This window comes from Actinophytocola algeriensis (assembly GCF_014203735.1).
Classification (GTDB): Bacteria; Actinomycetota; Actinomycetes; order Mycobacteriales; family Pseudonocardiaceae; genus Actinophytocola; species Actinophytocola algeriensis.
In genome coordinates this window covers 1,034,680-1,091,463 of sequence record NZ_JACHJQ010000002.1, presented here as the reverse complement: position 1 = coordinate 1,091,463, position 56,784 = coordinate 1,034,680, and the positions used below count along the sequence as shown (strand labels likewise).

Here is a 56,784-nt window from a genome sequence, read left to right as displayed (position 1 = left end):
ACGCCGGTGTTGCTTCCTTCGATGATCGGGTACGACAGCGCGTCCACCAGGTGGCGGATGATGGGGTGCTTCTGGTCGTAGGCGGTGACGCCGACGATCTTGACGAGGTCGTTGACGACGTCGATGCCGGTCTCGGAGCCGAAGATCTTGCTGTGCAGGGCGAGCTCTGGTCCGCTGGGGTGCGCGGACATCACGGCGTCGAGCGCGCGCCAGGCGAGCAACCGGACGGCTTCGATCTTTCCCTTGGCGTCGGCCAGGACGTCGGACACGGCTTGGTGCTCGATGATCGGTACCGGGCCGCCGCGCTTCTCGGTGAGGGCGAAGCGGTAGGCGATGTCGAAGGCCTGTCGCATCGCGGCGGTGGCGAAGATGCCGATCGACGCGCCGCTGGGGAGGAACGCGTTGCGGGTCAGCGCCACGCCCTGGCCTTCCGCCCCGAGGAGGTTGCCGCGCGGAACGCGCACGTCGACCAGTCGGACCCGGGTGGTGAGGCAGCCCTTGAGTCCTGGGAGGTCGTAGTACTCCTCGACCTCGATGTGGCCGGCCAGGTGTTCGCGTTCGGCGACGATGAGCGAGATGCCGCCGGGGGTTCGGCAGACGATGGTCATGATGTCCGGACCGTTGCCGTCCCAGCCGCACAGGTGGGACGCCCAGGCCTTGCGGCCGTTGATGACCCACGCGTCACCGTCACCGACCGCGGTGGTGCGCGTCCCCTGGCCGGGCCCGTCGGCGTCGAAGTTCGCGCTGCCCTCTGGCTCGCTGAAGGCCATCGCCGCCAGCGGTGCGCCGGAGTCGGCCAGGAAGGGGCGGACGAAGCGTTCGACCTGCTCTGGTGTGCCCACCTGGTAGACGGGCGCCAGCGCGATGAGCGGACCGGCCATCGAGATGACGAAGTCCGGCATCTCCGCCGCCCACTCCTCGAGGAAGATGGCGGCGTCGACACCGCTTGACGCGCTGCCACCGAACGGTGCGGGGATCAAACCCTTGAGAAATCCCGCGGCGACGGCGTCCTCGAACGCCGGCCGCAGCAGCAGCGCTCGCGTCCTGGGGTCGGGTTCCGTGCGCGTCGCCGCGACCAGGTCCCGCAACCGTTCCCTGGCGAAGCCGCGGGCGGCCGCCTTGAGCTGTTCTTGCTCGGGGGTAAGGAGGAACGAGACCGTCATCGGTGTGACCCCTTGCTCGGTGGTGTCGTTCGGCTCAGAAGACGTGCGGCGGCTGGCCGAGGTCAGCCGGTGCGCCGACGTGCGTGGCGGGCTCCCGATGATCGGCTCCGCGCGGAGCCGACCCGTAGAGTGCGTGGTCGACCAGGCGTGTGGCGACCGATGCGTCGAAGGGCACCTTCAGCACGAGCAGCCGGTGGTAGCAGGCGCCCCACAGCTGGTCCACGATGATGTCGAGGTCGGCATCCTCGCGCAGCTGGCCTTGCAGCTGGGCGACGCGGAGGCGCTCACGCGCGAGCTCGCGACGCGGTCGCGCGTAGGTTTCCGACCACGCTCGGGCGAGATCGCGGTCCATCTGAGCCGCGCCAACGAGCTCGGACATGGGCTGCTCGGCGCCTTCGTCCTTCAGCCAGCGGACGAACGCGCTGAGCTGAGTGATCAGGTCGGTGCGCACGTCGCCGGTGTCGGGGAACTCCAGCACTCGCCGGCTCCGGACGAAGTACGCCTCGGCTGCGAGCGCGCCAGGGGACGGCCACCACTTGTACAGGGTCGTCTTGCTCGCTCCCGCTTCGGTCGCCACCCGGTCGAACGTGACCGCTCGCACGCCGTCTCGCAGCAGGATGCGCCCTGCCGCGGTGAGCACAGCGGCGCGCACCTCGGCGGCAGGCCGCCGGCCTCGGCCGGGCCGGCCGGGAACGTTCTCGGACATGGCGCTCACCTGTGGACAAGTTGTTCATTTCGGGCGTACGTTCATATGTGAACAAGTTGTTCATATGTTATCGGTAGGTGCGGCCATCGACAACAGCGGCGTCGAGCGGGGCCACCGAATCCCTTGGCACATCGAGTCATCAGGGAGTGCTGATGCCCACCACCTCCACGCTGGTGTTCGTTCACGGGTTCTGGCACGGCTCCTGGTGCTGGAGCGAGGTCATCCCGCACGTGGTGGCCGCCGGTCGCTCCGCTGTCGCGGTGGACATGGCGGGGCACGGGCTGCACACCCGCAGGCCGCGTTGGCTCACCGGGAGGCCGTACGACCCCGGGGCGGTCAGCACGGAGGTCTCGCCCGTGGCGGACGTGAGTCTCGACGATGCGGCCGAGCTGCTGACCGCGCAGGTCAAGCGGATCGGCGGCGGCGAGCCGGTTGTCGTGGTCGCCCACAGCGCCGCCGGCCCCGTGCTGACGCGCGTGGCCCAGCAGACGCCAGAACTGGTCACGCACGCGGCATACCTCTCCGCGTACATGCCCGCATCCGACGAACCGGCCGTGGCATACACGCGGATTCCCGAGTCCGCCGACGACCAGGTCGCGCCGTTGTTGCGGGGCGACCCGGCCGAGACCGGCGCGCTGCGGCTGGACCTCGCCACGGACGACGCGGACTACCGGCAGCGGCTCCGCGAGGCGTTCTACGGTGACGTGGACGCGGTTCGTGCCGACGCCGCCACCGGCCTGCTGACACCCGACGGTCCGGTCGGCATCATGCTCGGCACCACCACCCTGACCCACGACGGCTGGGGATCGGTGCGGCGCACGTACCTCACCTGCGCCAGGGACATGGCGATCCGCCCAGCCCTACAGGCGAAGTTCATCGCCGAAGCCGACGCGGCGTTCCCGGACAACCCGACGTCCGTCGTCCCGCTCGACGCCTCCCACTCGCCATTCCTCTCCATGCCCACGGCGCTGGCCGAGGTCGTGATCAACCTCGGCGGGCGGCCTTGAGTTCGTCGACGTCGAGTCCTCTGCGCGGCCCTTTCCAGCGGGGTGCGGCTTCCCGCATCGAGATATGCGGTGTAACCGCCGGAACAGCGATTTCGCTGGCCGGGAAGAGAAATCCCGGCCAGCGAAATGCGGAATCGCGACGTCTTCCAGAAGGACGTGACGACTACTTGGGCCACAGGTGACTCGCGGTGCAGCCACCGTCGTTCTCGCAGACCTGCAAGTAGATTCCCGCCGAGGTGGCCGGGATCAGACCGGTGATGTCCCGCACGCCGCGGTCAGGCCCGGCGCAGTCAACGTCGTACAGGTACTTCCAACTGTCCGACACTCCCTCGTTGTGCCACCGGACGTAGGCGCAGTGACCGTCCTCCTCGCGGTCCTCGATGATCACCACGTCGTCGCTGGCACGGAAGCGGCCCCTGTCGTCGCCCTGGTACTGCCAGAACTCGTGGTCGGCCGACGCCGGCACAGAGCTCATCCCGATAGCCATGACGGCGCCGGCGATCGTCGCGCCCAGCTTGCCCGCAAGCTTCATCGCTGCCTCATTCCTTCCACCTCAAAGGCTGGCGCGGTAAACCCCAATAGCTCGCCAAGCCAGGTCAACTGGAATATCGATGACGTCCCGAACCGGAGCCACCAGACATCCCCGTCGCACACCTCGGGACTTCTGTTACGCAGGTCACCCTGGAAGACTAATCGTGCTGTGACAGGCACACTGTGAGTTGCCCTGGAATACATTCCACTCATGCAATGGCGCCGCGGGCGCGGCGGTGGCCGGTGTCAGCCGATGCGGAAGGAACCGATCACGTCGAGTCCACTGAGGACGCCGACAACCGTCAGCGCCAGGCACGCCGCCGCGGCCGACAGGACCCACGCGCGACGCCGCGACGCCGCGACGAACATGTAGCCGAACGCCGCCCAGAGCAGGCCCTCGACCAGGAACCACGGCTCGTTCAGCAGCAGGTCCTGGAGGTCGGCGACATGCCGGTCGTACCACCGCCACACGTCCGAGGGGAGCATCGTCGGGTGCACGCCGGTCAGGCTGAGCACCCGCAGCGTGCTGTTGACCAGCGCATGGGTGCAGCAGCCAACGGCCGCGAGCCAGCCGAGCACCGGCAACGCGCGGCGCAGACCGGGTACGCGCACCGCGACGACCGGCAGTACCGCGGCGACGAGGATGATCGCCGCGCCGACGGCATTGATGACGCGGAACTCCACATCGGACAGCGGCTCGCCGATCATGCCGAAGGTGCCACCGGCCGCGTAGTACGCCCGGTAACACGCGTACGCGAACGCCCACAGGCCAAGGACCCACGCGAGTCGGCGCCCGGTGCCCGCCAGGGGAACCGGTGTTCCGTCCGGAACCGGTGGCTCCTGGCCGCGCACGCGCGCCGGCACCACACGAGGCATGATCAGTCCATTCTCCGGCAGGGTCGGGACCCGTGTCCGAGCCGGTGTTGGTCGAATGTCGCTTGTGAAGCTCGCACATCGGTGCTGAGAGTTCGCTGATAGCAGCGATCCGCCATGTCCATTTGCGAACCGGCGGGATTGTCCGGCGCGCCCCTGCAAGGCTCGGCGCTCGTGCTCGAGCAGGCGGTGACGCCGACGCGACGCGCGCCGCGCGAGCCGCTGAAACTGCCGGACAGTTGCGGGATATTTGGCGATCGACCACGCCGCTGGTCTGGCAAACTCCCGAAAATGTCCGATACACCTGACACACCTGAGACGCCCGGCTCGTCGGATCGAAGACCGGACGAGTACCCGCAGCCGCCGCAGCAGCAGTGGCCTGCCGCGCCAGGGGGCTGGCGGCCGCCCCTCAAACCCGGTGTGATCCCACTGCGCCCGCTGGGGTTGGGCGACATCCTCGGTGGTGCGTTCGCCACCATGCGCACCAGGGCCGCGCTCATGCTCGGGGTGACGGCCGTCGTGGTGATCATCACCCAGCTGTTGACCTTCGCCGTCACCTTCCCGCTGCTCGTGGAGCTGAGCGAGTCCGTCGTGCCGGACCCCTACACCTCCCCGTACGGCGCAACCTATGTCTCGTCGGGGGACGTACTGCGGCTGGCCGGCCTGACGATGCTGGTGGCGCTCATCGGGCTGGTGCTCGCCATGGCCTCGCGGGTCTTCCTCGCGGGCTTCTTCACGGTGGTCGTCGGCACGGCCGTGCTCGGTCAGCGGCCGTCCTTCCGGGAGGTCATGCGGAGGGTCCGGCCCCGGCTGCTGCCGTTGTTCGGACTGACCCTCATCTACCTGCTCGTGCTGGTCGCGGCGGGTGGCGTCGTCGGTGTGTTCATGGCCGCCAGTCCCGCGTTCGGGCTGCTCGTGCTGCTCGGCGTGGTCGTTATCGCGGCATGGCTGGGGATCTTGTTCTTGCTGGCCACCCCCGCGTTGGTGCTGGAGGGCGTCGGCGTCAGGCGGGCGTTCGGACGGTCCCGGGAACTGGTGCACGGCGCGTGGTGGCGGATCTTCGGGATCACGTTGCTGACGGGGCTGATGGTGGGCTTCGCCGCGTTCGTCATCGCCCTGCCGTTCGAGGTGATGGGCGGTGGCTTCGCGGCCTCCGTCACACCGCTGACGACGAACTATCTTGTTCTCAGCACCATCGGCGCCGTCATCGCGAGCACGGTCACCGAACCGTTCGCCGCGGCCGTCACCGCGTTGCTCTACACCGACCAGCGCATCCGGCGCGAACGGCTCGACATCGAACTGGCCAGGACGATGACGACGTCCTGAGCCGGAATCGCGTGTTTGCCACCCGGGGGCCGGGGCTGCTTGTGATGTGGCGAGCTCCGGTCGACCAGGACCCGGTAGCCGTTCTCGGGGCCGACCCGGCGAGCCCGCATCTCCGGCCGTGCCTGTCGCCGTGTCAAGACGCACCTCCCGCAGGTGTCGCCCGTAGAGCCTCGTCGGGGGGAGGTCAGGGCGCGGTGGCCGCACCGTCTCCGGGGGTCCTGCCCCAGGCCGGAGGTGTCAGGGCGGCGCCCATGCGTCGCAGTTCCTCGCGATGCAGAGCGCTCAGCCGTCCCAGGATCGACTGTCCGTCCTCGGTCAACTCCACCCGCACCGCCCGTGCGTCGGTCGGGTCGGGTGCCCGCACCACGAATCCTTGTTTCTGTGCCCGGTTGACCAGTTCGACCACGCTGTGGTGGCGCAGTTGGAGGCGGTCGGCGAGCTCGCGCATGGTCGCCCACTCGCGGCCGGGAAATCCCTTGAGCGCCAACATGAGTTGGTAGTGCTGCGGCGTGAGGCCGTGGCCGCGCACGATCTCCTCGCTGAACCGCAGGTAGCGGCGGATGCTGAAGCGGAACTCGGCCAACGCCTCGAAGTCCTGCTTGCTCAGCGGTTCCGGTTCCGCACGCTTCTTGGTTGCCATGCCGTTCATGACACCACGATCTTCCCCTTCGTCGTCGGACATCCCCGGCAAACTATATCGTGATACGATACTATCTGTGTGATGGTCCGAGGTGCTCACCGGACCGCGAGGCACCCAGGAGGTGTGTCGTGCTCACCGATCACGAACAGGAGACCTGGCGGGAGATCCAGCGCCGGTTGGTCGACGACCCGGATTTCCGGCCGACCTTTCACCACGTCGAGCGACCCGGACCGGGTGATCGCCACCGACGGGTCCGTTCCGGCGCGATCGTGGTGGCGCTGACGATCGTCGGGTTGTTGTTCGTCGGCCCGAACCTGCTGACCGACTCCGAGATCGCCGACCGGCAACTGCCCCCGCGGCCATCCGGGTCGCCTGCGCCGGCAGGGCTCGACCTGGGCGATTACGCGATCGGCGCGGTGTGGGCACCGGCACGAGAGTCCTGGGGCCCGGCAGGCCCTGGTGACATCCCCGTGGGCGGCCGCGTCGGTGTCTCGGCACCGCCGCACGGGTCCGCACCGTCAGCCGCGGCCTGACACACACCACCCAAGCCGCTTCGGAGGATCTCATGATCATTGTGTATGCGTTGCTCGCCATCTTGTGTCTCGGTGTGGTGGGGCTGGCGATGAGCGTTCGGGTCGTCACCCAGTACCAGCGGGGCGTGGTGTTCCGGTTCGGGAAGGTGCGAGCCGCGGTCCGTGGCCCGGGACTCGCGGTGCTGGTGCCGGTCGTGGACCGCCTGCAGAAGGTCAACATGCAGGTCATCACGATGCCGGTGCCCGCCCAGGACGGCATCACCCGGGACAATGTGACCGTGCGGGTGGATGCCGTGGTGTACTTCCGGGTCGCCGACCCGGTGCGCGCGGTGGTCGACGTGGAGAACTACACGGCGGCCATTGGTCAGGTCGCGCAGACCTCGCTGCGGTCGATCATCGGCAAGAGCGACCTCGACGACCTGCTGTCCAATCGGGAGCGGCTCAACCAGGGTCTCGAGTTGATGATCGACAGCCCCGCCCTGGGTTGGGGAGTGCACATCGACCGGGTCGAGATCAAGGACGTGGCGCTGCCCGAGTCGATGAAACGGTCCATGTCGCGCCAGGCCGAAGCCGAGCGGGAGCGGCGTGCCCGTGTCATCACCGCCGACGGGGAACTGCAGGCCTCGACGAAGCTGGCGCAGGCAGCCGAGACGATGGCCGAGCACCCGGCCGCGCTGCAACTGCGGCTGCTGCAAACCGTCGTCGAGGTGGCCGCCGAGAAGAACTCGACCCTCGTGCTGCCCTTCCCCGTGGAGCTACTCCGCTTCCTGGAACGAGCGACACCGCCCGAGCCAACCCGGTCCGGCGAAGCAGCGCCCCCATCATCGGACGAGCTCGCCTCGACCGGAAACCGGTTGCCGATCCCGCGCACGTCGAACCTCCCGGCTGTCGACCACGCCACGCCAGTCGGCGGGTGACCTGTCAGGTGGTCGCCCGATGAGATCCCCGGTCACCGCGAGAACCCCCTGCGGTGACCGGGGACATCAACCTCGGGTAGTTGATCGACATTTCACAGAGATTCGCGGTAGCCAGCTGTGGCCCGTGAGCCCTCGGCGATGGCGACGTGACGCAGAAGGCGCGGCACGGGGTTCGTCGCCGGCTCGCGCGGCGAGGTCGGCTCACACCTCAGGGAAGGGGACAGCCATGGCGTCAGATTCGTGGATCCGTCCGGCGATCGATGGGAGTCGCCTCGTCCAACTCGTCGACGTGGACCCGTCGGAGACTGGCGAGTGGCCCACCGTGTTGAGTACCGACTACGTCAACACGATCCCGCCGGAACTCGAACCCTCGTTTCCCGGTGACGAGCGGATCGAGCGGCGGATCCGGGCTTACATCCGTTGGAACGCCGCGGTCATGGTGCATCGCGCGCAGCGCCCGGGAGTCGGTGTCGGTGGCCACATCTCCACCTATGCCTCGGCCGCGTCGCTGTACGAAGTGGGGTTCAACCACTTCTTCCTCGGCCACGACGCCGAGGGCGGCGGCGACCAGATCTTCTTCCAGGGCCATGCCTCGCCGGGCATCTACGCCCGCGCCTTCCTCGAGGGCCGGTTGTCCGAGGACCAACTGGACGGCTTCCGGCAGGAACTGTCCCACCGTGGACCCGGCGGCGGGTTGCCGTCCTACCCGCACCCTCGGTTGATGCCGGACTTCTGGGAGTTCCCGACCGTCTCGATGGGACTCGGTCCGCTCAACGCGATCTACCAGGCCCGTTTCAACCGCTACCTGCACGACCGCGGCATCAAGGACACCAGCCGCCAGCGCGTGTGGGCGTTCCTCGGCGACGGCGAGATGGACGAACCGGAGTCGCTCGGGGCCATCGGCGTCGCGGCCCGCGAAGGGCTGGACAACCTGACGTTCGTGGTGAACTGCAACCTGCAACGCCTCGACGGGCCGGTCCGCGGCAACGGCAAGATCATCCAGGAGCTGGAGTCGTTCTTCCGCGGCGCGGGCTGGAACGTCATCAAGGTCATCTGGGGCCGCGAGTGGGACCCACTTCTGGCCGCCGACACCGACGGCGCGCTCCTCGGCCTGATGAACGCCGTCCCCGACGGGGACTTCCAAACCTACAAGGCCGAGTCCGGGTCGTTCGTGCGCGAACACTTCTTCGGCCGCGACCCCCGCACCCGGAAACTGGTCGGCCACCTGACGGATCAGGAGATCTGGGGCCTCAAACGCGGCGGGCACGACTACCGCAAGCTCTACACCGCCTACAAAGCCGCCACCGAACACACCGGCGCACCCACGGTGATCCTGGCCAAGACCATCAAGGGCTGGACACTCGGCTCGCACTTCGAGGGCCGCAACTCCACCCACCAGATGAAGAAGCTGACGCCGGCGGACCTCAAGGGCTTCCGCGACCGGCTCTACCTCGACATCCCCGACAGCGCCCTCGACGAGAACCTGCCGCCCTACTACTGGCCGCGCAACAGCATCGAGAAGGAGTACCTGCACGAACGGCGCCGCGCGCTGGGCGGCTACCTCCCCGCCCGCACCGTGCGGGGTACACCGTTGGTCCTGCCGGGAGACCCCGCCTACGCGGTCGCACGTCGCGGCTCAGGCCGCCAGCAGGTCGCCACCACGATGGCGTTCGTCCGGCTGCTCAAAGACCTGATGAAAGACCAGGAGATCGGCCACCGGTTCGTGCCGATCATCCCGGACGAGGCACGTACCTTCGGCCTCGACGCCCTGTTCGCCACCAAGAAGATCTACTCACCCCACGGCCAGACCTACCTGTCGGTGGACCGCGACCAGATGCTGAGCTACCAGGAAGACGCCGCCGGCGTGCTGCTCCACGAAGGCATCACCGAAGCCGGCTCGACGGCGTCCTGGACGGCGGCGGGCACGTCCTACGCCACCCACGGCGAACCGATGATCCCGATCTACGTCTGCTACTCGATGTTCGGGTTCCAGCGTACGGGGGATGGGCTGTGGGCCGCGGGGGATCAGATGACCCGCGGGTTTCTGATCGGCGCCACCGCCGGCCGCACCACCCTCAACGGCGAGGGTCTGCAACACCAGGACGGCCACTCGCTGCGGCTCGCCTCGGCCAACCCCGCCTGCATCGCCTACGACGCCGCGTACGCCTTCGAGCTCGGCCACATCGTGAAGGACGCGCTGCGCCGGATGTACGGTCACCGACGCGACGGTGAGAGTCCGGACGTCTTCTACTACCTGACCGTCTACAACGAACCGATCGCACAACCGCCGCAGCCCGACGACGTCGACGTCGAGGGCATCCTCGCCGGCATGCATCGCTACTCCCCGGCCAGCCACGGCGCCGGACCTCGAGCACAGATCCTCGCGTCCGGCATCGCCGTACAGTGGGCGTTGCGAGCACAACAGCTTCTCCACGAGGACTGGGGCGAGCCGGCCGACGTGTGGTCGGTAACCTCGTGGACACAACTGCGCCGCGACGCCCTCGCCGTCGACGAGTGGAACCTCACCCATCCCGGTGAACCCCGGCGCATCCCCTACGTCACCCGTCGCCTGAACCAGGCTCCAGGCCCGGTGGTCGCCGTGTCGGACTGGATGCGCGCGGTCCCCGACCAGATCGCCCGGTTCGTTCCTGGTGACTGGTCCTCCCTCGGCACCGACGGGTTCGGCCTGTCCGACACCCGGCCGGCCCTGCGCCGCCACTTCGCGGTCGACGCGCAGTCGATCGTCCACCGCGTCCTGCACCAGCTGGCCAGCCGCGGCGAGGTGGCGGAGTCGACGCCCGCCAAGGCCGCCGCCGCATATCGACTCGATGAGGTGTGTCGTGCTCAGTGACCGCGAACGCAGAACCCTGCGCGAGATTCACCGTCAGATGGTCGTCGACGACCCGGACTTCGAACGGTCCTTCCGCACCCTCGCGGCAGGGCCCCCCGACCCGACCGCCATGCCGCCGGCTCAGCTTCGGTGGGCGTACACGGGAGTCATCGTCATCGCGATCCTTCTCGCGACTGTCTCGCTGCTCGCCGGATCAGTCGGCGGCACGCTCGCCTTCAGCGTGATCGCGGGAGCGGTGTGGTTCGCCCAGCGCCTCGAGAAAGCCGTCACAGAACGCACACTCGACGACTGACGGACCGGTTCACAAGGCCTCGTCCCGCCGTCCGGCCGGGATTGACCACGGCCGAACTCGAAGGCAGCCAAGGGGTGCGTCGATGCCGCGGCTGGTACGGGTGGATACGGGCAGGAGAGTGTCAGCGGCGATCTGTAGCCTGACCGGGGTTGCTGTCGCGGTCGGGGCTGTCGGAAGGTTCGTCATGTCTGAGCCGGGAACGCCTGCTGATCGGAGGCCCGATGAGGAGCGGAGTGCGTCGTTCGACGAGCTGATGCGGCTCGAGCGGAGTCAGCACCGGCCGCCGGTCAGTGGGCTCGCGGTCGCCGCTCTCGGGTTCGCGGTCGCGTTCACGGGCCTCGCGGTCTTCTTCGGTGCCTTCGCACTCGTCGTGGGTGCCGCGGCGCTCGTGTTCGGGGTGTTCGCGCTGCCGCAGATCAAGCACCGTGAGCGGCGCGGGTTCGGGTTCGTCCTCGCGGCACTGGCGGTCCTCGTCGTCGGCGTGGTCTTCATCGAGTCCGTGATGAACCTGCTCGACTGACGCCTCTTTCCGAAGGTCGACCGTCTTCAGCCACCGGGATGGCGAGATCGGCGATGTCGTCCGGATCCGACCAGCAGGCGCGAACCCGCTCCAGCGTTCGCCGTCGGCCGGCGCGGGGTTCGAGGCCGGTGCCACGGTTGGTGTCCGGTGGCCTCGGCTACTCAGTGCGCGGCCGCGGTCATGATCGGCCGGTCGACTGCCGCCCCCAGGCTCGCTCTGGCGACCGCGTCCGCGTCGCTGAGGATGACGGAGTTCACGCCGGGCCGGATGCCAGCCGCGGTGATCCAGTGCACTGTCTCGGTGGGGACGCCGAAGGCGAAGCGACGCGGATGCGGGCACCCGTTGGCGTCCACGAGGTGATAGGGGCGCTGGGTCACGGCCAAACCGCCGGTCGGGTACGAGCCGCCGTCGAGGATCGGAATCCGATGCAGCCGGGACTCCCCTCTGGCCAGCAGATTGCGGATCAGCGGATCGGTCGTGTGTCGCAGATCCGTCTCCGGAAGGCGCGCCTCGATCAGCGTGGTGGCCCGTTCCCGCACATCGGGAAACATCAGCGAGCCGGCCACGAAGCAGTGGTCCGTCGCGTCGTGCGTCACGGTCAAACCCGGGCCCATGACCGAGACCACGCCTGCGTCGATCAGCGCGATCAGCTCCTCGACCCGGTGCGCGGGCCGACTGGCGCCTGGCCCGCCGCATGACCGCCGCGATGCTCCGGTTGGCGGCCGGCCGAGACCCCCTCAACCGCGATCTCACCGCGCTCATCGGGGAACTGTCCACGCTCAGCCCGCAGTTCCGCGAAGACTGGGCCGAGCAGGACGTGCACGAGCACCGCACCGGCCGGAAGACCTACCGCCACCCGGAGGTCGGCGACCTCGACATCACCTTCGACGTGTTCGAGATGCCTGGCGAACCCGGACTGTCCATCTGCACCTACACCGCAGAAGAAGACTCTCCCTCCGCCGACAAGTTCGCGCTCCTCGCCAGCTGGGCAGCCACCCAGGAATTCGACGTCCACCACCGAACCGACTCCGACGCCGGCCCTCATCGGGGCAGAACGACGCCCGTGCGGAGTGACGACTGACATCCGCTGGTGGCTACGGCGCGTGACGTCCGCGCTGGAGGCGGGCCGCGGCTGCGGGAAGCGCGTTGCCGCGTAGGGCCGTCGCCGAGTGGATGAGGGAGGCGATCGCCGGTGAGTGGCTGTTGGGCGGCCATGCGATCACCGTGGTGACGTCCGGTGCGTCGACGACGGGCACCGCGACGTGTTCTGGCCACTGCCAGGCGCGGCTGGAGCTGGGGATGACGAGCAGCGTTTTGCCGAGTGCCACGAGCTGGGCGAGCTGGGACTGGGTGCGCACTTCCGGTCCGGGACCGTCCGGGTAGGACCCGTCGAGCCGGGGCCAGCGAGCGATGGGCAGGCCCGGCACGTCGCTGACGTCCGCCATCGTGAGCTGGTCGCGGGACGCGAGCGGGTGCGCCGCGGGAAGGATCGCGACCTGGCCCTCGACGTGGAGGTCCTCGGTGTCGAACCCGGCGAGGTCGTCGAACGGGCGGTGCATGAGTGCCACGTCGGCGTGCCCGTCGCGCAGCAGTCCTGCCTGCTCGCCGACCTCGCACAGGAGGACGTCGACCGGTGCCGCATCGGCGTCGCCCGCACACGCGTCGAGGAGTCGTCGCAGCAGGTCGTGGGATGCCCCGGCCTTTGTCGCGAGCACCAGCGGCCGTTGCGGATCCCCGGCTCGTCGCGTCCGGCGTGCCACGGCCTCGACCGCGGCGAGGGCGGTTCTGGCCTCGCGGAGCATCACCCTGCCGGCGTCGGTGAGCGCCGCTCCACGCCGGTCACGGTCGAGGAGCTGGACCCCGAGGCGCTGTTCCAGCCGGCGGATCGCGCGGGAGAGTGGCGGCTGTGCGATGCCGAGCCGGTCCGCGGCGCGGCCGAAGTGCAGTTCCTCGGCCACGGCGACGAAGTACCGGAGTTCGCGGGTCTCGAGATCGTGCACGAACGGAGCCTACGCCTGATACCCGGCGAGTATCACAGCGTACTGAATCGATCTTGGACAACGAGTGGGTGACCCGCCGACCATGGGTCTGGTGAACGACACGAAGACCGCGCTGGTCACCGGCGCGAACAAGGGAATCGGTTTCGCCATCGCCCATGGGCTCGCAGCGCTGGGCTTCACGGTCGCGGTGGGCGCGCGCGACGACGTCAGGCGTGCGGAGGCCGTCGAGCGTTTGCGCGCCTCGGGCGTCGACGCCTTCGGGGTCGCCCTCGACGTCACCTCCGACGACAGCGCCGCCGCAGCGGCAGCGACCGTCGCGCGGACGGCAGGGCGGTTGGACGTGCTCGTCAACAACGCCGGCATCGCCGGCCGGCTCGACGGCGGCGCGCAAGACCCGACGACGCTCGACCTCGACGTCGTCCGCACCGTCCTCGACACCAATGTGCTGGGGGTTGTCCGCGTGACGAACGCGATGCTCCCGCTGCTGCGCCGCGCGGACTCGCCGCGCGTCGTCAACGTGTCGAGCAACATGGGCTCGCTCACGCTGCGGACCGGCCCGGTCATGGCCGCCTACGCACCGTCGAAGTCGATGCTCAACAGCGTCACAGTCCAGTACGCCCGCCGGCTCGCGGACACGAACGTCATCGTGAACGCCTGCTGCCCCGGCTACGTCGCGACCGACTTCACCGGCTTCAACGCACCGCGGACGGCCGAGCAGGGTGCCGCGATCGCGATCCGGCTCGCGACCCTGCCAGATGACGGCCCGCGCGGCGGGTTCTTCGATGACGAGGGCGTCGTCCCCTGGTGACCCGAGCCGTGCGTGGTGGAGCCCGCGACGCTCGCGAACAGCACGCGCTCGGCACCGGTGACGCGGTCGGCGAACCACGTACCGGCCACAGTGGACAGACACGCCGGACCGTCTACGCGCGCCGTTGTCCGACGGCTGGACACCACAGCTAACATTCACGGCATCTGGTGCGAGAATCACGTTGTGGGCACCGACGCCCGGACCGTTCCTGATCGCATCCATTCCTGGAGGTTCCGCTGTCCGCACGGAACCTCGGCCCTCCACTCGGGACGACGATCGCGCTCGGCTTCGCGGCCCTGCTGATCACCATCTCCGCACCGGTCGCGCACGAGCGGTGGACCGACGTGGCGTTGCACGGCTTCGGCATCCTCGCCATCGCCATCGGCGCGTGGATCTGGATGGGCACGTCCCGGCCACGGATCGGCGCGCTCATCGTCCTCACCGGAGCCGCTTTCCACCTCGGCGACCTCCGGACCAGCACGTCCGAACCCTGGTTCGCGATCGGCTTCTGCCTCGCCTACCTGTGGACCGCGGTCCTCGCGCACATCGCCTTGTCCCTGCCGAACGGCAGGCTGGGCTCGACCGGGGCCCGCGCCCTCGTCGCCGTGGCCTACGCCGGCGCGGCAGGCACCCAGATCGTGCGGTACGTCGTCGACTCCCCAGTGCCGCCGTGGTGGTGGAACCACAATCCAGGGCAGCACACCGCGACAGCCGTGGCGAGCAGCGTGGTCTACGTGGTCGTGACCGTCGCGACGCTGGCCGTGGTCGTCCGCCGCTGGGTCCTGGCCTCCAGCCTGCGTCGCAGGCACGGCGCCGCGCACTGGGTCATGGTCATGATCGCCGGGCTCGGCGGGATCGCGGCGGCGCTGGTCGCCGCGTTCGGGGCCTCCTCGGGTGCCCGTACCGTGTCGCTGTTCGTGTCCTGCGCCCTGGTCGTCGGCGCGGTGCCGCTCGCGGTCGCGGCCCGCAGGCTGCACCACGAGCTGGCCTGCGCGCGGGCGGCGAGGGCCGTGCTCGGGCGGTACGGCGATCCACACGAGTCATCGCCCGTCGTGTTGCAGCGCGCGCTGGCCGACGCGGTCGGTGATCCGACGCTCGTCCTGCACTACGCCGACGACGGCGGCTCGTTCATCGACGTGCACGGAGCGCCTGTGACGTTGTGCCCGTCGCCAGGGCGTGCGGTGACCCAGGTGCACCGGGACGGAGCGCTGGTCGCGGTCGTCGAGCACGACGAGACGCTCGTCGAACAACGTCGAGTGGTCGATGTCGCGCTGGACATCGCGGGTCTGGCGATCACCAACTCGGTCCTGCGCGTCGCGGCACGCCCGACACCGGACGTCGCGTTCGTCGAACGACATCGCATCCAGCGCGACCTGCACGACGGCCCGCAGCAGCAACTGTTCGGCGCCATGCTGCTGCTCGACATGGCCCGCACCGGTGCGATACCGGCCGACGGCGCGCTGAACAGGGCGCACCGGTTGATCGGCCAGGCAGTCGCCGAGCTGCGCGAACTGACGCAGGGGATCTACCCGGCGACACTGGTCGAGCACGGGCTCGCCGCGGCGGTGGCGCAGATGGGGGAACTGTCGCCCATCCCCGTGCTCGCCGACGTCCCGGCGGGCCGTTGGCCGCCGGACCTCGAGCTGACCGCCTACTTCCTGGTCGCCGAGGCCGTCGCGAACGTGTACAAGCACGCCAACGCGTCCGCGGTGGTGATCACGGTCCGGGAGGCCGAGGACACGCTCGTGCTGGAGGTCCGCGACAACGGTGCGGGCGGCACGGGCGAGCCGCGGGCCCTTCGCCTGCGCGCTGCCTCGGTCGGCGGCTCGGTGGCTGTGTCGAGTGAGTCGGGCCGCGGCACCACGGTCTCCGCCCGGCTGCCGATCGGGATGCCATGCGGGTAGGGATCGTCGAGGATCATCTGCTGCTGCAGGACATCCTCACCGAAGGCCTGCGCGGCCGCGGCCTGGACGTGGTCGGTGCGGCAGCCGATGTCGAGTCGGCCACCCGCCTGGTCGACGCCGACCCGCCGGACGTCCTCCTGCTCGACATCAGGCTGCCACCGGACCACCGCGACGAGGGCCTGCGCCTGGCCGAGCTGGTGCGGGCCAGGCACCCGGAGGTGGGGCTCCTGGTCCTGTCCACCCAGGGTGAGGTGTCCTTCGCCCAGCGGCTGCTCGGTATGCCCGGCGAGTCGCGAGCACTCGGGTACCTGCTCAAGGACCGGGTCGGCAACCTGGACGAGCTGATCGACGCCCTGCACCGGGTCGGCAAGGGCGAGGTGGTGATCGACCCGCAGCTGATCCGCACGCTGATGACCGGCCCTCCGCGACCGAAGAACCCGCTCGACCTGTTGAGCCCGCACGAGCGCCGCGTGCTCGCCCTGGTCGCGGAGGGCCGGTCGAACCTGGGCATCGCCGAGCAGATGACCTGCCGGGTCGGCACCGTCGAGAAGCACCTGTCGGTGATCACAGCCAAACTCGGCCTCGGGTCACTCGGTGAGGCGAACCGCCGCGGGGTCAACGTCCGGGTCCTCGCCGCGCTGGCGTACCTGCGCGGCGCGGGAGACCTCGCCTGCTGAGTGCCACCGGGTTTTCCTACCTTTCCGCCGGAGGTTTCCCCATGCCCCGCACCCGGCTCGGCACGCCACCCTGATGACGGGTGCCGACAGGCGCCCGTCCACTCGAGGGAGGAACTCATGAATCTCAGAACCGGCGCCATCGGACTCCGAACGCGTGCGGTCGCCGCCGCCGTCATGCTGACCGCGGGCCTCATGGGGATGTTGACCGCGACCGGCGCGAGCGCGGACCCGATCGGCACCTGCGGCGCGGTCTCCAAGTTCACGATGACGTTCAAGACCGGTGGCGACGACCTGCGCTACAACTCCGAACTCATCGTGGCCATCAAGGTGTCGGGCATCACGGAGCCGATCCCCCTGAACCCCGTCTTCGGACAGTTCTCGAACCACACGACGACGGTCAAGGCCAACATCACGTTCGCGACGACGGGTCTGACGGTCAACTCGTGCTCCATCCGGGGCCAGGAGCTGACCCTCGTCTCGCATCCGAACGGGTGGGAAGGGCCTGACAACTGGGACATGAACAGCTTCTCGATCGTGGGGCACACCAGCGCCGGAGTCGCGAAGTACCAGAACCACTCCGGCCCTGGCTTTCCTCGGTTCCGGTTCACCCAGAGCAACCCGACGCTGTTCGTGAACGACCCGGTCTGACGCTCGACCGGCAACCGGTCCCACCGCGATCTCCCGCGGTGGGACCGGACGTGTTCCCGGTGGCTGGCCGTGCGGGTGTGTTAGCGATAACAGTGATCGCGAAGCATCTCGGCACTCCGCCATGAGATCCGTTGACGGGAAAATCCAAGCTCCCTCTTGAGTGGGCGGGCAACATGCTGTTAACGTTCACATAGAATAGTGGCGCCCGTCACACCGCGGAGGTCATCCGTGAACGGACAGCTGAAACTCAGACGCTGGCTGGCCCGGCTCAGCCTCGTGGCGCTCACCGCGGCCGCCACCGCGGTGACCGGTGCACCACCCGCACAAGCCGCTCCCGGCTACGTCTACACCACGTTCAAGGGAGACGCCGCCGCCGACCAGGAGCTCTGGGTCTACTCATCGGCCGACGGCACGAACTTCAGCGCATTGGCCGACACCGGCTACCGCGGCCCGTCCGGCGTGCTGCGCGACCCCAGCATCATCCAGCACAACGGGCTCTACTACATCGCCCACACCGTCCAGTCGTGGACCACGAACTCGACGCACTTCAACATCGCCGCCAGCCCCGACCTGGTCAACTGGACGCACGTGACCAGCGTCAGCTCCGGTGTCGCCGACACGCGATTCACGTGGGCGCCCGAGTTCTACGTCGAAGGCGGCACCATCCGGATCATCGTGAGCATCTCCCAGACGACCTGCTCCAACTGTTTCCGTCCCTACGTCTTCACCGCCCAGAACAGTTCGCTGAGCTCCTGGAGCGGACCGGTGCAGATGGGTGGCCTCGGCTACAACTACATCGACACCTACGTCGTGAAGTCGGGCAGCGCCTACCACGCCTTCACCAAGAACGAGACCTCCAAGTACATCGAGCACTGGACCAGCACGAGCCTCACCAGCGGGTGGAGCAACCAGGGGTCGTTGTGGAGCTCGGGCTACGAGGGGCCGGCCGTACTGCGGATGAGCGACGGCTCCTGGCGCATCTGGATCGACAAGTACACCAACGGCGGCATCTGGACGGCCACCAGCTCGAACCTGAACTCCTGGTCCGGCCTGAGCCAGATCACCTGCCCCGGTTGCCGCCACGGCACGATCCTGCCGGTGGCCGACGTGCCCGGCTCGGCGCCGGCCTACCGCGTGACCAACCGCGACAGCGGCAGGGTCATGGACGTCGTGTCGGCCTCCACCGCGAACAACGCCGAGATCAAGCAGTGGGGCTGGCACGGCGGCGGCAACCAGAAGTGGACGTTCCAGGACGCCGGCGGCGGCTACTTCCGCATCGTCAACCAGAACAGCGGCAAGTGCCTGGACGTGCCGAGCAGTTCCACGGCCGACGGGGCCAACATCATCCAGTACACCTGCGGCAGCGGCACCAACCAGCAATGGCAGTGGCAGGCCACCGGGAGCTACTTCCGGCTCGTCGCACGGCACAGCGGCAAGTGCCTCGACGTCGTCGGCTCCGGCACCGGCGATGGCGCCGACATCCAGCAGTACACCTGCGGCACCGGCAACAACCAGCAGTGGAGCCGCACCCAGGTCTGAGTGCACCCAGCGCGGAGAGGACCCCCGATGTTGATGCGAAAGAACACGGCGCGGCGGCTGCGCACCCTTGCCGTCGCGGCCCTGCTCGCGTCCGGACTGGGCGTGGCCGTCCCCGTCTCGCAGGCACACGCGGCACCCGGCCCGTCGTTCACCAACCCGCTCGTCGGCACGCCCAACAGCGCGGACCCCTCGATCGTGTACAGCGGCGGCAACTGGTACTACGTGGCCACGACCTGGTCCTCGAGGATCATCATGCGCCGATCGTCCACAATGGCCGGTCTGAAGACCGCGGCGGAGCACACGGTGTTCACCCTGGCCCCCGGGCCCGGCTGCTGCACGATGTGGGCGCCGGACCTGCAGTGGATCAACAACCGGTGGTACCTGTACTTCTCGGCGGAGGCGTCGCCGGGCCAGGGGGAGCGCCGGACCGGTGTGCTGGAGAGTTCCGGTGCGGACCCGCTGGGCCCGTACACCTACCGGGGGATCCTCAACCTGGAGCCCGGCAACGGGTGGGCGATCGACGGCAGCGTGGTTCGGTTCAACGGCTATGCGAACCACTTCGTCTACTCGGCGTTCCGCGGTGGGGAACAGAGCCTGTTCATCGCCCCGATGTCGTCGCCGACCCAGGTATCGAGGAACGGGGTTCGGATCTCGTCCCCGACGCTGTCGTGGGAGCGACAGGGCGGGGCGGTCAACGAGGGCCCTTACGCCGTGTACAACGCCGGAAAGACCTTCCTGACGTACTCGGCGAGTTTCTGTGGAACCCCGGACTACAAGCTCGGCATGCTGACCTGGACCGGTGGCGACCCGATGTCGGCCGGCTCGTGGACGAAGAAGTCCGCGCCCATCTTCCAGCGCAGCGACGCCAACAGCGTCTACGGCCCGGGGCACGCCTCCTTCGTCAGGTCGCCCGACAACGCCGAAACCTGGGTCGTCTACCACGCGAACTCCGCCGCGGGCCAGGGCTGTGGCACCACCCGCACCACGCGAGCCCAGAAGATCAACTGGAACTCGGACGGCTCGCCCAACCTCGGCGTGCCGGTCCGCACCGGGATCTCGATCGCGGGCCCCTCCGGCGACTCGTGATGGGACAGTTCATGACACGCATTCGATTGTCGATCGCCTTTGTGGTGTCCGCGCTTACCGCGGTCGCGAGCCTCGTCGTCTCCGCGTCGCCTGCCCATGCGGCCACCAGCCAGTTCCGCGGCATGAACTGGGCCGTGCTGGGTGACAACTTCAGCACCGGCACGCTCGTCGTGCAGGGCCTGAGCCAGTCCGACAGCAACGCGACAGTACGAGCCAAGGCCAACGCCCTCTACGACGACATGGCCGCCACCATGGGGGTCAACACCGTCCGGCTGCCGATCAACACCCACACTGTGGCCAACACGACCTGGTGGAACGCCTACCGCGGCGCCATCGACGCCGCCACCGACCGTGGCTTCAAGGTCATCCTCGCCTACTGGGAGGACGGCGCCGCCGCCGGCGGCAGGATCACGAATCTCGCCGCGTGGAACACGATGTGGTCCAGCGTGACCAACACGTACGGCTCGAACGGCAACGTCTACTTCGAACCGATGAACGAGCCACACGGCTACACGTCGGCGGACTGGCGCAACGTCGCGGCGAACTGGCTCAGCTACCACACCTCCGCGGTGCCCGGCCGGGTCCTCATCGGCGGCACCGGCTACAGCCAGGACCTGCGGGACGTCTGCGACGACAGCCGCTTCAACTCGACGCTGCTGTCCTTCCACCACTACGCCTTCTTCTACAGCCCGATGACCTACGACGCCTTCCGAGCCCACATCCAGACACGGCTGGGCAACTGCGCCTCCCGCGCGGTCGCGACCGAGTTCGGCGCGCCGATGTCCACCGGCCTCGACTACGGCGACGCGAACAGCACCGACAACTTCGTGCGCCACATCCGCGCCATGGCCCAGGTCATGCGTGACGACCACATGGGAGGCACCTACTGGCCCGCCATCGGCGGCAAGCCCGGTGACATCGGCTACGACTGGTACTCGATGTACGCCCTGAGCGGCAGCGGCACCAACCTCAACCTGACCGTGCGCAACACCTCCGGTGCCGACCGGATCCGGTATGCCTGGGGCGACGGCTCCACGCCGCCCGCGACGGTCTACCGGATCGACGTGCGCCACAGCGGCAAGGCCATGGACGTCCAACAACCGAACACCGACAACGGTGCACGCGTCGGCCAGTACACGTACGGTGGCAACGCGTGGCAGCAGTGGGAGTTCCAGGACGCGGGCAGCGGTTACTGGCGTGTGATCAGCCGACACAGCGGAAAGTGCCTCGACGTGGTGAACGCCTCGACCGCCGACGGTGCCGAGCTCGTCCAGTACACCTGTGGCACCGGCACCAACCAGCAGTTCCAGATGGTCGCCAGCGGCGGCTACTTCCAGCTCCGGGCACGACACAGCGGCAAATGCGTGGACGTACCGTCCGCATCGACCGCGGACGGCGCGATCCTCATACAGTATCCGTGCAACACCGGCACCAACCAGCAGTGGTCGCGCACGGCCGTCTGACGGTCGTGTGGGTCACGTCAACGCGTACGCCCGGATGATGGTCTGGCGCTGGCTGTTGCCCTCCCGGTCGGTGATGTGCGACCGCAGCGACACGTACTCGGCGTCACGGGGGTGGTTGACCGTCGCCGTCGACGCGGTCACCCTGGCCCGTGTCCACGTCGTGCCGTCGTCGTAGGACACTTCCACGGTTGGCACGCCCACGGTGCCCGGGGTGTCGGCACCGTTGCGCTGGACGTAGATCGGGATGGTGAACCGTATCCCCGCGGGAGCGGTGTTGTCGTTGTCGAGGTCCGGCGCGAAACGCACGGCCAGCAACGGGATGGCGACCAGATCCGCGGTGTGTTCGGAGGTGAACGTCCATTCCGCGCTGATGTGGGTGGACAGCCCGGCGTCGGCGGGGTCGACCGTCGAACGCAGGGTGTACGCCGCCCGTTCCGGGCCGACCGTGAACTGGCCGCCACCGCCCACATCGGACTCGCCGATCACCGTGCCGTCGCGCAGGAGTTGTGTGCTGCCCGCGAGGTCGTAGCCGACCCGGCCGGGGTCCTGGTCGGTCCGCATCGGCACGGAGAACGCGATCTGGTCGGACCGGAACGGGTCGGGCCACCGGGCGGCCGTGTCTCGCCGTGTTGGTGAATCGAGGTCGGTACCGCCGGGCCGAACACGCCGACGCCCCAGCGCATCGTCGTTCTCGACCCGGGCGGGAAGAACATCGGCACGATCTGGCGGCTGCTCGTCACCGGCCAGTCCGAGCCGTCCGCGAGCAGCTCGACGAACTCCTCGTTGTACGACCACTCCTTGTCGGGGGTGAAGCCCCGGCGATCAACGCCTCGGCCGTTGGCCGGGTCCGTCCGTCTCGGCTGGCGGGGGGCCATTTGACACCCCATACCCCTTAGGCGTATTAATTTGGACAACAGTGTCCAAGTTAAGGGGAGATCATGAGTCACGGGCATGCCGTCCCGGCTGAAGTGGCCGCGCCACCGGACTCGCGCAGGTGGACCGCGCTGGTGCTGCTGTGCCTCGCGCAGCTGATGCTGATCGTGGACATCACGGTCGTGCAGGTGGCGCTGCCCACCATCGGCGACGAACTCGGCCTCGGCCGCGAAGCGTTGACCTGGGTGGTGACCGCCTACACGCTGGTGTTCGGCGGGCTGATGGTGTTCGGCGGACGGCTCGCCGACACCTTCGGCGCGCGCCGCACGCTGCTCGCCGGGCTGGCGCTGTTCACTGTCGCGTCGCTGGTGTGCGGGCTCGCCGCGAGCGGCGGCACGCTCATCGCGGGCCGTGCGGTCCAGGGGGTCGGCGCGGCGCTGATGTCCCCGTCCGCGCTGTCGATCATCACGACCTCCTTCCACGGCGCCGAACGCAACCGGGCGCTCGGGGTGTGGGCGGCGATCGGCGGCACCGGCGCAGCGCTCGGCGTGCTCGTCTCCGGCCTGCTGACCGCGGGGCCAGGATGGGAATGGGTGTTCTTCGTCAACGTTCCCATCGGCATCCTGGTCGCGATCGCCGCGCCCGCCGTGGTCCGGGCCGACCCGGCGCGGGAGGAGCGGCAGCGGGTCGACGTCCCGGGCGCGCTCGTGGTCACGTTCGCCACCGGCCTCCTGATCTACGGCCTGGTCAACGCCGGTGACGGCGGCTGGGGCGCGGTGGGCACGCTGGTGCCGGTGGCCGCGGCGGTGCTCGGCTACGGCGTGTTCGTGGTGGTCGAGTCGCGGGTCAGGGCGCCGCTGATGCGGCCTGCGACGATGGCCCGCCGCCCGGTGGTGTCGGGCACGTTCCTCATGCTGGTCGCCACCGGCCTGTTGCTCGGGCTGTTCTTCCTGACCTCGCTGTACTTCCAGCACGTGCGCGGGTTCAGTGCCTGGAAGACCGGGCTGCTGTTCCTGCCGGTCGCGATCGCCATCACCGTCGGCGCACAGCTCGCAGCCCACCTGATCGGCAGGATCGGCGGCCGGCCGATCGCGGTCGCGAGCTTCCTGCTCACCGCCCTGGGCGCTGTCCTGCTCAGCGGGCTCTCCGCCGACGGCGACGTCTACACCGAGGTACTGCCCGGCTTCCTGCTCGCCGCGCTCGGCATCGGGCCCGTGTTCGTCACCGCCACCACCACGACCCTGGCCAACGTCCCACCCGACGAGGCCGGGGTGGCGTCGGGCGTCGTCAACACCTTCCACGAACTGGGCGGCAGCATCGGCGTCGCCGTGGTGTCCACTGTGGCCGCGGCCGGCATCGCGTCCACATCGGACATCGCCGGGTTCGCCGACGCGTACCTGGTGTGCGGGATCACCGCCGGGGTGGCCGCCCTCGTCGCCATCGCCCTGGTGCCAGGCGGCCGCCCCCGCGCCGTCACGGGCCACGGACACTGACGTGCGCCGACTTCTCGAACCCGCGCTCGCGGCCGCCGCCGCGCTGACCGCAGCCCGCGCGACCCGCAGGATGGCCGCCGACTACTGGGACACCGAGACGCTCACACCCAGGACGGTGGCGTTGGTGTACAGCGCAGGCCTCGCGAACGCCGGTGCCTACGTCCTGGCCGTCCGGCACCGGAGCTGGCCGCTGCCACTGCCCACGCGCACAGCCGCGCTCGGCGGCGCAGCGGTCGCGGCTGCCCTGGTCACCAGGGGTCGCCACACCCGCAACCCGCGAACCGTCGGCCTCGTCGCCGCCCTCACCGGCATCGGCATCACCGCTCGATCCGGACTCGCATGCACCATCGCGGTGGCGGTATGGGCAGCCGTGCGCCAGCCGATGCCCGCTGACGAACGGCACCTCGCGAGAATGCTCGGCAACCAGCACTCGCGTCAGCTGTGAAGGATCACGGGAGGGACGTCGTGTCCAGTGTGGAACCCCGGCGCCGCGCCGACGCCGAACGCAACATCGCCGCCATCATCAGAGTGGCGAGCGACCTGTTCGGCCGCGGCCAGTCACCGTCGATGGCCGAGGTCGCCGGCGCCGCCGGGGTCCGCAGGGCCACCCTGTACGGGCACTTCCCGTCCCGCGAGGAGCTGATCGACGCCGTCATCACCCACGCGATCACGCACACCGACGAGACACTGACCGCCCTGGCACTCGACCGCGACCCGGCCGATGTCGCACTCGAGCGTCTCGTGCGCACGTCGTGGCCGATCCTGGACCGCTTCCGCCGCCTGCGCACGGCCGCGCTGGCCGAACTCGGCTCCGAACGCCTCCGCCGCCACCACGACCGAACCCTGCACCACGTCGACCAGCTGATCCGCCGGGGCCAGGACGACGGCCTGTTCCGCACCGACCTGCCACTCGACTGGCTCGTGACCACCTTCTACGCGGTGCTGCACGCCGCCGCCGACGAAGCCGACGCCGGCCGCATCAGCCCATCGGCCGCACCGGACCTGCTCACCAGGACCGTGCTCTCGCTGCTGACCCTGCGGCGCGACGACCTGCCGGAGGACACATGAGAGACAGTCGTCGGCTGCGGCCGAACCGGCGGCTTGGCGCGGTGCACGCCCCGCGGGCGCGGACCGGCACCGGAGATCGCCCTACCGTGTCCAGACGGCCCCGCACCAGACCGGCGGCGCCGAGGAGCAGCTCATGCCACAATGCGGATGCTGGTTCGCATACCTTGACGTGAAGGGTCTTCAGCGCGTCCGACCGGCGAGCGCATCCGCGGCGAGGCGGCGAACGTCGGGCCAGCTCTGGTCGCCATACCAGGCCGCGTCTGTTGCCGCCGCCCCTTGGCGAGCCGAGACGGCGACGACAGCGGTCACCACCGCGCGTATCGCATCAGCTTCGGCCTCGTCGTGGAGGACCGTCCCGATCGACTCGATCGGATCACGCACATCCCACGCGGTGTGTCATCCACAAGCCGGTGAACAGCGTCGGTGAGGTTCGGCCACCTCATGTCCCACCCAGCACCGTCCAGGCCCGGGACGTCCGCCGCCAGCAATTCGAGCGCGTGGAGAACGTCCTGACGCCGACCGGGGTAAGCGACCTCCATGCCCACATGGTGACAGGCGTCGCCCCAGTCACGTGAACAGCTTTTCGAGAGGCGTGTACATGTGCTCGCCTCGTTCCTGCGGCACCTGGCCGACCGCCGCGGCCGGCTGCCGTCGCGTGATTCAGGTCATGCCTCGCCCGGTCAGCGCTCCCTCCTGGCCCTGCGCGGGGTCTCCACCAAGGAACCCGGCCGGTCCGACACGCGGCAGGCCGGGACCGCCTACCGCGCCCTGAAATGCCCGACCTTTGGAGGAGACCCGTGACCGTCACGCTGCCCGCGGTGGCCCGCGACATGATCGACGAGCCGCACACCGCGATCCTCGCGACCACGAACGCCGACGGACGGCCACAGTCCTCGGTGATCTTCGTGAAGCGCGACGGCGACGAGGTGGTGTTCAGCACGATCAGGGGACGGCTGAAGACCCGCAACATGGAGCGCGATCCCCGCGTGAGCCTGCTCGTGCTGGCGCACACGGCCGCGTACGTGGAGATCCGCGGGACGGTGACGATCACCGACGATCCCGACAAGGTGCTCCTGCACGAGATGTACGACCGGTACATGGACGGCGCCGAACCGCCGCCGGAGCCCGAGGCCGCGCGGGTGGCGGTGCGCGTCGTCGCGGACAAGGTCTACCTCTGGCCGCCCGTACCCGTCGCCGAGCAGAGCTGACACATCGTCGAGTCGACGAACGACTCGGTCGTCGTGCGCGGCGACCTGGTCGTCTTCGGCCATGGCCAGTGCTTGTGGACAGTGAGGTGCGCACCGCTGTGCGAGCAGCGGGTGCCGAGGCCGCGGCGAGGGTTCGCGCGTAGCGTGTGCCGCGGTCACGCGGCTGTCCTGGAGGTTGGCCATGCACTCGGCGCATTCGACGGTCCACTCGTTCCGCACGCCTGGCGGTGTCACGCTCGGGGTCGAGCACTTCGGCGATGCGACGGCGCCCCTCGTGCTGCTCGCGGGCGGCACGACCATGCTCTCCTGGCCCGACGCGCTCTGCGCGACGCTCGCTCGCGGCGGACGTCACGTCGTGCGCTACGACCTGCGCGACTCCGGCACGTCGACGACCGTCGACCCCGAGGCGCCCGCGTACACGCTGCGCGACCTCGCCGCCGACGCCGCCGCACTCGCCCACGGACTCGACGACCGGCCCGCGCACCTGGCGGGCATCGGCATCGGCGGGATGGTCGCCCAGGTCGCCGCACTCGACCACCCGGACGCGTTCTCCGCCCTCACCCTCGCCGGAACCCGTCCGGTCGCACCGGGCCCGGTCGACGACGACCTGCCCGACCACGACGCGGCGACGATGGGCAGGCGGTTCGCGCTCCCGGCGCCCGACTGGTCCGATCGCACCGCCGTGGCGGAGTACGCCGCGGCGGGCGCGGAGATCCTCGGCGACGACCCCGCCGCGGCACGCGCGCGGGCCGAGCGCGTCTTCGACCGCACGCCGAGCACGGCGCCCTCGGTCAGGATGGCCAACCAGCTGGGCCTGGTGTTCGCCAAGCTCGACTGCACGCCACGCTGGCGTGAGCGCCTGCCAGAGCTCGCGATACCGACGCTCGTGCTGCACGGTCGCCACGACAGGTTCTTCCCCGTCGGCAACGGCGAAGCGCTCGCCCGCGAGATCCCTGGCGCGCGGCTGCTCGTGCTCGAACACGCCGCGACCGCGATCCCCGACACGGCCGCCGACGAGGTCGCCGCGGCGATGCTCGCGGTGTAGCCGGTCGCTGATCACACCTGTCCGGGCGTCGAGCCAGGTTGGTGGCCGTCGGTGGCGACCGCGAACGAGACCACGGCCCGAGCGAGGAACGCCGCTGTTGTTGTCACACGCCGTTCAGTTTGGGGATGATCGCCGAGACGGTTTTGTACGCCTCGACGACGAGCCTGATCGCGTGCGTGAACTGGTCCGCGGCGACGACCAGGAACGAGACGACGCCCTTGAGGGTCCTGAGGGTGAAGCGCACGTACTCCAGTTCCTGCAGCGGTGGCCGGTATCCGATCCGGCTCGCCGCCGCACTCGCCAGCATGCCGACCGCCTGCGCGGTGATGTCGCGGGCGAGGGTGCGGACCATGTTGACCATCTCGCCTGCCGTGCCGACGAGGACGCTCACTGCCTGGGCGAGGGTGGCGGTCCCCTTCAACCCGTCGAGGATCGGCGAGGCGAAGTTGTCCCGGTACGACTCGCCCGCGTCGCCGTTCCAGTTGCCCGTACCGAACTTGACCGCGGCGGTGTAGTGCCCGGCAAGGCGGCGGAGTTCCTTGGCGATCTCCCGCCACGTCTCGGCGGCCCCTTTGACCATGTCCGGGTTGCCCGCCAGGCCGTCGAGGATGAGTTTGAACGGCTTGATGTGTTCCATGGCCCAGCCCGCGAGACCCGCGCCGAGGGTTGCGATGGGGTCCCCGACCGCCCCGGCCGCGCCGGCGCTGATGGAGGCGACGTGTCCGGCCATGGTGGCGTAGTTCCGTTTGGACTCCTTCTCGATCTCGAGCCACATGTCCCAGACGTCACCGACCACGCCGCTGCCCTTGGCCCAGTTGTCGTGGTTCATGTTGGTGAACGGGCCGCCGTCGACCGGGTTGTAGTTCTTCCAGTCCCACCTGGTGCCGCTCTTGATGAAGTCGTTGGGTGCGTTCGACGGCAGTTCGGCGCCGATCGCACGCAGCTCCCGCACCGTCATCTTGTCGGAGTGGACATAGGTGCCGACGGCCTCGATGAGCTGCTGCGTCGCGTCGTCCACTGAGGTGGAGAGCTTCGCTATCGTGTCCTCGGCGTAGTTCTGCACGCCGGTCACCGCCGCCCCGAACGGCTGGCAGTACAAGCCGAACGCCATGTTGATCCCGCCGGGGCTGGCGGCCTTCGCGGCGCCGCGGAGGTAGTCGAACGGGTGCTGCATCTGCGCCACCGCGCGGGCGTGCGCGTACAGCTCGTCCGGCCTGATCGTGAAGTCCTTCGGCGGTGCCATCGGTGCCCTTCTCGTGGTGTGCGCGGCTCAGGACAGGACCGACCGGCCTGCCCAGTCGCCCGGGTCGTCGTCGGGTCGCCGGCGCACCGGGCGGCGCGCCGTCATCCGTGGCCCCTGGGGGCCGTCGTCCGCGATGCCGCCGATGTCCAGGTACCGCGGCCCGGAGGCGTCCGCTGCCTGCTCTGGCCGCGGCGCCGGGAACGCCTTGCGCGCGTTGGCCACCAGCTCGTCGGTGAGTGGGTCCCCGGGCGCGACGGCCAGCAACGTTTCCGCCACGCGGTCGGCCACCCCGGCCTGCGCGGTCTGCGCGCACCGCAGGAAGACGGCGGCGAGCTGGTGCGGTGGCATGGCGCGCACCAGCTCGGTGCAACGCACCCCCAGGACGTTGCCATCCGCGCCGACCGCCACCTCCACGGCTCCATCCGGGGAACGCTCGGTGACGGTGATGGCGTCGATCCGCCGGTTGGCCTCGCCGAACACCTCGCTCCGGCGGGTGGCGAGCTCGACGGCGTCGTCGAGCTCACGCCGCCGCGCGTCGGCGTCCATGCCGGCGAACACACCACGGTCGTTGCTCATGGTCGCAGGACGGTAGCCGCACGTTGTTGCCGGCCGCGTCCACCGCGCGGTGACAAACCCTTGCGGTAGCCCGGCGGCGGCGTACAACCACCGCGGTACGGGTGGTGGCACCTGGCTACGTAACCGGGTTGCGTGGCGGTGTGGAGTAGGGGACGCTCACGCGGTGTCTGACCGGTTGCTCGTCAATTTCGTGTACTGCCAGCAGATCGGCCACGTGGTGGAGGCCTTGCACTATGCGAACGGCTACCACGCCGCCGATCCGTCGCGCCGGATATCGGTGACGCTCATCGAGAACACCGCCACCGAGCTGACCCGGTACGCGGACTTCGTCGAGGAGACGTACCCGGTCCCGGTGGACATCTTCGACGGCGCGGCGGACCACTCGGCGGCGCTCGCCGGTGTGCCGTCCACCTGGGACGCGGTGGTGTCGGACTTCCGGGGTGCCGATCCGGCACAGCGCGCGATCTTCCCGGGGCTGGCCTCGTGGTTCGACGCGAGCACCGCGCACTTCTCCGGGCAGAAGGGGTTCGCCGGCTTCCGGAAGCCGGTCCCGTACTCGCCAGGCGAGCACTGGCGCCTCGCGGTGCAGCCGGACCACACGCGGTTCGCGGGGGAGGGGCCGAGGATCGCGATCCTGCCGGCAGGCAGCGCCCCTCGGTCCTTCTACCCGTCGGTCGCGTCGTGGGAACTCGTCCTCGACGCGCTCGCGCTACGGTTCCCGGCCGCGACGTTCTGCCTGGTGGGCAAGCTCCGCGCGGACGCACGGACCTCGACGTCGGTCACCCGCGCCGAGCTGGACCGGATGCTGGCGGTGACACCGAACGCGATCGACCTCGTGGACGAGCCGCTGACGGCACAGCTGGCCGCGGTCGCCGCGTGCGACGTGCTGGTCTCGCCGCACTCCGGGTTCGGCATGATCGCGCTCGCGGCCGGCACCCCGTGGCTGACGATCGGCGGCAACCGCTGGCCGGAGTACTTCTTCAACGGTGTCCCGTTCCACACGGTCATCCCGGATGTCAGCCGCTTCCCCTGCTACACACTGATGACGGCCGATCCGCCGGTGGTCGACGACGACGGCGAACGGTCGCCGAGCATGAGCCGCACCCGGCTGGAGGCGGACCTGGACGAGATCGTCGAGAGCACGGCCGCCCTGGTGGCCGGCCGCGTGGACTACGCGACCGCGCTGAAGGACCACGCGACCCGCATGCTCCCGATCGTCGGCGGCGACCCGGCGCACCTGTGGTCCATCGACAACGTCCTCGCCGAGTCCCTGGCCTGAAAGCGACGAGCGCCCTCGGCGTCGGCGGTGTCTCGCCGCCGGGCGGCACGTACGGGCACTTGCGTGAGGTAGTCCAGCGCGGCCGGCAGCTGGGTGCCGCGGGCGGTGTCGAAGTCGGTGAGGCCGTTGGTCTCCACCCCGATCACGACGAACCCGAACGACGCCAGCCACGGCCCCATCCAGGCTTCCTCGTCGGCGAACCCCGATGGCTCGCCACATGCCGGTCACATCCATGGTCGGTCGGTCAGGGGAGCGCGGGCCTCGGATCGAGGCCCGCGCCGCGCTCATCTGGTGCTGCCACCGTCTGGCTCGAGACCGGTCCACCGCTGGTTCGCACCCGCCGTACACGAGTACAGCTGGATCCGCGTGCCGTTGGCCGTGCCCGCGCCGACGGCGTCGAGGCACAGCCCCGACTGGGCGTTGGTGATGGTGCCGTTCGCGTTGAGGTTCCACTGCTGGTTCGAGTCACCGTCGCAGTCCCAGATGACCACCGCGGTGCCGTTGGTCGTGCCCCGCCCGCTCGCGCCGAGGCACTTGCTGCCGTAGACGGTCAGCTGCTTGCTCGCCGTGTAGGTCCACTGCTGGTTGGACTGGCCGTGGCAGTCCCACAGCTGTACCTGTGTCCCGTTGCTGGTGGTCGCGTTCGGCACGTCCACGCAGCGGTCCGCCCCGACCGAGCGCAGCTCGCCGGAACCGGCAGGCGGATCGGGGTCGGGGTCGGGGTCGGCACTGTTGAGGACGTCCAGCACGGAGTTGTAGGCGGCCTTCTTGTTGCCGTTGTTGTCGAACAGCAGCGGGTTCTCGCCCTGCCGCCACGAGTCGCTGTCCCGGATGCCCCACACCGTGATCCCCGTGCACCGGGGCACGGCGAGGCAGGAGCGGGTGACGCTCGCGTACACGGCCGCCTGGTTCGACCCGGAGATGTCCAGCTCGGTGATCTGCACGTCGACGCCGAGGGCGGCGAAGCGCTGCAGGTTGGCCTGGTAGTCGCCAGGGACGGAGTTGCTCAGGTGGGACTGGAACCCGACGCAGTCGATCGGCACACCGCGGTTCTTGAAGTCGGCGACCATGTTGTAGATGCCGGTGCTCTTCGCGTTGATGCCGTCGGTGTTGTAGTCGTTGTAGCAGAGCTTCGCGGTCGGGTCGGCGGAGCGCGCGGCGCGGAACGCGGCCTCGATCCAGTCGTTGCCGGTGCGCTGCAGGTTCGAGTCGCGCCGGGCGCCGCTGTTGCCGTCGGCGAACGCCTCGTTCACCACGTCCCACGAGTGGATCTGACCGCGGTAGTGCGTGGCGACCTGGGTGACGTGGTTCATCATCGCCGAACGCAGATCACTGCCGGACAGGCCCTGCGCCCAACCCGGCTGCTGCTGGTGCCACAACAGGGCGTGCCCGCGCAAGGCCGCCCCCTGGCTGCGAGCCTGACTGGCGATCCGGTCCCCGTTGCCGTAGTTGAAGGAGTTGCGGGACGGCTCGGTCGCGTCCCACTTCATCTCGTTCTCCGCCGTGATGCTGTTGAACTCACGCCGCAGGATCGTGGAGTACGTGCTGTCGCCCAGCTTGCCTGCCGCGACCGCCGTCCCGAAGTAGCGGCCCGACTGCGCGGCCGCGGCCCCCAGCGTCGACGCCGCCGCCTGCGCGGTGCCCGCGAACACCGACACCAGCCCCGCGACCATCAACCCGACCGCGAGGCACACCACCGCCGCGATCGGGGTTCTCGGATTGTTTCGAAACATCGCGCATTCCCTTCGACATCATTGTCCACAGGGTCGACAACACGGCGGCAGGTATCGCGTCATCGCGCGCTCGCCAAGTGGTGCCCTCCGTGCCGAAGGTAGCGAGCCGGTCGCCGCGAAGTCAATGTTCCCGCGCATTTCATTGTGAGCGCTAATGCAGGGTGGTATCGCCCGGTGGTCGTCGCCGATCATTCACGCAACGATCTCTACCTGGGATTATGCGGCTCGCTCGACATGAACCCGACTCGCTCGCGACTCACTCCGTCTCGTCTTTGTGAGCGCGCTCATGATGAAGAACGACGTGCGTGGAAACGATGTGTCGTTCGCTGGCCGAGCCGAAAGTTTCGCATTCGGATCGCCAAGGGAGTGTCATTCCGAAACTTTCACGAGTGCGCCCCGGAATCGGTTCGCGCACGGTGGCGCCGCTATCGGATGATGGTGGGTACCGAGGTCGGAGCCGGCGTGGTCACCCCGCCGTAGTTGACCGCGCCGAACCCGACGACAACGACCAGGCACACGGCAGAGGCGATCCCCGACAGCCATGCCTGACGCCGCCGGTGCCCTGTCGACGGGGGAGGGGACGCCGTCGCGGACCGGTTGGTGGTCCAGGCGCGCGCGGTCAGCGCGAGCATGAACAGCAGCGTCCCGACGACGATGAACACGTCCGCCACGTTGTAGCGGATCGAGCCGAGTGGAATGAAGTCGACCGCCCCGCGCACACTGCCCGGGGCGGTCAGGTGGTGCAGTCCCAGCCGGTCCAGCAGGTTGCTGATCCAGCCACCCACCATCAGGGCGCCGGGAACGACGACGAGTGCGGGCAGCCGGCGGCGGAGCAGGATGATCACAGCGGCGGTCAGCACGCCGAAGTCCACCAGGTCGAGCAGCGCACCGGTGACCGGGTCGGCGTACCACCGGCTGACCGTGTCCCCGACGAAGACGTTGCCGCCGTAGTTGATCTTCGCGAGAGGGGAGTGCCGCCAGGCCCACCCTTTGGTGAGCTGGTCCACCGCGATGACCGCGGCCAGCAGGGCGAGGACCGTGGGTTGACGTCCCAGCCGGGTTCGCCGGGCAACCGGGGCAGGGGATGCGATGACAGTCGTCGAGTCGTGGCTCATGAGCGCGCTCCTGACGGTTGCTGTCAGTGTGTGAGAAATCGCCCAGGGTGAGCAACTCGGTGGTTGCCGACATCTCCTGCCGACGTTCGCGTGCCGGTGTCCGCGACCTTCTCGGACGCGCGCGGGAGCTGTTCGTGCTGGCGGGGGAGCCGTCGGTAATCACGCCTGCTCGGTGGCTCGCTGATAGTGTTCGATCACCTGCGCGATGTGAGGAGGCGGTGGTGACCTTTGCGGAGTACGTGCGCGAGAACTGGATCACGATCGTCAACGACACGATCCTGCACTTCGACGTGACACTGGGCGCGGTCGCGATCGCGGTGGTCATCGGTGTGGGACTCGGCATGCTCACCTACCGGCACTCGACGCTCGCGGCTCTGGCCACGACCACCACCGGCGCCTTCCTGACCATCCCGTCGGTCGCGCTGCTCGGCGTGCTCATCGCACCGTTCGGTCTTGGCGTGCTGCCGGTGCTCGTGGCGCTGGTGGTCTACGCGTTGCTGCCGATCACCAGGAACACGATCGTGGGCCTGCAGGAGGTGGACCCGGCCGTCGTGGAGGCGGGGCGCGGCATGGGCCTCAGCAGGACCCGGGTGCTCTGGGACCTCCGGCTCCCGCTGGCCTGGCCGGTGATCTTCGCCGGGGTCCGGGTCTCCACGCAGATCATCATCGGGATCGCGGCCATCGGCGCCTGGGTGCAGGGCCCCGGACTGGGCAACCAGATCTTCAACGGGCTCGGCCGGTTCGGCGGCGCCAACTCACTCAACCAGGTGCTCACCGGCACACTCGGCATCGTCGTGCTCGCTCTCCTGTTCGACCTGGCCCTGGCCGGCGTCGCCAGGTTGACGACCTCACGGGGGCTACGTGCCTGAATCCATCACCGGCCGCCCCGGCGAGACCATCGAGCTCACCGACGTCACGAAGCGCTATCCCGGTCAGGCGGAGCCCGCCGTCGAAGCGGTGTCGATGGTGATTCCCGCCGGCGAGGTCGTCGTCCTGGTCGGACCGTCGGGCTGCGGCAAGACCACGACCATGAAGATGATCAACCGGCTGATCGAGCCGACCTCGGGCACGATCACGATCGGCGGCACCGACGTGCTCACGCTCGATCCCGACCAGCACCGGCGCGACATCGGCTACGTCATCCAGCAGATCGGCCTGTTCCCGCACAAGCGGATCGAGGACAACATCGGCCTGCTGCCGAAGCGGCTGGGCTGGAGCCGCTCCCGGGTCCGGGCCAGGGTCGCCGAGCTGCTGGAACTGGTCGGCCTGCCCGCGGACTACGCGCGGCGCTACCCCCGTGAGCTCTCCGGCGGTCAGCAGCAGCGGGTCGGTGTCGCCAGGGCGCTCGCGGCGGATCCGCCGGTGATGCTCATGGACGAGCCGTTCGGCGCGACCGACCCGATCACCAGGGACCACCTGCAGAACGAGTTCCTGCGCCTCCAACGCGAGGTCCGCAAGACCATCGTGTTCGTCACCCACGACTTCGACGAGGCGCTCAAGATGGGTGACCGGATCGCCGTGCTCCGGCCGCGGTCGGTGATCGCCCAGTACGACACGCCGGAGGCGATCCTGGCCGCCCCCGCCGACGACTACGTCGCCAGTTTCATCGGCGCCGGGGGACAGCTGAAGAAGCTGGCATTGCTGCGGCTGCGCGACGTCGAGCTGGCACCGGCACCGCGCGTCGGGGGACTGCCGCGCATCGTGGTCGATGCGACGGTGCGCGACGCGCTCGACCTGATGCTCGGCGAGGGCAGCGACGTCGTACTGGTCACCGGCGACTTCGGCGACGACGCCGAGGTGCTCGGCTCGCTGCACCTGCAGACGGTGATGGGTGCGGCCGCGGGTAAAGCCGGGAACCCATGACGGCACCGGTCACGGCGCAGCGCCCGGCCAGGGCGGCGCGTGGAACGGGCCGGGCGGGTCTGCTGGTGCGGCCCGCGCTGATCGGGGCCGGCCTGCTGGTGTTGTGGTGGTGGGCGGGGAGCCAGCAGCTCGACTCGATCGAGGCGCGGAACGTCAACGGCGAGGTGATCGGGTCCCAGGTGCTCGAGCACGTCGAGCTGACGTTGATCTGTACCGCGCTCACCATCGCCATCGCGATTCCGCTCGGCATCGCGGTCTCGCTCTCGCGCAGCCGGGCCGGGCGGCTGGTGGTGCTGAGCCTGGGAAATCTCGGGCAGGCCATCCCGTCCATCGGTCTGATCGTCCTGCTCGCCCTCGTGATCAGCATCGGTGTCGGCACCGCGGTGATCGCGCTGGTCGCCTACGCCGTGCTGCCGGTGCTCCGCAACACGATGGTCGGCATCGAGGGCGTCGACCCGGTGCTCACCGAGGCCGCTCGCGGGATGGGGCTGTCGCGGCTCGCGGTGCTGTTCACGGTCGAACTGCCGCTCGCCGTGCCGGTCATCCTCGCCGGTGTTCGCACCGCCCTGGTGCTGACCGTCGCGAGCGCACCCCTGGCCGCGCTCATCGACGGCGGCGGGCTCGGGGAGGGCCTGTTCACCGGACTCACCCTGAACCGGCCGGTCATCAGCGTCACCTTCGGGGTGCTGGTGGCCGCGCTCGCCCTGCTCGCCGACTGGCTCGGCCTGCTGGCCGAGACGTCCTTGCGACCCAAGGGAATCTGACCCGCAAGCTCCACGATTCGAGGAGGAACTCCCATGCGCGGCCTTTCCACAGTCGCCGCCCTCGTCAGCCTCGCGGTGCTGGCCGCAGGCTGCACGATCGAGGACGAGCCCACCAAAGCCGAGGCAGGCGCAGGCTCCATCGAGAAGATCGACGCGCTCGACGGAGTCACGATCACGGTCGGGTCGAAGGAGTTCGACGAACAGCTGGTGCTCGGCCAGATCGCGATCCTCACCCTGCAGGCCGCCGGCGCCGATCCGGTGGACCAGACGAACATCACCGGGACGGACGCCGTGCGTCAGTCGCTCGTCACCGGTCAGATCGACCTGTACTGGGAGTACACCGGCACCGCCTGGGTCTCCTTCCTGAAGCAGACCGAACGGGTGACCGATCCGGAGCAGTTGTTCGACAAGGTCAAGACGCTCGACGCCGAGAACGACGTCACCTGGTGGGCGCGTGCTCCCGGCAACGACACCTACGCCATCGCCGCCAACCGCGCGGCGGCCGAGGAGCACGGCGTCACGACGATCTCGGACTACGCGGAGCTGGCGAAGTCCAACCCGGAGGCGGCATCGACGTGCATGGGCCCGGAGTTCAACAGCCGTGACGACGGGCTCCCCGGCCTGACCGCCATGTATGGCTTCACGCTGCCCGACGCGCAGCGGCACGAGGTCAACGACGCCGTCGTCTACACCGAGGTCGGTTCGGGAAAGACCTGCGACTTCGGCTCGGTGGCGTCCACCGACGGCCGGATCCCCGCGCAGGACCTGATCGTGCTGGAGGACGACAAGTCGTTCTTCCCGATCTACAACCCGGCGATCACGATCCGCACCGAACTCGCGACGAAGTACCCCGGCCTCGAGGACGTCTTCACCCCGATCGCCGAGGCACTCGACGACAAGACGCTGCTCGCGCTGAACGAACAGGTCAGCGTCGAGGGCGCCGCGCCGGAGAAGGTCGCGGCCGACTGGCTGCGGGACAAGGGCTTCATCGGCTGAGCGCGATCATGTCCGGAAAGACGCTTTCAGGACGTTGAGTGTCCCGAAAGCGTCTTTCAGGGCACGCACCCGGGTCAGGCCGCTTCGAGCAGCTCCCGGAGTTCGCGCATCGCGGTGGTCAGCTCCCTGGCGAAGGTGTGCATCTGGTCTGCCACGTGGCGCGGCGTGCTCAGGTAGATGTTCAGGGAGTCGGCCAGCAGCACGTACGCCACCCCGATGCACTGCGGGCTGGTCGATCCGAACCCGAAGTACTGGATGTTCGCCGACGGTGCCGAGCTGGTGCTGAGGAAGTCGTCGCGCATGACGAGCCAGCCTGGGCTGCGGTAGAGCGCGTGCGGCTCGGTGTCACCGGCGATCCGTTGCAGTTCCCACAGGTGTTGCTCGGGTGCCGCGCCTGCCTGGCACTCCTTCGCGCGGGCGACGTGTTTCGCGGCCGCGGCCCGGAAGGCGGTCCGGCGGGCGGCCGGATCGCCTGACAGGTCCATTGTGGACACGAAGTCCAGCACCTCGGGGGTGACGACGCGCATCGCCTCGGTGCGGCCGTGCCGGAACTGGCGGGTGGCGATGGACTCGTAGGTGGCGCCGGTGAGTCCCTTGGCCCGCCGGTGGGCGAGCTGGTAAGCCATCTGTACGAACGCGTCCGGCGACATGCCGAGCTGTTTCGCGGTGTTCGCACCGAAGTCCGGAAAGGACAGTGTGGTCGTCGCCGTGGCGGCCGCGTACGCGGCGAACGACTCGGCGGCCGCGCGGGCCTTCGCGCGCAGCACGTCGTCGAGGGTGAACTCGATGGGCGTGGCCGGGGGGAGACCGTGCGCGGCAGGCCGGGCGGACGGTGTCGTGTCGAACAGGGTGTCCACGTAGGCGAGGACGGTTGTCCCGTCCAGACCACAGTGCTCGAGGTTGATCCCCGCGCTGCCGTCGGCGAACACGATCAGGGAGAGGGACTTGTCGAACCACCTGTTCCCGCTGTTGCCGTGGAGCAACTGGTCACATGCCTGCTCGGTGTTCCCGGGGGTGTTCTCGTCGAGGCACAGGCAGAACAGCGCGGTCTCGATCTCCTCGAGTGCCTCGGCGTTGCCCGCTTCGCGCAGGGATTCCCTGGTGGTCGCCCACTCCGCGCGCGCCATCGTGGTCAGATGGCCGACGGCGGTCGACGGGTCGTCCACCGTCGCGTCCGACTTGATGATCGCGCGCAGGGCGTCGGCGATGTCGTCGCGCCCGTAGGGCCTGCCGTCCTCGGCGAGCACCGCCAGCCGGAACATGGTGCTCCGGTGGAACACCACGATGTGCCGGGCCGTCGAGGGACCCGGCGCGTCCGCGCTGTACGGTGCGCGGACGGTGTCCTGTTCGGCGCCGGGGATCCGGGTGGTGGAGAACAGGAATCGCTGCTGTGCCATGGACAGCGGCTGTCCGCGCAGGGTGACCGGCGGGATCTCCTCGTCGTCGAGCCGCAGCTTGTAGTCCACGGTTCCTGCGACGAGCCCGGCCGCCCGCTCCACCTGTTCCTCGTGCTCGTCTTCGGAGTCGTGAAACAGGAAGAAGAAGTTGGCGTTGAGCGCGATCCGGTCGCGGCGACCGAGGTAGCGGTAGGCCCAGAAGTCGTCCAGCCAGCTGTGCACTCCCGGCTGTTCGTCGTACCGCTCCAGGGCCGCCTGCAGCGCGTGGGCCGGGCTGTCCTCCGCCAGGAACGCCGCCACCGCCGCTTCGGTCTCCTCCCGTTGGGGGTCCGTGAGCAACGGTGCCGACCACTCGAGGAATCGCTCGCAGCTCTCGGCGAGGCTGGGTACCGGCACCCGGGGAAGGTGCGCCTCGTTGCCGAACGTACTTTCGCTGATCGTCACGGTCATCCTCGGGTTTCGGTGCGTTCGATAGTTTCCATGGGCCGGGAAAGGTAGAGCTGTGCGCAGAGCCAGCCCTCGGTCTCCAGGTCGTGCGGTTCGGCCCCGGTGGCGCCGACCGCGTCCAGGATCTGTGCCTGCTCCTGCTCGGAGACGAACCGGCGCTGCTTGAACAGGCCCTCGACGCCGACCGTCTCGTAGCCGAGGTCGGCGAGGCTTTTCGCGATCGGCTCGTAGGAGAACATGCGCAGCACGAAGTGCGCCATCACGGGCCTGCGCCCACCGGGAAGGTCCGCGACGCGGGCGATGGTCCGTTCGGTGACGTAGCCGACGCAGCCGGTCGAGACCACCAGGTCCGCCTCTGCCAGCAGGGCGCTCTGCTGCTCGGTCGGCACGTCCCGTTCGAGGTCCGCGTGGATCGCCACGTCGATGAAACCGGCCGCGCGGGCGTACTCCAACGCCGGTGCCGAGGTGTCCAGCCCGATGAACCGGACGCCGCCGACCTGATCGTGTGCGACCCGCGCCCGGTCGCCTGCGATCAGCTCGGCGCGGTCCATCCCGGCCGCCTCCGCGTTCGCGTAGTGCTCGTAGAGCTCGTCCATCGTCGTGTCGAAACGGTACAGCGCGGCGTTGACGCCATAGGAGCAGCCGACATCCAGCACGGTCGGCTGCTGACACCCCGCGATCAGCTCCGCGAAGTACGGCTTGGCCAGCTGCGGCAGTTGGTAGTCGAACTCGCGCAGGGCGGCGAAGTAGGGGCGGGGATCCGGTTCGGTGTAGACGTGTTCGAAGGAAACCTTGCCAGTCGTATCGAAGTGCACGCTTCAGTTCCCCCGCTAGTCGAGCAGATGGTCGCCTCGGACGGTCTGGCCTCTCGTGTGCTCGGGTCTCACCCGGCCGAAGAGCTGCCTGGTCCGTTCCGCGCTGCCGATCACGCCGGGTCGGTCGCTGTAGGCGAAGATCGCCGTGTGCCGGGCAACGGCGCCGCGCACGGTGCTGACCCGGTGCAGCGAGAACCGGCCGCGGAACAGCTGCAGGTCGCCAGGGCGTAGCTCGAGCTGGCGGACGAGGTGGTCGCCGCGGCCGGCGAGCACGGCGTCGACGTCATCGAAGTTCTCCGCGTCGGCGGAGCGGATGTTCGGGCAGTACTCGAACACGCCGCCGTCGTCGGCGGGCTGGGTCAGCATGCTGACGGTGAACTCGTTGGTGTCGAAGTGCCACGGGTGGGCGCGACCCGGTGCGATCACGTTGAGGGTCAGGCCGGACAGCGGATCGGCGAGCTCGTGCAGCTCGTGCAGTGCGAAGCAGTCGGCGACGAAGCGCTGGAACACCGGGCTGGTGTAGAGCTGATGGATGACCGTGGTCGCCGGGATGTGGTCGCGAGCGACGAAGGCGTTCCCGCGTTCCATGACCCGGCGAGCCGGATGGCCGTCCGGTAGCGGCGTGTCGACGGCGATGTTGTACGCGTTGACGCGCTCGACCTCGCTGTGCGCCAGCGGGGCGATCCGCGCGCATTCCTCCCGCAGCGCCGTGAGCAGCTGCGGCCTGACGAACTCGGGAAGCACGCTGCAGCCGACCGCCGCCAGTTCGGCACGCGTGCTGTCGACGACGGCCCGCCAGCCCGGCCCGCCCGGCTCGGACAGGGGGTAGCGGTCGGTGTTGACCACCCGGCCTGCCGACACCGCTCCCGACGTGCTCATGGGGCTCCCTCCCGACGGGCTACCACAACCGATCGTGGCACACCGTGATCGGCCGCTGCCCGTGACACGGCCCACATCGGCTGCGACCTGTCGCGCCCGGACGACGTACGCGCCGCCGCGGCCACCGTGCGCGACCTGCTCGCCGCGGGCACCGTACGGCCGCTGCACGCGCTGATCGCCATCGCAGGCGCCATGTCGGCCGACACCCGGCGGGCCTCGGCCGACGGCTAGGAGATGACGTTCGCCGTCAGCCACCTCGCCCACGCCCAGCTCGTCGACAGCCCGCTCGGCTCGTTCACCGCCCCGGCGCGGGTCGTGCTGCTCGGCTCGTGAGTGTGCAGCGCGCCGAAGTCGCGTTCCTCATCGGTTCCGGTCGGTCAACGTGCGGTGGAGGAATCGCGGTGTGAGCGGTGTGGCGGTGATCCGATCGGCGATCTCCGGCAGGGCGGCGGCGATCGCGTTGCCCACGGCGGCGGGTGAGCTGATGGTGCCGGACTCGCCGACGCCCTTCGTCCCGCCTGGTGTCACCGGGGACGGTGTCTGGTGGTGGACGATGTCGATGTTCGGCGCTTCCACAGCGGTGGGCAGGTCGTAGAAGGCGGAGGGCTGGCCGTCCGGGGAGTAGCTGACCTGTTCGTACAGCGCCATGCCGATGCCCTGCACGACTCCGCCGCGGAGCTGCCCGTCGACGATCGCCGGGTTGACCAGGACGCCGGAGTCGTTGACGACCCAGTACCCCTCGATCTCGACCGCACCGGTCAACGGGTCGACCGCCACGGCCGCGGCGTGAGCGCCAGAGGAGTACAGGTAGGCGGGCGGGTCGTAGGTGGCCTGCTCGTCGAGGCCGGGCCGCACCCCGTCCGGGAGGTCCCAGCCGCGCCACGCGGAGGTCGCGAGGTCGGCGAGAGCGACCTCGGCGCCCGGCACACCGTGGACCCGAACGGTTCCGTCCGCGATCTCCAGGTCGCCGGGCGCGACCTCGAGGCGGTGCGCGGCGATCGTGAACAGCTTGTCACGCAAGGCGGTCGCCGCGTGGATGACCGCCCCGCCCCCGACCGCGAGGGACCGGCTCGCTATCGAGCCGATGGGCGAGTACGGCGTCACCGCGGTGTCGCCCAGCACGACCCGCACGTGGTCCAGCGGGACGCCCAGTTCGTCGGCGGCCACCTGCGCGAGCGTGGTCTCGATGCCCTGCCCCATGCCGGTCAGTCCGGTGTGGACGGTGACGGAGGCGTCCGGTTCCATGCGCACGACCGCGTTCTCGAAGCCGCCCGCCAGGTAACCTTCGGCCTTCATGACCATGGAAGGCCCCACGCCGGTCATCTCGACGTGGCAGGAGAACCCGATGCCGCGCCTGCGCCCGTCCTCGACGTGCCCGCTCCGCACCTGGTCGCGTAGCGTCCGCAGGCCTGCGGCGTAGTCACCGGAGTCGTACTCCTGTCCCATGCCCGTACTGACCGGGCGCTCGTGCGCGTCGAGCATGTTGCGCAGTCGCAGGTCGACCGGGTCCACGCCGAGCCTGCGGGCGGCCTCGTCGATGAGCCGTTCACGCGTCCAGGTGACCTCCGGCTGACCGAAACCCCGGTACGACCCGGTCGGGGTGGTCGTCGTGACCACCCCACGCACGCGCGCGCCCACCGTGTCGAACCGGTACGGGCCGGGTGACATCACCGCCGACACCACGAGCGGGCCGGCACCGGCGTTCGACGCGTGGGCGCCGAGATCACCGATGATGTCGCAGTGGAGCGCGACGAACCGGCCGTCCGCGTCCAGCGCGAGGCGTCCGCGATGGGTCGCGTCGCGCGCGTGCAGCGTGGCGGCCAGGTGGTCGCCGGGTGCCTCACTCCAGCGGACGGGCCCGCGCAGCCGGACCGCGGCCAGGCAGATCAACACCTCATCCGGGTAGACGTGTTCCTTGGCCCCGAACCCGCCACCGACGTCACAGCCGAGGACGCGCACCGCGTTGACCGGAAGACCCAGCGCCACGGCCAGATGGTCACGCACGAAGTGCGGCGCCTGGGTCCCCGTTCGAACAGTCAGCGTCTCGCCGTCGTAGTCGGCCACCACGCCACGCGGCTCGATCGGCCGCGGCGCGACCCGCGCGAGCCGGAACGTCATTTCCACGACATGCTCGGCGACCGTCGTGGCCGCCTCCGCGTCACCCAGCGGGAAGTCGGTGCCCACGTTGGTCTCCCACTCGGGGTAGAGCAGGGCGGCGCCCGGTGCCATCGCCGTCTCCAGCCCCACCACCGCGGGCAACGGCTCGATGTCGACGTCGACCAGGGCAGCGGCGTCGTGCGCGGCCTCCGCGGTCTCGGCCACCACCACCGCGATCGGCTGTCCGACGTAGCGCACGGTGTCGGCCAGCACCGGGTAGTGGGTCGGCCGGTCCGGCCCCAGACCGCCGCACGGCAGCTCCATTCCACGCGCGTCCTCGACCGTGATCACGTCCACGACCCCGGCCGCGGCGCGCGCTTTCTCGACATCGCAACCGCGTACGCGACCGTGGGGAACCTCGCTGCGAAGCACCACCGCGTGCGCCGAGCCCGGCAACCGCACGCCGTCGACGAACCGCCCCCGGCCGGTGATGAGCCGGGCATCCTCCCGCCTCGGAGCCGCCGATCCGACGTGCCTGCGCTTCTCTGCTGACATCAGCCATCCACCCCCATGTCGCAACGTCCGGTTCACCGGCCGCACAGCGAGTCCGTGCCTGCGTGATCTTGGGCGTGCGGCCGGATCGGCATCGCCTGCGGCGCCATGGAGGTCGCCGAGATGAGCGACTGCGTCGGCCACTCGCCCGGAAATCGGTTGAAATGGTGACAACGGTGAAACGAGCATATCGTCGCGGCCGAGCACGTCGATGCGCTGGCGAAGGTGTATTTCCATGTCCGGCGCGCAGGCACGTACACCGAACTCAAACGGTGGGGCAGCGCCCAGGACGCCTTCGAACAGGCCCGGATTCTGGCCGAAGCGCACGGCGACCGTGCCCTCCACGCCTGGACGCTGAACGACATCGGGCTTCTCGCCATCCGACAGGAACGGTACGAGGACGCGCTCGACATGCTGAGCGAAGCGCTGTCGCTGAGCCGCGACCTGAACTCCGCCCGCCTCGAGGCGGTCATCCACGGCAACCTCGGCGAAGCCTGCATGGCGTTGGGGCGCCACGAACCGGCGCTGGATCATTGCCGCCGCGGGCTGCGCCTGCGGCGCCTCGCCGGAGACAGACACGGCGAGGCCTGGGCGGTTTACAACGTCGCCTGCGCATGGGCCAGGCTCGGCGACCACGAACAGGCGATGGCGATCTGCCGCGAGGCGATCGCGCTCGGACGCACGGTCGGCAACATCGCCGAGTCGGTCGCCCCGGCGCTGGACACGCTCGCCTCCTGCCTGCACCACGTGGGCCGCACCGCGGAAGCACTGGACAGCTGGCGAGAGGCGGCCGAACTGTTCGACCGGTACGGCCGACCCGATGACGCCGAACGGGTACGAGCGCGGTGCCGCGCGGCCGAGGACGCCGGGAAGGCCGTCGACGATGGCGACCACCAGGACCGCGCCGACGACGAGGTGTAGTGCCCGTGACAGTGGATGTCGCGCTACTCAGCCATCTTCGCGGTTGCCGTGGTGTCGTCGAGAGGTTCTTCGTCCTTCCGCCGGTGAGCCGCGCCGCGTAGTTGCTGGCGTGCCGCGTCGAGGGCGAGGAAGGCCAGTAGCGAGACCCCGAGCACGGGGAAGAAGACGCCGAGCCCGATGGCCACCACGCCGGTCACGCCGATCGCTGTGGCGCTCGGGCGTTGTGTTCCGGCCGGGGTGGTCGTGCCAGGGCGGGATGGCCTGCGCTGCCACCACATCCGGTAGCCCCACAGGACGACGGCGATGATCCCCACCGCCAGCACGATCAACAGAATCTGGTTGGTGATGCCGAAGAGGATCCCCATGTGCAGGGAAATGCCCGCCGTGGCGGCCTGTGCCATGAGTGGCCAGTCGGCGAAGCGGACCGTGTCGAGCACTTCGCCGGTGGCCGGGTCGATGGCCATCGCGTCCTGCTTCAGCGGCAACGACCGCTTGATCTGCTTCACCTGCCAGGCCTGGCCGTCCTCGGCGGCCGGGACGATCGCCACCGGGTCGGTCAATCCCGCCGCGCGTGCGGCCGCGAGCACCCGGTCCGCTGTCGCGCCGACCTCGGCCGGGTCGGTGACCGCGGTCGTGCCGGAGCCGGTGGGCAGTGCCTGGTCGGTCTGCGGTGTCGTCCAGTTCAGTTCGGCGCGCAACGCGGACACGTTGGCACCGGCGAAATTCGACCACGTCAGCCCGGTCGCGGACAGCACGAGCATGCCCACCGCGAGCCAGAGCCCGGCCGAACCGTGCCAGGAACGGGTGCGGGCGCGGCCGGTGGCGGAGCGCTCCGGGAGCAGGGTCCGCCGGACCCGGGCGCGGCGGCGGCGCCGCACGGCCCAGGCCGCGGTGCCGGAGAGCGCGAGCACCCACAGCCAGCTCGCGGCCAGCTCGGAGTAGACGCGGCCGAAGTCCCCGAGGTGCAGGGTGCGGTGCAGGGCGTCGATCCACGCCCGCGCCGGGAGCCACTCGCCGAAGGTGTCGAGGACCGCGCGGACCTCGCCGGTGTAGGGGTCGACGAACGCGGTGCGGGTGTAGTCCTCGGCCACACCGGGCGCGGTGAAGGTGATCCGGGTCGTCGAGTCCGGGGCGATCGGCGGGCGGATCTCGGTGATCGTGCCGTCCGGGACCGCGGCCGCGGCGGCGGTCACCTGGTCACTCAGGTCGAGCTGGGTCGTCCCGACGGGCACCTGCAGCGCGTCCCGGTAGAGCAGCTGGTCCAGCTGCGGGGTGATCGTGTACAGCAGACCGGTCACCGCGGCCACCAGGATGAACGGTCCCACGAACACGCCGACGTAGAAGTGCAGGCGCAGGACGAGGGGCCGCAGGTCGGACCACCACCACGAGCCCCGGGCCCGCCCGGGCAGGACGGGTGGCCCGGCGGGTTCACTGAGTTCGGTCCGCGCGATCGGCGGGTGCACTTGTTCGGACACGGGGCCGTCCTCTCGGTGGGGACCGGGTGCGTCTGTGGGGGAGGGGTGGCCTGGCGGGTCGGGCGCTCAGAGCATCGCGACGAGCATCCCGGCCATGCCGAGGCTCATCAGGGAGTGGCACAGCCCATCGACGCGGGCGGAGGTGCGGGCCGAGACGCGGGCCGGCGTCACGAGTCCGGTGCGGGTCGCCACGGTGCCGCTGGGTGTCTCCGGCTCGGCGGCCGGTCCGCCCGCACGCACGGCACGGACCGCCCACGAGCAGCCTGCGATCGCGAACAGGACGGCGAACGCGATGGTCACCGCGACCACCCAGCCCGGTGCCGGGGGCACGGGAACGTCCGATCCAGCCGCCGCGGCGGTGTCGCTGGGCGCGCCGTGGTGCGAGTGACCGGAGCCGTCCGGGCTCGCGGGGCCCATCAGCAGCGACATGGTGGCGACCATCCAGGTCATGGCCGCGCCCATCGCCACGAGGTGACCGGTCATGAGGTGGCCGTGCGAGGTGGACCGGGTCGCGCCGCGGTAGGCGAACCAGAGCGTGAACGCGCCGAAGACGACGATCTGCAGGCGGCCGCTCGCCGTTTCCGGGCCGCTGGTCCACGCCACGGCCATCCCGATCATCGCCAGGCTCATCACCAGGTGGAACAGCTCCGCGGGCCGGTCACCCGTCACGTCGGCGCCGGACAGCAGCCGGGAGAGCCGTGCCAGTGCGTACACCCCGGTCATCGCGAACACCAGTGTGAACACCGCGGTCAGTGTGGTCGAGGCGAACACGGCAGCTCCTCACGTCCATGGTCGACACCGGACTGGTCGTTCAGGACCCGGCGCCGGTTCCCAAGACGGAGGATTTGCCGAAACCGGGACGCGAAGCGGGCCCGGCCCCGCATGTGCGAGAGCGGCGTTCCGCGCTGCGCCACGACTACGCCGCGTGCTCCCCAACGGCGGGCGCGGCGTAGTCGTGGCGCTGTCCGGTCCACCACAGCCGGACACTACATAGAGTCGTGCGGTACGCCGTCCGAGTTCCCGTCAGATCGCGGTCGCGGTGCGCGAACCGACGAACGTGGAACCCGCGACACCGATCGCCGCCGACGCACCGGATCCGGACGCGTCCTCTGTGGACGATCTGTGGTCGCCACCGGGGCGCGTGGCTCAGTGCCTGCTCACGGGCAGCGGTGCCGGGACGGTCGCGTTCGCGAGAACAGGCAGTCCACCTTCTGGTCGCGGCGGGTCACAGCAGGGTGCTCCAGTAGTCCCAGAACACGATCAGTACCAGGATCACGATCACCGCGTACCAGGTGGCCAGCACGGTGGAGTGGAAGCCGGCGAGCGCGTCACCCGCCGCCCGCGTGCGCTCGGACGTGCGGAGCGTGTCGAGCGTGGTGTACCAGAAGAGCGGGATGGTGACCGCCCACACGACCATGCAGTACGGGCACAGGGCGTGGATGTCGTAGAGGCTGGCGGTGATGAGCCAGTGGACGAACACCACCCCGAACGTCGTGCCGGCCTGCATGCCGAGGCGGAACCAGCGCGGCGGCGTGAACCCGGCGAGCATCGCCGCGCCGACGGTGGTCACCACCGCGAACGCCGCGACGCCGATGAGCGGGTTGGGGAACCCGAACGCCTCGGCCTGCGGACTGTCCATCACGGACCCGCACGAGATGACCGGGTTCAGCGAGCACGTCGGCACGTACGACGGGTCGGCGAGCTTCGCGAGCTTCTCCAGCGTCAGCGCGGTCGCGGCGGCCAGGCCGACGAGACCGCCGACGAGGTACAGCCAGGCGAGCCTGTTGTTCCTCATCGGCCCAGCGCCTCGTCGATCATGCCGCGCAGCTGGCGGTCCACGTCCCCGTACGTCTCGCCCTCCGGCTCGAGCTTCGCACCGTTGACGAAGATCGTGGGTGTGCTGGACACGCCGACCTTCTCGCCGGCGGCGACGTCGGCGTCGATGCGCCGCCCGGTGGCAGCCGAGGTCATGTCGGTGTGGAAGCGGTCAAGGTCGAGCCCGATCTCGGTCGCGTAGGAGTCGAAGAACGTGGCGGCCTGCTGCGCGTCGTCGCTCAGCTCCTGCCCGCCGGGGGCGACGGCCCACTGCTCGTAGTTGTCGTACAGCTGGTGGTACATCTCGCGGTACTTGCCCTGTGCCGCGGCGGCTCGCGCTGCCTGGGCGGCCTGCCGGGCCAGCGGGTGCATGGCGAGCGGGAAGTCGCGCGTGACGAACGTGATCTCCTCCGCGTAGTCGGTCTCCAGCTTCTTGGTGACGTTCGCGTAGTAGGCGGCGCAGGCCGGGCACTGGTAGTCCAGGAACTCGACGACGGTCACCGTGCCGTCGCTCGCTTCGGTGAGCGTGTTGCTGTCCGGTTCGGTGCGCAGTTCGGCCGGGATGCTGCCCGAGCCGGTGCCTCCGCCCCCGCCGCCGCCGTTGTCGTCGTCGGACCGGTTGAACAGCAGCACGCCGCCGATCACCGCGACCGCGAGCACCACCACCGCCACCGTCGCGATCACGTTCGCGGACGGCCCGCGCTTCTGTGCGGTGCGGGACTTGCGTGCCATCTCTGTTGTCACTCCTGTGTCTTGTCGTTGCCGCGGCCGGACGCGCGGAATCCGCGCAGCCGCAGGCTGTTGGTGACCACGAGCAGCGACGACAGCGACATCGCCGCGCCCGCGATCAGGGGGTTGAGCAGCCCGAGGGCCGCGACCGGCAGGGCGGCGACGTTGTAGCCGAACGCCCACAACAGGTTGCCGCGGATGGTGCGCAGCGTGCGACCCGCCAGCACGATCGCGTCGGGCACGGTCGTCAGGTCCTCGCGCACGAGCACGACGTCCGCGGCCTCGACCGCGACGTCGGTGCCCAGCGCCATCGCCATGCCCAGGTCGGCGCACGCCAGCGCGGGCCCGTCGTTGACACCGTCACCGACGACCGCGACGCGTCGTCCCTCGGCCTGCAGCCGCCGCACGGTCGCCGCCTTGTTCTCGGGCCGCACCTCGGCGAGGACCTCGGTGACGCCGATCTCCTCGGCGACCGCCCGTGCCACGGCCGGCCGGTCGCCGGTGAGGAGCACGGTGCGCAACCCGAGTCCGTGCAACCGTGCGACGGCCGCGGCGGCGCTGGGCCGCACGGTGTCGCGGACCGCGCACCCGCCCTCGACGGCTCCGTCCACGGCCACCAGTACACCGGTCGCCGCCTCGGTGTCCACATCGGACAACCAGGTCCGGGCGGCGCCGGGCACCTCGATCCCCTCGGCGGCGACCATGGCGGCGGTGCCGACGAGGACGGCACGGCCGTCGACCGTGCCGCGTGCGCCCGCGCCGACCAGCGCCCGGAACTCCGTGACCGGTGGCAGACCGGGCCCCGCCGCCCGTGCGATGGCCGCTCCGACGGGGTGTTCGGACGCGGACTCCACGGCACCGGCCCAGCGCAGCACCTGGTCCGCGGACTCGGCCCCGAACGTCGTGTGGCCGGTGAGCGTCATCCTGCCGGTGGTCACCGTGCCGGTCTTGTCGAGCACGACGGTGTCGACGGTGCGGGTCGACTCCAGCGCCTCCGGCCCCTTGACGAGAATGCCGAGCTGCGCGCCGCGGGCGACCCCCACCATCAGCGCGGTCGGGGTCGCGAGACCGAGTGCGCACGGGCAGGCGATGATCAGGACCGCGACAGCCGGGCCGAACGACTCCCGCACGCTGTGCCCGGTGCCCAGCCAGCCCGCGAACGTCAGCGCCGCCAGCACCAGGACGGCGGGCACGAACACCGCGCACACCCGGTCCGCGAGCCGTTGCACGGCCGCCTTGCGCTCGACGGCCCGCTCCACCAGTGCCCGCATCCGCGCGAGCTGGGTGTTGACGCCGACGGCGACAGCACGCACCACCAGCCTGCCGTGTCCGTTGACCGACGCGCCGACGACCTGGTCCCCGGGACCCACCTCGGCGGGCACGGACTCCCCGGTGACCGTGCTGACGTCGACCGCGGAGTCACCCTCGACGACCTCGCCGTCGACGGGGATCCGCTCGCCGGGCCGCACCACCACGAGGTCTCCTGCTCGTAGCGCCGCGGCCGGGACCATGACCTCGACGCCACCTTCGCCGGCGCCGCGCAGCACGTGCGCGTCCTTGGCCCCGAGGTCCGCGAGCGCGGTCAGCAACCCGACCGCGCTGCGCCGCGAGCGGTGCTCGAAGTACCGGCCCGCCAGCAGGAAGGTGGTGACCCCCGCGGCGACGTCCAGGTAGATCGCGTCCGCGCCGGCCGCCGTGGCGCCGAAACCGAGCCAGTAGCCCGCCTCGCCGGTGCCCAGCAGCAGCGACGCCAGCGCCCAGGTGAACGACGCGAGCACGCCGAGGGAGACGAGCGTGTCCATGCTGGCGCCGCCGTGCCGCAGGTTGCGCAGCGCGGCCCGGTGGAACGGCAGCGCCGAGTACGCGACGACCGGGGCGGCGAGCAGCACGCACAGCCATTCCCAGCCGGGGAACCGCAGTCCGGGCACGAGCGCGAGCGTGATCGACAGGTTGCCGAGCGGGATCGCCAGCAGCGCGGCGATGACGAGCCGCCCGCGCAGGTCGCGCACGGTCGCGGTGTGTTCCGCGTGGCTGTCCCGCACCCCGGTCGCGGGCCGGGCGTCGTAGCCCGCGGTCCGCACGACCTCGACCGCGTCGGCCGCGGTGACCCCGGGCGGCAGGTGCACCCGCGCGCGTTCGGTGGCGTAGTTGACGGTGGCGTGCACCCCGTCGAGCTTGTTCAGCTTGCGTTCGATGCGGGCCGCGCACGCAGCGCACGTCATGCCGGTCACGGCGAGCTCGACGGACTCGGGCGCCTCGGCGGTGGTGGTCATCGGATGGTGCTCTCTCCGTCGTGTCGGCCGTTTTCGTGTCGCTGCCCGGCCAGCTCGGCGAGCATGGCGTTGTAGGCGGCGAGCCGGTCGTCGCCGCCGTTGTTCATACCGCTGTCGAGCCTGCGGTCGGTGCGGGTCGCCTCGCGCTGGTCGGCGGCCGCCCACTGGCGCAGCAGCGCGACGAGCACGAGCACGACCGGCAGCTCCCCGGCCGCCCAGGCGATCCCGCCGCCGAGCCGCTGGTCGGCGAGCAGGTCCGGGACCCACGGCAGCGACAGGTACCGGTAGTAGGTCCCGGCGATCACCGTCGACGTGCTCATGAGGATGACGCCGAAGAACGCGTGGAACGGCATGACCGCGAACAACATGCCCAGCTTCGCGGGGTGCACGAGCGGGCGCGGTGGCCGGTCCACCCCGGCGACGAGCCAGTAGAAGACGTAGCCGGACACCAGGAAGTGCAGGTTCATCAGCTGGTGCGCCCAGTGGAACAGCATCGCCTCGCCGAACAGCGGGGTGAGGTAGAGCGCGTAGTAGGAGCCGACGAACACGACCGTCGCGAACGCAGGGTGCGCGAGCACCCGTGCCGCCCGGGAGTGCAGGAGCGACACCAGCCACTGGCGCGGACCGGGGGAGAGGGTCCGCAGCGCGAGGGTGATCGGCCCACCCTGCACCAGGAGCGCGGGTGCCAGCATGTTCAGCGCCATGTGCACGACCATGTGCATGCTGAACGTGCCCGGCGCGAACCGGCCGACCCCGGACGAGGTCACCACGACCACGACGAGGCAACCGGCCAGCCAGGCGACGGTTCGCACGGCGGGCCACCGGTCACCACGGCCGCGCAGCACGCGGACGGCACGCAGGTACCAGACGGCGGCCGCGATCGCGGCCGTGCCGAACAGCAGGTCGAACCGCCACGCGGTGAGCAGCGCCCCGACGGTCGGGGCGGTCGGCAGCTCGTACCCCAGCAGGATCTCGGTGATCGACGACGGGTCGGACAGGAACGCGGGCGGCACGAGGTGTGCCAGCCCGACGGTGGCACCCATGGCAACGCCGAGCACCACGAGCTCCACCGCGACCGGCCAGCGCGTGCCGCGCCACCGGCGCAGCAGCAGGACCAGACCGCACACCGCCAGCTTGAGCAGGAGCAGGAACCCGTAGCCGGTCATCAGCCCGGCGGGGCGGGCGAGCGCGAGACCGGTCACCGAGCCGCTGACCACGAGCACGACGAGACAGCCCAGCGTCAGCCGGTGGTAGCGGCGCAGCACGCGGCCCCGCTCGCGCGCGGCCGGTCTGCGCAGGAAGGACCACAGCGAGACGAGCGCACCCACCCACACCGCGGCGGCCAGCACGTGCCAGACCATCGCGTTGGTGGCGACGTCGTGCCACTCACCCGCGGCGACATGACCCGCGACGACCGGCGCCACCAGACCGGCGGCCGCCACCACCAGCCACAGCACCAGCGGCGGCCAGCGGAGCGCCGCGCGGGTGCCGACGGCGACGACCACCGCCGCGACCGCGGAGCACAGCCACGCCTTCGGCTCCTCGGTCGCGTCGACCAGGCCGGGCAGGACGGCCCACACCTCGCCCAGCGACTGGCCCGTCGCGTCCGCCGCGGACAAGGGCACCATCGCCATGGCCGCGACGGTCCAGGCGGTGGCCGCCGCGCCCGCGGTGCGGGTCGCGGCATAGGCGTCCGCCGTCAGCGCCTCGTCCCGCGCACGCCGGGGCACGACCAGCGCGGCGAACGCCAGCGCGCCCGCCGCGAGCAGCCCGGCTCCCTCCGCGGCGAAGCGGGCGACGGTGACCAGGATCGTGGTCGCCAGGCCGGGATCGGAGTCGCCGAGCGGCGCGTGCACGTCACCCGCGGCGAGCACCCCGAGGACGGCACACGCCAGTCCTGCCGCCGAGGAGATCCACACCGCGGCACTGTTCATGCGCACGCACACCGGGTCGGATGCCGTCGCCGCGAAGTTCCCCGGTGTTGACCACGCCACACTCGAGGGTGAGGCGTGCTGGTGCTGTGTCTTGTTCGTTGGCCGGGTTCGGTTGGTCTCGGGGTGTGGTCCTCAGTAGAACCATCGGTCATGAGGAGCGGGTGAAGCAGGTGCCTTTCTTGCCGGGGAACAGGTCCGGGGCCAGGCCGATCGCGAAGTCCTGGATGAGCACGTCCACGTCCAGGTAGGTCTTGGCGCGGCACTCGTTGAAGTCGTCGTCGACGCCGGCGATGAAGTTGCCTTCCTTGAAGGGCCGGAACTGGTTCAGCCGTGCGTCTGCCGACAGTGCGTCCTTGGCCAGGGCCATGGGGTCGTAGACGATGAAGGTGTCGGCGTCGCCTGCGACGCCGAGGCTTTCCTCGAAGTCGTAGGGTTTGCCGTTGGGGGCGGGGTTGCCGGCGGCGAAGACGTTGCTCACACCGAACTGTTCGAGCAGGCGGCCGACCAGGGTCTGCTCACCGTGGCCGTGGAGGAACTCGCAGGCGCGCGCCGGGCTGATGCACAGGTAGCCGACCTTCCGGTCGTCGACCTTGCCGGAGACCGTGTCGACGACCTCGGTGTACCTGGACCTGATCGAGTCGAACTCCTTGTTGGCGGCGGCTTCGTCGTTGTAGATGGCGGCGATCATCTTGATCCACTCCGCTGAGGCCAGCGCGTGTTGTTCCAGCCGGTTGGACACGCTCACCCCGGGCAGGCCCGCGGCGCGGGCGTTGGAGACGTCGTCGAAGCCCGCGCCGAACCCGGACATCAGGATGACCTGGTTCTCGAGCCCGAGGATCGCCTCCTTGTTGAGCTCGGTGTACACGCCGATCGGCATCGGTGTGCCCGCGTACTCGCCCAAGATCGCCGTACCTGCCGGCACGTCACGGCGACGGTCCTGTTCGGACGGCCTGTTCGAGCCGCCTCAGCCGGGAGGCGTCGCGGCGCAGCGGAAGCCGGTGTTGCCCGACGAGCTGTCCGGTGTGTTGGCGGTGCGGGCGGCCACGCGGTAGCGGTTGCAGTAGCTGTGGTGGCAGAGGTGGCTGCCGCCTCGGGTGACGCGGGTGTCGCCGGCCGGTGGGCCCTGCGGGTCGATGCGGGTGTCGTCGCGGTCCTCGGCGTGCCAGGTCGGGGACCAGCGGTCGGCGCACCACTCCCACACGTTGCCCGCGACCTCGTACAGGCCGTTTCCGTTGGGCGGGAAGGACTTCACCGGTGCGGTTCCGACGTGCCGGTCCTCCGCGGTGTTCTCGCCGGGGAAGGTGCCCTGCCAGATGTTGCACCGCCACCGGCCCCTGGGTGCCAGTTCGTCGCCCCACGGGTAGCGGGCCTGGTCCAGGCCGCCGCGGGCGGCGAGCTCCCACTCCGCCTCGGTGGGCAGCCGCTTGCCCGCCCACGCGGCGTAGGCCGCGGCATCGTGCCACGACACGTGCACCACCGGGTGCCGTTGCCGATCCTCCACTGTGGACCCGGGGCCGTCCGGGTGGCGCCAGCAGGCGCCGTCGACGGCGAGCCACCACGGCGCGCCGGGCACCGACGCGTCCCGCACGTACCGCCGCTGCGCGGCGCCGACGAACAGGTGGAAGACGAACGACCAGCCGAACCGCTCCGCCTCCGTGACGTAACCGGTGGCCTTCACGAACGTCGCGAACTGGCGGACGGTCACGGCCGTCTCGTCGATCAGGTACGGCGACACGGTCACCGTCCGCACCGGACCTTCGCCGTCTCCGGGGTTGGCGTCCTCGTCGGCGCCGCCCATCCGGAACGCGCCGCCCGCGATCCGCACCATCCCCCGCGTGTCGGACGACGGCGACCGTGCCGGCGGTTCGACCGGCACGCTGTCACCGGTGGCCTGCCGGTCCGGTCCACAACACGCCGACATCGCTCACCCCACCGTCGCCCGGCCCGCGGCGCGGGCTTCCGCGGCAGGGCGTTGCTCGGCGATCTCGGCCTCGAACCGTGCCGCGAGGCCGGTGAGGTGCCCGACGACCTCAGGGTGGCCGTGGCTGAGGTCGTAGCTCTCCGCCGGGTCCAGTTCGAGGTTGAACAGCTGGGGCAACTCCTTGCCCTGCGCACGGTTCAGGTCACGCGGGTGGCGGTCGAGGTGCAGCTTCCACGGGCCCTCCCGGACCGCGTTGAGCGTCCACCAGTGGAAGAAGTAGAGCGTTCGCGGCGCCGGTGCCTGCCCGCCGGTGAGGACGGCCGAGATGTCCACCCCGTCGACCGGCCGGTCCTGCCGCACCGCGCCGCCCGCCTGCGCGGCCAGTGTCGGCAGCAGGTCGAACAGGCACGCGGGCTCGTCGCTGACCGAGCCCGCCGGTATCCGCCCCGGCCATCGCGCGACGAACGGGACCCGGATGCCGCCTTCGTAGGTGTGCAGCTTGGTGCCGCGCAGCCCACCGGTGCTGCCCTCGAACCACGGGCCGTTGTCGCTGGTCACCATGACGATGGTGTCGTCGGCAAGGCCGAGGTCGCCGAGTGTGTCGAGGAGGCGCCCGATGTGGTGGTCCAGGCTCTCGACGACGTCGCCGTACCTGCCGCCCGCCGACCGGCCTGCGAACTCGTCCTCGACGTGGAGCGGGATGTGCGGCATCGTGTGCGCGAGGTAGACGAAGAACGGCGCATCCGCGTTCCGCCTGATGAAGTCGATGGCGTGGTCGGTGTACGTGCTGGTCAGCGTTGCCTGGTCGACGTCGGCGGTCGAGATCCGGTCGCCTTCGAACAGCTCGACCGGATGCATGTCGTTGCTGTAGAGCAGCCCGGCGTACTCGTCGAAGCCGTGCCGGGTCGGGTAGTGCTCCGGCCGGCACCCGAGGTGCCACTTGCCGAACATGGCCGTGCGGTAGCCGGCGTCGTGGAGCATCCTCGGCAGGGTGTACTCCCAGGACGACAATCCGGTGCCGTGCTCGGGGGACAGCACCTTCGGCAGCCCGACACGTTGTGGATACCGTCCGGTCATCAACGCGGCGCGCGACGGGGTGCACACCGCCGAGGTCGCGTACATGTGGCGCAGGGTGATCCCGTCGCCGGCGATGGAGTCGATGCGCGGTGTGCGCAGGATCGTGTTCCCCATACAGCTCAGATCGCCGTAGCCGAGGTCGTCCATCACCACGAGGACGATGTTCGGCCGCTGGTCGCTCATGGTGCTCCCGGCAGGTTGTGCACGGTGCCGGTCGCCTCGCCGAGCCGCACGTGTCGATCCTTTCGCAGGACTACTTGATCGGAGCGCCGGGCGTCATCCGGTGCCAGCGCTTGCCGTCGGAGACCGCCAGTGTGGCGGTGCCCGTGGCCGGGTCGTTCACCATCACTATCGCGCCCGCCGCCGGTTTCGGCAGGTCGGCGGCCGCGACCGGCGCGAGCCGCAGGTTGTGTGCGTGGACCGTGCGGACCCGGTTCTGCTCCGAGCCGACGTCCCGTGCGTTGTCCGCGGTCGGGATGAGCCCGTTGATGTCGACCCGCATGGCCGCGACGCCGTTGGAGTTGTTCGTCGAGCAGAGGAGCTCGACGGCCGCGGCCCCGGTGTCGTTGGCCGGCACGACGCGCACGCCACCCTTCACCCCCGGCCCCGCACCGGTGTCCTGTTCCGAGGCCGCGACGAAGCTGCCGAACGCGTCGGCCCCGACGCCGGGCGCACCCGTCGCACGCACGACGAGGGCGCCGTTCTTCACCGCGGTCAGCTCGTGCTGGTTGGCGCCCGCGCTGCGGCGATCGACGTAGTTCCGGTCCCCGACCGCGCCCGCGTACAGGACGCCCGCGGTGTTGACGAAGCTGTTGCCGATCAGGGTCGACCCGGACAGCTCCCCGATCACCCGCACCGGCGGCGCCCCGGTGACCGGGTTGGCGCCGAACAGGTTCCCGATCACCGACAGGCCCGCGGCGTCGCCGTTGATCCGGATGGCTCCCCACCGCTCCTCGGCGTCGAGGTTCCAGTTGTCGAACGAGTTCGACGAGACGGTGACCTCCGTCGCGGCGGCCCCGAAGTACACCGGCGAGCCGAGGATCCAGTTGAAGCTGTTCCCGGTGATCGTGATGTTGTGCGCGTCGACCTCCGGGCGGAACTCGATCGCGTGCAGCGGGCGGGCGCCGCCGCTGGGCTGGGCACCGCCGAGGACGTTGCCGGTGAACGTGAGGTTGGTGCCACCCGAGGAGATGGAGACGACCGCCCCGAGGTTCCCGTTCTCCACCACGTTGCCCGCGAACGTCGAGTTGACGATCCCGCCGACGAACAGCCGCTTGCCGATGTCCAGCACGTTGTTGGAGATCACCGCGCCACGGAAGTGGTGCGCGTCCGCGCCGGTGGTGGTGACGGCCACACCCATGCTGTGGAAGTGGTTGCCCTCGATGAGCCACTTGCGCATGCCGTACGGCAGCACGTGCACGTTGTCGCCGTCGACCCCCGCGGTCGGCCACGAGATGTCCAGCCCGACGTCGCCGACCGCGACGAGGTTGTTCGTGAAGACCAGGCCGCGGCCGACCTGCTTCACCGCGGTGTGGAACTCGATGAACGTGCACTCGGTGATGGTGGCGTCCATGTCGTCGGTGCCCGGGTTCTCGGCCTGGGGGTCACGAGCGATGTGGAGGCCGACCGTTTTGGTCAGGCTCTTCAGCGCGACGAAGCAGAGACCGCGAACGGCGGCCAGCGGCGCACGCAGGAAGATGGCGGTGCCGTCG

General features: G+C 70.0%; 54 protein-coding genes (2 of these 54 cut by a window edge). 26 read left to right on the top strand and 28 right to left on the bottom strand.

What is annotated here, in order from left to right; translation table 11 throughout:
- Together FHR82_RS11190 and FHR82_RS11185 are read right to left on the bottom strand one after the other, a co-directional pair.
- Positions 1-1,163, bottom strand: partial view of an acyl-CoA dehydrogenase family protein gene (locus FHR82_RS11190; RefSeq protein ID WP_184810191.1) — the 5' portion only. It extends 73 nt beyond the left edge of the window; only the first 1,163 of its 1,236 coding nucleotides appear in the window; the start codon lies at positions 1,161-1,163; its stop codon lies off the left edge, out of view.
- Positions 1,164-1,197: 34 nt separating this feature from the next.
- Positions 1,198-1,803, bottom strand: coding sequence for a TetR/AcrR family transcriptional regulator (locus FHR82_RS11185; RefSeq protein WP_311771013.1), 606 nt, complete (start codon positions 1,801-1,803; stop codon positions 1,198-1,200).
- Between the two features lie 218 nt (positions 1,804-2,021).
- Here FHR82_RS11185 and FHR82_RS11180 point away from each other — a divergent pair, with 218 nt between their 5' ends.
- On the top strand, positions 2,022-2,876 hold the full coding sequence (locus FHR82_RS11180; protein WP_184810188.1) for an alpha/beta fold hydrolase: 855 nt from the start codon (positions 2,022-2,024) through the stop codon (positions 2,874-2,876).
- Between the two features lie 163 nt (positions 2,877-3,039).
- On the opposite strand, the gene FHR82_RS11175 is transcribed toward FHR82_RS11180, so the two are convergent.
- The gene (locus FHR82_RS11175) at positions 3,040-3,408 is read right to left on the bottom strand and encodes a hypothetical protein (protein WP_184810187.1); all 369 of its coding nucleotides are present in this window, start codon (positions 3,406-3,408) and stop codon (positions 3,040-3,042) included.
- A 245-nt stretch (positions 3,409-3,653) separates the two neighbouring features.
- Positions 3,654-4,283 carry a hypothetical protein gene (locus tag FHR82_RS11170; protein WP_184810186.1) on the bottom strand — a complete coding sequence of 210 codons (630 nt, stop codon included), beginning with the start codon at positions 4,281-4,283 and terminating at the stop codon, positions 3,654-3,656.
- A 288-nt stretch (positions 4,284-4,571) separates the two neighbouring features.
- On the opposite strand from FHR82_RS11170, the gene FHR82_RS11165 reads away from it, so the two are divergent.
- Positions 4,572-5,606 carry a hypothetical protein gene (locus FHR82_RS11165; RefSeq protein ID WP_184810185.1) on the top strand — a complete coding sequence of 345 codons (1,035 nt, stop codon included), beginning with the start codon at positions 4,572-4,574 and terminating at the stop codon, positions 5,604-5,606.
- 184 nt (positions 5,607-5,790) lie between these two features.
- Here FHR82_RS11165 and FHR82_RS11160 read toward each other — a convergent pair whose 3' ends face one another.
- The gene (locus FHR82_RS11160) at positions 5,791-6,255 is read right to left on the bottom strand and encodes a MarR family winged helix-turn-helix transcriptional regulator (protein WP_225943778.1); all 465 of its coding nucleotides are present in this window, start codon (positions 6,253-6,255) and stop codon (positions 5,791-5,793) included.
- A gap of 119 nt (positions 6,256-6,374) precedes the next feature.
- Here FHR82_RS11160 and FHR82_RS11155 point away from each other — a divergent pair, with 119 nt between their 5' ends.
- The 5 genes from FHR82_RS11155 (at position 6,375) to FHR82_RS11135 (ending at position 11,359) form a co-directional block, all read left to right on the top strand.
- Complete coding sequence (locus FHR82_RS11155) at positions 6,375-6,779, top strand: DUF3040 domain-containing protein (protein ID WP_184810184.1); 405 nt, start codon at positions 6,375-6,377, stop codon at positions 6,777-6,779.
- Between the two features lie 35 nt (positions 6,780-6,814).
- Entirely contained in the window at positions 6,815-7,696 is an 882-nt protein-coding gene (locus FHR82_RS11150; RefSeq protein WP_376706400.1) for a slipin family protein, read from the top strand.
- 226 nt (positions 7,697-7,922) lie between these two features.
- Positions 7,923-10,547: a pyruvate dehydrogenase (acetyl-transferring), homodimeric type gene (gene aceE, locus FHR82_RS11145; protein ID WP_184810182.1), complete on the top strand. Its 2,625-nt coding sequence runs from the start codon at positions 7,923-7,925 to the stop codon at positions 10,545-10,547.
- Positions 10,537-10,839 carry a DUF3040 domain-containing protein gene (locus FHR82_RS11140; RefSeq protein ID WP_184810181.1) on the top strand — a complete coding sequence of 101 codons (303 nt, stop codon included), beginning with the start codon at positions 10,537-10,539 and terminating at the stop codon, positions 10,837-10,839. The genes aceE and FHR82_RS11140 overlap by 11 nt, the downstream gene beginning before the upstream one ends.
- Positions 10,840-11,023: 184 nt before the next feature.
- Positions 11,024-11,359: a hypothetical protein gene (locus tag FHR82_RS11135; RefSeq protein WP_184810180.1), complete on the top strand. Its 336-nt coding sequence runs from the start codon at positions 11,024-11,026 to the stop codon at positions 11,357-11,359.
- Between the two features lie 161 nt (positions 11,360-11,520).
- Here the strand turns inward: FHR82_RS11135 and FHR82_RS11130 are convergent, their stop codons facing one another.
- Positions 11,521-11,955, bottom strand: coding sequence for an FAD/NAD(P)-binding protein (locus tag FHR82_RS11130; RefSeq protein ID WP_184810179.1), 435 nt, complete (start codon positions 11,953-11,955; stop codon positions 11,521-11,523).
- A gap of 110 nt (positions 11,956-12,065) precedes the next feature.
- Between FHR82_RS11130 and FHR82_RS11125 the strand changes: the two genes are divergently transcribed.
- Positions 12,066-12,440, top strand: a complete 375-nt coding sequence (locus tag FHR82_RS11125) for an MmyB family transcriptional regulator (protein WP_221463609.1) — start codon at positions 12,066-12,068, stop codon at positions 12,438-12,440.
- Positions 12,441-12,453: 13 nt separating this feature from the next.
- Here FHR82_RS11125 and FHR82_RS11120 read toward each other — a convergent pair whose 3' ends face one another.
- Positions 12,454-13,359, bottom strand: a complete 906-nt coding sequence (locus FHR82_RS11120; protein WP_184810177.1) for a LysR family transcriptional regulator — start codon at positions 13,357-13,359, stop codon at positions 12,454-12,456.
- Between the two features lie 82 nt (positions 13,360-13,441).
- Between FHR82_RS11120 and FHR82_RS11115 the strand changes: the two genes are divergently transcribed.
- The 7 genes from FHR82_RS11115 (at position 13,442) to FHR82_RS11085 (ending at position 21,484) form a co-directional block, all read left to right on the top strand.
- Positions 13,442-14,167 carry an SDR family oxidoreductase gene (locus FHR82_RS11115; protein WP_184810176.1) on the top strand — a complete coding sequence of 242 codons (726 nt, stop codon included), beginning with the start codon at positions 13,442-13,444 and terminating at the stop codon, positions 14,165-14,167.
- Positions 14,168-14,511: 344 nt separating this feature from the next.
- Positions 14,512-16,071 carry a sensor histidine kinase gene (locus FHR82_RS11110; protein WP_184810175.1) on the top strand — a complete coding sequence of 520 codons (1,560 nt, stop codon included), beginning with the start codon at positions 14,512-14,514 and terminating at the stop codon, positions 16,069-16,071.
- Positions 16,062-16,748 (top strand): response regulator transcription factor, encoded by a 687-nt coding sequence (locus FHR82_RS11105; protein WP_184810174.1) that lies wholly within the window; start codon positions 16,062-16,064, stop codon positions 16,746-16,748. Before FHR82_RS11110 ends, FHR82_RS11105 begins: the two co-directional genes overlap by 10 nt.
- Positions 16,749-16,865: 117 nt before the next feature.
- Positions 16,866-17,396, top strand: a complete 531-nt coding sequence (locus FHR82_RS11100) for a hypothetical protein (protein ID WP_184810173.1) — start codon at positions 16,866-16,868, stop codon at positions 17,394-17,396.
- 228 nt (positions 17,397-17,624) lie between these two features.
- Entirely contained in the window at positions 17,625-18,935 is a 1,311-nt protein-coding gene (locus FHR82_RS11095) for an RICIN domain-containing protein (RefSeq protein ID WP_221463608.1), read from the top strand.
- Between the two features lie 27 nt (positions 18,936-18,962).
- The gene (locus FHR82_RS11090; protein WP_184810172.1) at positions 18,963-20,021 is read left to right on the top strand and encodes a glycoside hydrolase family 43 protein; all 1,059 of its coding nucleotides are present in this window, start codon (positions 18,963-18,965) and stop codon (positions 20,019-20,021) included.
- Positions 20,022-20,032: 11 nt separating this feature from the next.
- Entirely contained in the window at positions 20,033-21,484 is a 1,452-nt protein-coding gene (locus FHR82_RS11085; protein WP_225943780.1) for an RICIN domain-containing protein, read from the top strand.
- A 12-nt stretch (positions 21,485-21,496) separates the two neighbouring features.
- Here the strand turns inward: FHR82_RS11085 and FHR82_RS11080 are convergent, their stop codons facing one another.
- A complete protein-coding gene (locus FHR82_RS11080; protein WP_184810170.1) occupies positions 21,497-22,045 on the bottom strand; it encodes a molybdopterin-binding protein in 549 nt (182 codons plus the stop codon).
- A gap of 377 nt (positions 22,046-22,422) precedes the next feature.
- Here FHR82_RS11080 and FHR82_RS11075 point away from each other — a divergent pair, with 377 nt between their 5' ends.
- Genes FHR82_RS11075 through FHR82_RS11065 form a run of 3 tightly spaced genes read left to right on the top strand, consistent with a single transcriptional unit; the run spans position 22,423 to position 24,918 of the window.
- Entirely contained in the window at positions 22,423-23,850 is a 1,428-nt protein-coding gene (locus FHR82_RS11075; protein ID WP_184810169.1) for an MFS transporter, read from the top strand.
- 1 nt (position 23,851) lies between these two features.
- Entirely contained in the window at positions 23,852-24,295 is a 444-nt protein-coding gene (locus FHR82_RS11070; protein WP_184810168.1) for a hypothetical protein, read from the top strand.
- 20 nt (positions 24,296-24,315) lie between these two features.
- Positions 24,316-24,918, top strand: coding sequence for a TetR/AcrR family transcriptional regulator (locus FHR82_RS11065; protein WP_221463607.1), 603 nt, complete (start codon positions 24,316-24,318; stop codon positions 24,916-24,918).
- A gap of 180 nt (positions 24,919-25,098) precedes the next feature.
- On the opposite strand, the gene FHR82_RS11060 is transcribed toward FHR82_RS11065, so the two are convergent.
- The gene (locus FHR82_RS11060) at positions 25,099-25,299 is read right to left on the bottom strand and encodes an SCO4402 family protein (RefSeq protein WP_225943781.1); all 201 of its coding nucleotides are present in this window, start codon (positions 25,297-25,299) and stop codon (positions 25,099-25,101) included.
- 416 nt (positions 25,300-25,715) lie between these two features.
- Here FHR82_RS11060 and FHR82_RS11055 point away from each other — a divergent pair, with 416 nt between their 5' ends.
- Positions 25,716-26,126, top strand: coding sequence for a PPOX class F420-dependent oxidoreductase (locus FHR82_RS11055; RefSeq protein WP_311771012.1), 411 nt, complete (start codon positions 25,716-25,718; stop codon positions 26,124-26,126).
- A 181-nt stretch (positions 26,127-26,307) separates the two neighbouring features.
- Positions 26,308-27,171: an alpha/beta fold hydrolase gene (locus FHR82_RS11050; protein ID WP_184810166.1), complete on the top strand. Its 864-nt coding sequence runs from the start codon at positions 26,308-26,310 to the stop codon at positions 27,169-27,171.
- Between the two features lie 103 nt (positions 27,172-27,274).
- On the opposite strand, the gene FHR82_RS11045 is transcribed toward FHR82_RS11050, so the two are convergent.
- The gene (locus FHR82_RS11045) at positions 27,275-28,414 is read right to left on the bottom strand and encodes a hypothetical protein (RefSeq protein WP_184810165.1); all 1,140 of its coding nucleotides are present in this window, start codon (positions 28,412-28,414) and stop codon (positions 27,275-27,277) included.
- Positions 28,415-28,441: 27 nt separating this feature from the next.
- On the bottom strand, positions 28,442-28,990 hold the full coding sequence (locus FHR82_RS11040; RefSeq protein WP_184810164.1) for a YbaB/EbfC family nucleoid-associated protein: 549 nt from the start codon (positions 28,988-28,990) through the stop codon (positions 28,442-28,444).
- Positions 28,991-29,153: 163 nt separating this feature from the next.
- On the opposite strand from FHR82_RS11040, the gene FHR82_RS11035 reads away from it, so the two are divergent.
- On the top strand, positions 29,154-30,269 hold the full coding sequence (locus tag FHR82_RS11035; RefSeq protein WP_184810163.1) for a hypothetical protein: 1,116 nt from the start codon (positions 29,154-29,156) through the stop codon (positions 30,267-30,269).
- Here the strand turns inward: FHR82_RS11035 and FHR82_RS48265 are convergent.
- The 3 genes from FHR82_RS48265 to FHR82_RS11025 form a co-directional block, all read right to left on the bottom strand.
- On the bottom strand, positions 30,161-30,448 hold the full coding sequence (locus FHR82_RS48265; protein WP_446471756.1) for a poly(ethylene terephthalate) hydrolase family protein: 288 nt from the start codon (positions 30,446-30,448) through the stop codon (positions 30,161-30,163). The two genes, FHR82_RS11035 and FHR82_RS48265, sit on opposite strands and share 109 nt — an antisense overlap.
- A gap of 105 nt (positions 30,449-30,553) precedes the next feature.
- A complete protein-coding gene (locus FHR82_RS11030) occupies positions 30,554-31,942 on the bottom strand; it encodes an endo-1,4-beta-xylanase (protein WP_225944187.1) in 1,389 nt (462 codons plus the stop codon).
- 485 nt (positions 31,943-32,427) lie between these two features.
- On the bottom strand, positions 32,428-33,117 hold the full coding sequence (locus tag FHR82_RS11025; RefSeq protein WP_184810161.1) for a signal peptidase II: 690 nt from the start codon (positions 33,115-33,117) through the stop codon (positions 32,428-32,430).
- Positions 33,118-33,338: 221 nt separating this feature from the next.
- On the opposite strand from FHR82_RS11025, the gene FHR82_RS11020 reads away from it, so the two are divergent.
- Genes FHR82_RS11020 through FHR82_RS11005 form a run of 4 tightly spaced genes read left to right on the top strand, consistent with a single transcriptional unit; the run spans position 33,339 to position 36,740 of the window.
- The gene (locus FHR82_RS11020; RefSeq protein ID WP_221463606.1) at positions 33,339-33,986 is read left to right on the top strand and encodes an ABC transporter permease; all 648 of its coding nucleotides are present in this window, start codon (positions 33,339-33,341) and stop codon (positions 33,984-33,986) included.
- On the top strand, positions 33,979-34,980 hold the full coding sequence (locus tag FHR82_RS11015) for an ABC transporter ATP-binding protein (protein WP_376706397.1): 1,002 nt from the start codon (positions 33,979-33,981) through the stop codon (positions 34,978-34,980). Before FHR82_RS11020 ends, FHR82_RS11015 begins: the two co-directional genes overlap by 8 nt.
- Positions 34,977-35,744, top strand: a complete 768-nt coding sequence (locus FHR82_RS11010; protein ID WP_184810160.1) for an ABC transporter permease — start codon at positions 34,977-34,979, stop codon at positions 35,742-35,744. Before FHR82_RS11015 ends, FHR82_RS11010 begins: the two co-directional genes overlap by 4 nt.
- A gap of 33 nt (positions 35,745-35,777) precedes the next feature.
- Positions 35,778-36,740, top strand: a complete 963-nt coding sequence (locus tag FHR82_RS11005) for a glycine betaine ABC transporter substrate-binding protein (protein ID WP_184810159.1) — start codon at positions 35,778-35,780, stop codon at positions 36,738-36,740.
- Positions 36,741-36,814: 74 nt separating this feature from the next.
- Here FHR82_RS11005 and FHR82_RS11000 read toward each other — a convergent pair whose 3' ends face one another.
- From FHR82_RS11000 to FHR82_RS10980, 4 genes are all read right to left on the bottom strand, one after another.
- A complete protein-coding gene (locus FHR82_RS11000) occupies positions 36,815-38,587 on the bottom strand; it encodes a choline/carnitine O-acyltransferase (protein WP_184810158.1) in 1,773 nt (590 codons plus the stop codon).
- A complete protein-coding gene (locus FHR82_RS10995) occupies positions 38,584-39,399 on the bottom strand; it encodes a class I SAM-dependent methyltransferase (protein WP_184810157.1) in 816 nt (271 codons plus the stop codon). Before FHR82_RS10995 ends, FHR82_RS11000 begins: the two co-directional genes overlap by 4 nt.
- A gap of 15 nt (positions 39,400-39,414) precedes the next feature.
- Entirely contained in the window at positions 39,415-40,278 is an 864-nt protein-coding gene (locus FHR82_RS10990; protein ID WP_184810156.1) for a HalD/BesD family halogenase, read from the bottom strand.
- A 360-nt stretch (positions 40,279-40,638) separates the two neighbouring features.
- A complete protein-coding gene (locus tag FHR82_RS10980) occupies positions 40,639-42,930 on the bottom strand; it encodes a xanthine dehydrogenase family protein molybdopterin-binding subunit (RefSeq protein WP_184810155.1) in 2,292 nt (763 codons plus the stop codon).
- A gap of 222 nt (positions 42,931-43,152) precedes the next feature.
- Between FHR82_RS10980 and FHR82_RS10975 the strand changes: the two genes are divergently transcribed.
- Positions 43,153-43,848: a tetratricopeptide repeat protein gene (locus FHR82_RS10975; RefSeq protein ID WP_184810154.1), complete on the top strand. Its 696-nt coding sequence runs from the start codon at positions 43,153-43,155 to the stop codon at positions 43,846-43,848.
- 23 nt (positions 43,849-43,871) lie between these two features.
- Here FHR82_RS10975 and FHR82_RS10970 read toward each other — a convergent pair whose 3' ends face one another.
- The 10 genes from FHR82_RS10970 to FHR82_RS45190 all read right to left on the bottom strand — a co-directional run.
- On the bottom strand, positions 43,872-45,323 hold the full coding sequence (locus FHR82_RS10970) for a PepSY-associated TM helix domain-containing protein (RefSeq protein ID WP_184810153.1): 1,452 nt from the start codon (positions 45,321-45,323) through the stop codon (positions 43,872-43,874).
- Between the two features lie 66 nt (positions 45,324-45,389).
- Complete coding sequence (locus tag FHR82_RS10965; RefSeq protein WP_184810152.1) at positions 45,390-46,094, bottom strand: DUF5134 domain-containing protein; 705 nt, start codon at positions 46,092-46,094, stop codon at positions 45,390-45,392.
- A gap of 454 nt (positions 46,095-46,548) precedes the next feature.
- Complete coding sequence (locus FHR82_RS10960) at positions 46,549-47,118, bottom strand: vitamin K epoxide reductase family protein (protein ID WP_184810151.1); 570 nt, start codon at positions 47,116-47,118, stop codon at positions 46,549-46,551.
- Positions 47,115-47,870 carry a DsbA family protein gene (locus tag FHR82_RS10955; RefSeq protein ID WP_184810150.1) on the bottom strand — a complete coding sequence of 252 codons (756 nt, stop codon included), beginning with the start codon at positions 47,868-47,870 and terminating at the stop codon, positions 47,115-47,117. The genes FHR82_RS10960 and FHR82_RS10955 overlap by 4 nt, the downstream gene beginning before the upstream one ends.
- An 8-nt stretch (positions 47,871-47,878) precedes the next feature.
- On the bottom strand, positions 47,879-50,140 hold the full coding sequence (locus FHR82_RS10950) for a heavy metal translocating P-type ATPase (protein WP_184810149.1): 2,262 nt from the start codon (positions 50,138-50,140) through the stop codon (positions 47,879-47,881).
- The gene (locus tag FHR82_RS10945; protein WP_184810148.1) at positions 50,137-52,074 is read right to left on the bottom strand and encodes a bifunctional copper resistance protein CopD/cytochrome c oxidase assembly protein; all 1,938 of its coding nucleotides are present in this window, start codon (positions 52,072-52,074) and stop codon (positions 50,137-50,139) included. Before FHR82_RS10945 ends, FHR82_RS10950 begins: the two co-directional genes overlap by 4 nt.
- A 148-nt stretch (positions 52,075-52,222) precedes the next feature.
- A complete protein-coding gene (locus tag FHR82_RS10940; protein WP_311771011.1) occupies positions 52,223-52,996 on the bottom strand; it encodes an ABC transporter substrate-binding protein in 774 nt (257 codons plus the stop codon).
- 42 nt (positions 52,997-53,038) lie between these two features.
- A complete protein-coding gene (locus FHR82_RS10935) occupies positions 53,039-53,995 on the bottom strand; it encodes a formylglycine-generating enzyme family protein (RefSeq protein ID WP_184810147.1) in 957 nt (318 codons plus the stop codon).
- Between the two features lie 3 nt (positions 53,996-53,998).
- Entirely contained in the window at positions 53,999-55,255 is a 1,257-nt protein-coding gene (locus FHR82_RS10930) for a sulfatase family protein (RefSeq protein WP_184810146.1), read from the bottom strand.
- Positions 55,256-55,325: 70 nt separating this feature from the next.
- Positions 55,326-56,784: the 3' portion of a right-handed parallel beta-helix repeat-containing protein gene (locus tag FHR82_RS45190; RefSeq protein ID WP_221463605.1), read on the bottom strand. 350 nt of this gene lie beyond the right edge of the window; the window shows 1,459 of its 1,809 coding nt (coding positions 351-1,809); its start codon lies off the right edge, out of view; its stop codon occupies positions 55,326-55,328.

What these genes read in the sequence shown, in the direction of transcription:
- FHR82_RS11180 (WP_184810188.1), top strand. Translation starts at nt 2,022, where the DNA reads ATGCCCACCACCTCCACGCTGGTGTTCGTTCACGGGTTCTGGCACGGC.
- FHR82_RS11175 (WP_184810187.1), bottom strand. Translation starts at nt 3,408, where the DNA reads ATGAAGCTTGCGGGCAAGCTGGGCGCGACGATCGCCGGCGCCGTCATG.
- FHR82_RS11170 (WP_184810186.1), bottom strand. Translation starts at nt 4,283, where the DNA reads ATGCCTCGTGTGGTGCCGGCGCGCGTGCGCGGCCAGGAGCCACCGGTT.
- FHR82_RS11165 (WP_184810185.1), top strand. Translation starts at nt 4,572, where the DNA reads ATGTCCGATACACCTGACACACCTGAGACGCCCGGCTCGTCGGATCGA.
- FHR82_RS11160 (WP_225943778.1), bottom strand. Translation starts at nt 6,255, where the DNA reads ATGAACGGCATGGCAACCAAGAAGCGTGCGGAACCGGAACCGCTGAGC.
- aceE (WP_184810182.1), top strand. Translation starts at nt 7,923, where the DNA reads ATGGCGTCAGATTCGTGGATCCGTCCGGCGATCGATGGGAGTCGCCTC.
- FHR82_RS11135 (WP_184810180.1), top strand. Translation starts at nt 11,024, where the DNA reads ATGTCTGAGCCGGGAACGCCTGCTGATCGGAGGCCCGATGAGGAGCGG.
- FHR82_RS11125 (WP_221463609.1), top strand. Translation starts at nt 12,066, where the DNA reads ATGCTCCGGTTGGCGGCCGGCCGAGACCCCCTCAACCGCGATCTCACC.
- FHR82_RS11115 (WP_184810176.1), top strand. Translation starts at nt 13,442, where the DNA reads ATGGGTCTGGTGAACGACACGAAGACCGCGCTGGTCACCGGCGCGAAC.
- FHR82_RS11105 (WP_184810174.1), top strand. Translation starts at nt 16,062, where the DNA reads ATGCGGGTAGGGATCGTCGAGGATCATCTGCTGCTGCAGGACATCCTC.
- FHR82_RS11100 (WP_184810173.1), top strand. Translation starts at nt 16,866, where the DNA reads ATGAATCTCAGAACCGGCGCCATCGGACTCCGAACGCGTGCGGTCGCC.
- FHR82_RS11090 (WP_184810172.1), top strand. Translation starts at nt 18,963, where the DNA reads ATGTTGATGCGAAAGAACACGGCGCGGCGGCTGCGCACCCTTGCCGTC.
- FHR82_RS11085 (WP_225943780.1), top strand. Translation starts at nt 20,033, where the DNA reads ATGACACGCATTCGATTGTCGATCGCCTTTGTGGTGTCCGCGCTTACC.
- FHR82_RS11080 (WP_184810170.1), bottom strand. Translation starts at nt 22,045, where the DNA reads ATGCGGACCGACCAGGACCCCGGCCGGGTCGGCTACGACCTCGCGGGC.
- FHR82_RS11075 (WP_184810169.1), top strand. Translation starts at nt 22,423, where the DNA reads ATGAGTCACGGGCATGCCGTCCCGGCTGAAGTGGCCGCGCCACCGGAC.
- FHR82_RS11050 (WP_184810166.1), top strand. Translation starts at nt 26,308, where the DNA reads ATGCACTCGGCGCATTCGACGGTCCACTCGTTCCGCACGCCTGGCGGT.
- FHR82_RS11045 (WP_184810165.1), bottom strand. Translation starts at nt 28,414, where the DNA reads ATGGCACCGCCGAAGGACTTCACGATCAGGCCGGACGAGCTGTACGCG.
- FHR82_RS11040 (WP_184810164.1), bottom strand. Translation starts at nt 28,990, where the DNA reads ATGAGCAACGACCGTGGTGTGTTCGCCGGCATGGACGCCGACGCGCGG.
- FHR82_RS48265 (WP_446471756.1), bottom strand. Translation starts at nt 30,448, where the DNA reads ATGGGGCCGTGGCTGGCGTCGTTCGGGTTCGTCGTGATCGGGGTGGAG.
- FHR82_RS11030 (WP_225944187.1), bottom strand. Translation starts at nt 31,942, where the DNA reads ATGGTCGCGGGGCTGGTGTCGGTGTTCGCGGGCACCGCGCAGGCGGCG.
- FHR82_RS11025 (WP_184810161.1), bottom strand. Translation starts at nt 33,117, where the DNA reads ATGAGCCACGACTCGACGACTGTCATCGCATCCCCTGCCCCGGTTGCC.
- FHR82_RS11010 (WP_184810160.1), top strand. Translation starts at nt 34,977, where the DNA reads ATGACGGCACCGGTCACGGCGCAGCGCCCGGCCAGGGCGGCGCGTGGA.
- FHR82_RS11005 (WP_184810159.1), top strand. Translation starts at nt 35,778, where the DNA reads ATGCGCGGCCTTTCCACAGTCGCCGCCCTCGTCAGCCTCGCGGTGCTG.
- FHR82_RS11000 (WP_184810158.1), bottom strand. Translation starts at nt 38,587, where the DNA reads ATGACCGTGACGATCAGCGAAAGTACGTTCGGCAACGAGGCGCACCTT.
- FHR82_RS10990 (WP_184810156.1), bottom strand. Translation starts at nt 40,278, where the DNA reads ATGAGCACGTCGGGAGCGGTGTCGGCAGGCCGGGTGGTCAACACCGAC.
- FHR82_RS10980 (WP_184810155.1), bottom strand. Translation starts at nt 42,930, where the DNA reads ATGTCAGCAGAGAAGCGCAGGCACGTCGGATCGGCGGCTCCGAGGCGG.
- FHR82_RS10960 (WP_184810151.1), bottom strand. Translation starts at nt 47,118, where the DNA reads ATGAGGAACAACAGGCTCGCCTGGCTGTACCTCGTCGGCGGTCTCGTC.
- FHR82_RS10955 (WP_184810150.1), bottom strand. Translation starts at nt 47,870, where the DNA reads ATGGCACGCAAGTCCCGCACCGCACAGAAGCGCGGGCCGTCCGCGAAC.
- FHR82_RS10950 (WP_184810149.1), bottom strand. Translation starts at nt 50,140, where the DNA reads ATGACCACCACCGCCGAGGCGCCCGAGTCCGTCGAGCTCGCCGTGACC.
- FHR82_RS10945 (WP_184810148.1), bottom strand. Translation starts at nt 52,074, where the DNA reads ATGAACAGTGCCGCGGTGTGGATCTCCTCGGCGGCAGGACTGGCGTGT.
- FHR82_RS10935 (WP_184810147.1), bottom strand. Translation starts at nt 53,995, where the DNA reads ATGTCGGCGTGTTGTGGACCGGACCGGCAGGCCACCGGTGACAGCGTG.
- FHR82_RS10930 (WP_184810146.1), bottom strand. Translation starts at nt 55,255, where the DNA reads ATGAGCGACCAGCGGCCGAACATCGTCCTCGTGGTGATGGACGACCTC.